The 57,671-nt window shown below is 64.6% G+C and carries 51 protein-coding genes, 2 tRNA genes and 2 pseudogenes (1 of these 55 only partly in view); 29 read left to right on the forward strand and 26 right to left on the reverse strand.

The window, feature by feature from the left end; genetic code table 11:
• The first annotated feature begins 148 nt into the window (after positions 1-148).
• Positions 149-1,528, forward strand: a complete 1,380-nt coding sequence (locus tag CH285_RS03600; protein ID WP_027496070.1) for a WS/DGAT/MGAT family O-acyltransferase — start codon at positions 149-151, stop codon at positions 1,526-1,528.
• Between the two features lie 52 nt (positions 1,529-1,580).
• On the opposite strand, the gene metG is transcribed toward CH285_RS03600, so the two are convergent.
• Positions 1,581-3,131, reverse strand: a complete 1,551-nt coding sequence (gene metG / locus CH285_RS03605) for a methionine--tRNA ligase (RefSeq protein WP_094644518.1) — start codon at positions 3,129-3,131, stop codon at positions 1,581-1,583.
• Between the two features lie 21 nt (positions 3,132-3,152).
• Here metG and CH285_RS03610 point away from each other — a divergent pair, with 21 nt between their 5' ends.
• The 3 genes from CH285_RS03610 to rsmA all read left to right on the forward strand — a co-directional run bounded on the left by CH285_RS03610 (position 3,153) and on the right by rsmA (position 6,114).
• Positions 3,153-3,980: a TatD family hydrolase gene (locus tag CH285_RS03610; RefSeq protein WP_094644519.1), complete on the forward strand. Its 828-nt coding sequence runs from the start codon at positions 3,153-3,155 to the stop codon at positions 3,978-3,980.
• Between the two features lie 102 nt (positions 3,981-4,082).
• Entirely contained in the window at positions 4,083-5,210 is a 1,128-nt protein-coding gene (locus tag CH285_RS03615; protein ID WP_027496073.1) for a resuscitation-promoting factor, read from the forward strand.
• Positions 5,211-5,238: 28 nt separating this feature from the next.
• A complete protein-coding gene (rsmA, locus tag CH285_RS03620) occupies positions 5,239-6,114 on the forward strand; it encodes a 16S rRNA (adenine(1518)-N(6)/adenine(1519)-N(6))-dimethyltransferase RsmA (RefSeq protein ID WP_048319460.1) in 876 nt (291 codons plus the stop codon).
• A gap of 10 nt (positions 6,115-6,124) precedes the next feature.
• Here rsmA and CH285_RS03625 read toward each other — a convergent pair whose 3' ends face one another.
• Together CH285_RS03625 and CH285_RS03630 are read right to left on the reverse strand one after the other, a co-directional pair.
• A complete protein-coding gene (locus tag CH285_RS03625; protein WP_032364123.1) occupies positions 6,125-6,940 on the reverse strand; it encodes a DNA/RNA non-specific endonuclease in 816 nt (271 codons plus the stop codon).
• Positions 6,941-6,952: 12 nt separating this feature from the next.
• A complete protein-coding gene (locus CH285_RS03630) occupies positions 6,953-7,942 on the reverse strand; it encodes a helix-turn-helix transcriptional regulator (RefSeq protein ID WP_094644614.1) in 990 nt (329 codons plus the stop codon).
• 181 nt (positions 7,943-8,123) lie between these two features.
• Between CH285_RS03630 and CH285_RS03635 the strand changes: the two genes are divergently transcribed.
• From CH285_RS03635 to CH285_RS03650, 4 genes are all read left to right on the forward strand, one after another.
• On the forward strand, positions 8,124-9,059 hold the full coding sequence (locus tag CH285_RS03635) for a 4-(cytidine 5'-diphospho)-2-C-methyl-D-erythritol kinase (RefSeq protein WP_094644520.1): 936 nt from the start codon (positions 8,124-8,126) through the stop codon (positions 9,057-9,059).
• Complete coding sequence (locus tag CH285_RS03640; RefSeq protein ID WP_027496078.1) at positions 9,059-10,855, forward strand: ABC-F family ATP-binding cassette domain-containing protein; 1,797 nt, start codon at positions 9,059-9,061, stop codon at positions 10,853-10,855. The genes CH285_RS03635 and CH285_RS03640 overlap by 1 nt, the downstream gene beginning before the upstream one ends.
• A 106-nt stretch (positions 10,856-10,961) precedes the next feature.
• The gene (locus CH285_RS03645; protein ID WP_032364166.1) at positions 10,962-11,645 is read left to right on the forward strand and encodes a DUF4166 domain-containing protein; all 684 of its coding nucleotides are present in this window, start codon (positions 10,962-10,964) and stop codon (positions 11,643-11,645) included.
• Positions 11,646-11,690: 45 nt separating this feature from the next.
• Complete coding sequence (locus CH285_RS03650; protein ID WP_094644521.1) at positions 11,691-12,689, forward strand: enoyl-CoA hydratase/isomerase family protein; 999 nt, start codon at positions 11,691-11,693, stop codon at positions 12,687-12,689.
• Positions 12,690-12,700: 11 nt separating this feature from the next.
• Here CH285_RS03650 and CH285_RS03655 read toward each other — a convergent pair whose 3' ends face one another.
• The 3 genes from CH285_RS03655 to CH285_RS03665 form a co-directional block, all read right to left on the reverse strand.
• Positions 12,701-13,312 carry a hypothetical protein gene (locus CH285_RS03655; protein WP_094644615.1) on the reverse strand — a complete coding sequence of 204 codons (612 nt, stop codon included), beginning with the start codon at positions 13,310-13,312 and terminating at the stop codon, positions 12,701-12,703.
• A gap of 147 nt (positions 13,313-13,459) precedes the next feature.
• Positions 13,460-14,113 carry a nicotinamide mononucleotide transporter family protein gene (locus tag CH285_RS03660; RefSeq protein ID WP_094644522.1) on the reverse strand — a complete coding sequence of 218 codons (654 nt, stop codon included), beginning with the start codon at positions 14,111-14,113 and terminating at the stop codon, positions 13,460-13,462.
• 9 nt (positions 14,114-14,122) lie between these two features.
• A complete protein-coding gene (locus CH285_RS03665) occupies positions 14,123-15,805 on the reverse strand; it encodes a peptide chain release factor 3 (RefSeq protein ID WP_032364118.1) in 1,683 nt (560 codons plus the stop codon).
• Positions 15,806-15,934: 129 nt separating this feature from the next.
• Between CH285_RS03665 and CH285_RS03670 the strand changes: the two genes are divergently transcribed.
• The gene (locus tag CH285_RS03670; RefSeq protein WP_027496084.1) at positions 15,935-17,569 is read left to right on the forward strand and encodes a fatty acyl-AMP ligase; all 1,635 of its coding nucleotides are present in this window, start codon (positions 15,935-15,937) and stop codon (positions 17,567-17,569) included.
• Here the strand turns inward: CH285_RS03670 and pth are convergent, their stop codons facing one another.
• The 3 genes from pth to CH285_RS03685 all read right to left on the reverse strand — a co-directional run bounded on the left by pth (position 17,570) and on the right by CH285_RS03685 (position 19,701).
• Positions 17,570-18,163: an aminoacyl-tRNA hydrolase gene (gene pth, locus CH285_RS03675; protein WP_027496085.1), complete on the reverse strand. Its 594-nt coding sequence runs from the start codon at positions 18,161-18,163 to the stop codon at positions 17,570-17,572.
• A gap of 81 nt (positions 18,164-18,244) precedes the next feature.
• Positions 18,245-18,907 (reverse strand): 50S ribosomal protein L25/general stress protein Ctc, encoded by a 663-nt coding sequence (locus tag CH285_RS03680; protein ID WP_027496086.1) that lies wholly within the window; start codon positions 18,905-18,907, stop codon positions 18,245-18,247.
• 185 nt (positions 18,908-19,092) lie between these two features.
• Entirely contained in the window at positions 19,093-19,701 is a 609-nt protein-coding gene (locus tag CH285_RS03685; RefSeq protein ID WP_032381753.1) for a TetR/AcrR family transcriptional regulator, read from the reverse strand.
• 74 nt (positions 19,702-19,775) lie between these two features.
• Here CH285_RS03685 and CH285_RS03690 point away from each other — a divergent pair.
• A pseudogene (locus tag CH285_RS03690) lies at positions 19,776-20,603 on the forward strand (DMT family transporter); the annotation flags it as partial.
• 48 nt (positions 20,604-20,651) lie between these two features.
• On the opposite strand, the gene CH285_RS03695 reads toward CH285_RS03690, so the two are convergent.
• Positions 20,652-21,821, reverse strand: coding sequence for an aminotransferase class V-fold PLP-dependent enzyme (locus CH285_RS03695; RefSeq protein WP_094644616.1), 1,170 nt, complete (start codon positions 21,819-21,821; stop codon positions 20,652-20,654).
• 143 nt (positions 21,822-21,964) lie between these two features.
• On the opposite strand from CH285_RS03695, the gene egtA reads away from it, so the two are divergent.
• Genes egtA through egtD form a run of 4 tightly spaced genes read left to right on the forward strand, consistent with a single transcriptional unit; the run spans position 21,965 to position 26,223 of the window.
• Complete coding sequence (gene egtA / locus CH285_RS03700; RefSeq protein WP_027496090.1) at positions 21,965-23,206, forward strand: ergothioneine biosynthesis glutamate--cysteine ligase EgtA; 1,242 nt, start codon at positions 21,965-21,967, stop codon at positions 23,204-23,206.
• A complete protein-coding gene (egtB, locus tag CH285_RS03705; protein WP_027496091.1) occupies positions 23,203-24,507 on the forward strand; it encodes an ergothioneine biosynthesis protein EgtB in 1,305 nt (434 codons plus the stop codon). The genes egtA and egtB overlap by 4 nt, the downstream gene beginning before the upstream one ends.
• Positions 24,508-25,248 (forward strand): ergothioneine biosynthesis protein EgtC, encoded by a 741-nt coding sequence (gene egtC / locus CH285_RS03710; RefSeq protein ID WP_027496092.1) that lies wholly within the window; start codon positions 24,508-24,510, stop codon positions 25,246-25,248.
• A 9-nt stretch (positions 25,249-25,257) separates the two neighbouring features.
• A complete protein-coding gene (egtD, locus tag CH285_RS03715; protein WP_027496093.1) occupies positions 25,258-26,223 on the forward strand; it encodes an L-histidine N(alpha)-methyltransferase in 966 nt (321 codons plus the stop codon).
• Positions 26,224-26,330: 107 nt separating this feature from the next.
• On the opposite strand, the gene CH285_RS03720 is transcribed toward egtD, so the two are convergent.
• The 9 genes from CH285_RS03720 to CH285_RS03760 form a co-directional block, all read right to left on the reverse strand.
• Positions 26,331-27,188: a DUF559 domain-containing protein gene (locus CH285_RS03720; RefSeq protein WP_027496094.1), complete on the reverse strand. Its 858-nt coding sequence runs from the start codon at positions 27,186-27,188 to the stop codon at positions 26,331-26,333.
• A gap of 196 nt (positions 27,189-27,384) precedes the next feature.
• Complete coding sequence (locus CH285_RS03725) at positions 27,385-28,767, reverse strand: ABC transporter permease (protein WP_027496095.1); 1,383 nt, start codon at positions 28,765-28,767, stop codon at positions 27,385-27,387.
• Positions 28,764-29,519, reverse strand: a complete 756-nt coding sequence (locus CH285_RS03730; RefSeq protein ID WP_032371206.1) for an ABC transporter ATP-binding protein — start codon at positions 29,517-29,519, stop codon at positions 28,764-28,766. The genes CH285_RS03725 and CH285_RS03730 overlap by 4 nt, the downstream gene beginning before the upstream one ends.
• A gap of 81 nt (positions 29,520-29,600) precedes the next feature.
• Positions 29,601-30,260, reverse strand: a complete 660-nt coding sequence (locus CH285_RS03735; RefSeq protein WP_032364108.1) for a response regulator — start codon at positions 30,258-30,260, stop codon at positions 29,601-29,603.
• Entirely contained in the window at positions 30,257-31,456 is a 1,200-nt protein-coding gene (locus tag CH285_RS03740; RefSeq protein ID WP_032373017.1) for a sensor histidine kinase, read from the reverse strand. Before CH285_RS03740 ends, CH285_RS03735 begins: the two co-directional genes overlap by 4 nt.
• An 18-nt stretch (positions 31,457-31,474) precedes the next feature.
• Complete coding sequence (locus CH285_RS03745; RefSeq protein WP_027496099.1) at positions 31,475-32,116, reverse strand: hypothetical protein; 642 nt, start codon at positions 32,114-32,116, stop codon at positions 31,475-31,477.
• 148 nt (positions 32,117-32,264) lie between these two features.
• Entirely contained in the window at positions 32,265-33,248 is a 984-nt protein-coding gene (locus CH285_RS03750; RefSeq protein ID WP_027496100.1) for a ribose-phosphate diphosphokinase, read from the reverse strand.
• A complete protein-coding gene (glmU, locus tag CH285_RS03755) occupies positions 33,245-34,717 on the reverse strand; it encodes a bifunctional UDP-N-acetylglucosamine diphosphorylase/glucosamine-1-phosphate N-acetyltransferase GlmU (RefSeq protein ID WP_027496101.1) in 1,473 nt (490 codons plus the stop codon). Before glmU ends, CH285_RS03750 begins: the two co-directional genes overlap by 4 nt.
• Before the next feature lie 53 nt (positions 34,718-34,770).
• Positions 34,771-34,841: transfer RNA gene (locus CH285_RS03760), tRNA-Gln, on the reverse strand.
• A gap of 254 nt (positions 34,842-35,095) precedes the next feature.
• Between CH285_RS03760 and CH285_RS03765 the strand changes: the two genes are divergently transcribed.
• From CH285_RS03765 to CH285_RS03780, 4 genes are all read left to right on the forward strand, one after another.
• On the forward strand, positions 35,096-35,734 hold the full coding sequence (locus tag CH285_RS03765; RefSeq protein ID WP_032364106.1) for a TetR/AcrR family transcriptional regulator: 639 nt from the start codon (positions 35,096-35,098) through the stop codon (positions 35,732-35,734).
• 188 nt (positions 35,735-35,922) lie between these two features.
• Positions 35,923-36,567 carry a ScbR family autoregulator-binding transcription factor gene (locus CH285_RS03770; protein WP_027496103.1) on the forward strand — a complete coding sequence of 215 codons (645 nt, stop codon included), beginning with the start codon at positions 35,923-35,925 and terminating at the stop codon, positions 36,565-36,567.
• Between the two features lie 186 nt (positions 36,568-36,753).
• Positions 36,754-40,419, forward strand: coding sequence for a transcription-repair coupling factor (mfd, locus tag CH285_RS03775; protein WP_094644523.1), 3,666 nt, complete (start codon positions 36,754-36,756; stop codon positions 40,417-40,419).
• Positions 40,420-40,421: 2 nt separating this feature from the next.
• Positions 40,422-41,336 carry a MazG family protein gene (locus tag CH285_RS03780; RefSeq protein ID WP_027496105.1) on the forward strand — a complete coding sequence of 305 codons (915 nt, stop codon included), beginning with the start codon at positions 40,422-40,424 and terminating at the stop codon, positions 41,334-41,336.
• On the opposite strand, the gene CH285_RS03785 is transcribed toward CH285_RS03780, so the two are convergent.
• Positions 41,325-43,304 (reverse strand): heavy metal translocating P-type ATPase, encoded by a 1,980-nt coding sequence (locus tag CH285_RS03785; protein WP_094644617.1) that lies wholly within the window; start codon positions 43,302-43,304, stop codon positions 41,325-41,327. The genes CH285_RS03780 and CH285_RS03785 overlap by 12 nt on opposite strands.
• Positions 43,305-43,393: 89 nt before the next feature.
• On the opposite strand from CH285_RS03785, the gene CH285_RS03790 reads away from it, so the two are divergent.
• Positions 43,394-43,762, forward strand: a complete 369-nt coding sequence (locus tag CH285_RS03790) for an ArsR/SmtB family transcription factor (RefSeq protein WP_027496107.1) — start codon at positions 43,394-43,396, stop codon at positions 43,760-43,762.
• 113 nt (positions 43,763-43,875) lie between these two features.
• Here CH285_RS03790 and CH285_RS03795 read toward each other — a convergent pair whose 3' ends face one another.
• From CH285_RS03795 to efeU, 4 genes are all read right to left on the reverse strand, one after another.
• Positions 43,876-44,517, reverse strand: coding sequence for a dihydrofolate reductase family protein (locus CH285_RS03795; RefSeq protein ID WP_032371202.1), 642 nt, complete (start codon positions 44,515-44,517; stop codon positions 43,876-43,878).
• A 95-nt stretch (positions 44,518-44,612) separates the two neighbouring features.
• Positions 44,613-45,863 carry an iron uptake transporter deferrochelatase/peroxidase subunit gene (gene efeB / locus CH285_RS03800; RefSeq protein WP_080729342.1) on the reverse strand — a complete coding sequence of 417 codons (1,251 nt, stop codon included), beginning with the start codon at positions 45,861-45,863 and terminating at the stop codon, positions 44,613-44,615.
• Entirely contained in the window at positions 45,844-46,983 is a 1,140-nt protein-coding gene (gene efeO, locus CH285_RS03805) for an iron uptake system protein EfeO (protein WP_032371201.1), read from the reverse strand. Before efeO ends, efeB begins: the two co-directional genes overlap by 20 nt.
• An 11-nt stretch (positions 46,984-46,994) precedes the next feature.
• Positions 46,995-47,876, reverse strand: coding sequence for an iron uptake transporter permease EfeU (efeU, locus tag CH285_RS03810; protein ID WP_032371200.1), 882 nt, complete (start codon positions 47,874-47,876; stop codon positions 46,995-46,997).
• A gap of 189 nt (positions 47,877-48,065) precedes the next feature.
• Between efeU and CH285_RS03815 the strand changes: the two genes are divergently transcribed.
• From CH285_RS03815 to CH285_RS03845, 7 genes are all read left to right on the forward strand, one after another.
• The gene (locus tag CH285_RS03815) at positions 48,066-48,776 is read left to right on the forward strand and encodes a lytic transglycosylase domain-containing protein (protein ID WP_052068956.1); all 711 of its coding nucleotides are present in this window, start codon (positions 48,066-48,068) and stop codon (positions 48,774-48,776) included.
• A 121-nt stretch (positions 48,777-48,897) separates the two neighbouring features.
• Positions 48,898-50,184 (forward strand): phosphopyruvate hydratase, encoded by a 1,287-nt coding sequence (eno, locus tag CH285_RS03820; RefSeq protein WP_094644524.1) that lies wholly within the window; start codon positions 48,898-48,900, stop codon positions 50,182-50,184.
• A 259-nt stretch (positions 50,185-50,443) separates the two neighbouring features.
• Positions 50,444-50,932 carry an FtsB family cell division protein gene (locus CH285_RS03825; protein ID WP_027496114.1) on the forward strand — a complete coding sequence of 163 codons (489 nt, stop codon included), beginning with the start codon at positions 50,444-50,446 and terminating at the stop codon, positions 50,930-50,932.
• Positions 50,929-51,459, forward strand: a complete 531-nt coding sequence (locus tag CH285_RS03830; RefSeq protein WP_094644525.1) for a DUF501 domain-containing protein — start codon at positions 50,929-50,931, stop codon at positions 51,457-51,459. Before CH285_RS03825 ends, CH285_RS03830 begins: the two co-directional genes overlap by 4 nt.
• Complete coding sequence (locus tag CH285_RS03835) at positions 51,456-52,400, forward strand: Ppx/GppA phosphatase family protein (RefSeq protein ID WP_032371197.1); 945 nt, start codon at positions 51,456-51,458, stop codon at positions 52,398-52,400. The genes CH285_RS03830 and CH285_RS03835 overlap by 4 nt, the downstream gene beginning before the upstream one ends.
• Before the next feature lie 116 nt (positions 52,401-52,516).
• Complete coding sequence (locus CH285_RS03840; RefSeq protein ID WP_032371196.1) at positions 52,517-53,953, forward strand: short-chain fatty acid transporter; 1,437 nt, start codon at positions 52,517-52,519, stop codon at positions 53,951-53,953.
• A 44-nt stretch (positions 53,954-53,997) separates the two neighbouring features.
• Positions 53,998-54,071 (forward strand) — tRNA-Leu (locus CH285_RS03845).
• A 221-nt stretch (positions 54,072-54,292) separates the two neighbouring features.
• Here CH285_RS03845 and CH285_RS03850 read toward each other — a convergent pair.
• Entirely contained in the window at positions 54,293-55,225 is a 933-nt protein-coding gene (locus tag CH285_RS03850; protein ID WP_255032385.1) for a tyrosine-type recombinase/integrase, read from the reverse strand.
• A 259-nt stretch (positions 55,226-55,484) separates the two neighbouring features.
• Positions 55,485-56,120: a helix-turn-helix domain-containing protein gene (locus tag CH285_RS03855; RefSeq protein ID WP_032371194.1), complete on the reverse strand. Its 636-nt coding sequence runs from the start codon at positions 56,118-56,120 to the stop codon at positions 55,485-55,487.
• Positions 56,121-56,259: 139 nt separating this feature from the next.
• Here CH285_RS03855 and CH285_RS03860 point away from each other — a divergent pair, with 139 nt between their 5' ends.
• The 3 genes and pseudogenes from CH285_RS03860 to CH285_RS03870 form a co-directional block, all read left to right on the forward strand.
• Entirely contained in the window at positions 56,260-56,457 is a 198-nt protein-coding gene (locus tag CH285_RS03860; protein WP_032371535.1) for a helix-turn-helix transcriptional regulator, read from the forward strand.
• A gap of 140 nt (positions 56,458-56,597) precedes the next feature.
• Positions 56,598-56,798, forward strand: coding sequence for a protein-arginine deiminase family protein (locus tag CH285_RS03865; protein ID WP_080729341.1), 201 nt, complete (start codon positions 56,598-56,600; stop codon positions 56,796-56,798).
• 197 nt (positions 56,799-56,995) lie between these two features.
• Positions 56,996-57,671: pseudogene (locus CH285_RS03870) on the forward strand (amidase family protein); its annotated part runs 251 nt beyond the window's last position; the annotation flags it as partial.

Consider the following 57,671-nt stretch of genomic DNA (forward strand, 5'->3'; position numbering starts at 1 on the left):
TGTGCGCCGTGCGTCGGATCCCCGTTCTGTTTGGAACCCCTGGTAACGGACAATAGCGGGTGGGATTTCGTGAGCGCACGTAAGGTCGTGTTCTGAGTCACATTCGGTGCCGTACCGTGACATAAAACAAATGGAAAAAGGACAGCTCATGGCACTCATGCCCATCACCGAATCGATGTTTCTGATCGCCGAATCGCGGGAGCACCCGATGCACGTGGGCGGACTGGAGTTGTTCGTACCGCCCGGCGATCCGCACGAGTTCGCACAGGAAGTGCATCGCAAGTTCACCACTGGTGAAGTGCACGAGCTGTTCCGCAAGCGGCCGGCCCGCCCGGTGCAGATCATGGGAACTCTCGCGTGGGCTTTCGATCAGGACGTCGACTTCGAGTACCACGTCAGGCGCGCTGTCTTGCCCTCGCCGGGACGCATCCGCGAGCTGTTCCAGTTTCTCTCGCTCAATCACAGTGCCCCGCTCGATCGCTACCGGCCGATGTGGGAACTGCACATCATCGAGGGTCTGGCCGACGGCCGAGTTGCGTTGTACACCAAGGTGCATCACTCGCTGGTCGACGGCGTCAGCGCGCTGAAGCTCATGCAGCGCACACTCTCGACGGACCCCGAGGATCGCAGCGGAGTGGCGACCTGGGACCCGTCGTTGTTCGGTCGCGGCAGAAAGAAGGTCGACAAGGCCGAGCCCGGGCGGCTGGCGCAACTGGGCAGCGGCCTGTCCATGGGACGCAAGATTGCCGGCGACCTGGTGGACTTCGCCCCTGCCTCCGCGCGAATAGGGTTGCGCGCGTTGAAGAAAGAAGGCGCACAGCTACCGCTGCGGGCACCGCGGACGATGTTCAACGTGCCCATCGGCGGCGCTCGACGCTTCGCGGCGGAGAGCTGGTCGATCGAGCGTATTCGTAAGGTCGGTACCGCTCTCGATGCAACGCTGAACGACATGGTGCTCGCGATGTGCGCCGGAGCGTTGCGTGCCTACCTCATCGATCAGAACGCGCTCCCCGAGGAGCCACTGATCGCCATGGTGCCGGTCTCGCTGCGCAAGGAGGGTGACAGCAAGGACGCCGGTAACTCCGTGACGACCATTCTGTGCAACCTGGGGACCGACGAATCCGATCCGCTGCTTCGCCTCGAACGCATCAAGGAGTCCACCGTCCGAGGCAAGCAGATGATGGGGGAGCTCAACACTCTCGAAGCGCTTGCCGTCGGTGCAATCACCATGGCCCCGTTGTTGTTCGGGCCGGTGCCGGGATTCGTCGACTACACCCCGCCGCCGTTCAACGTGATCATCTCCAACGTGCCGGGTTCCAAGGAGGATCTCTACTGGAACGGCGCGAAACTCGACGGCATCTACCCGGCGTCCATCGTGTGCGACGGACAGGCGCTGAACATCACCGTCGCCAGCAACGGCGACTCATTGAACTTCGGGCTCATCGGCTGCCGACGCAGTGTGCCGCATCTGCAGCGGATGCTCACGCATCTGGAGAACACGTTGGAGGAGCTCGAAAAGGCGGCGTAGCCCCACGTGAGTGGAACCTCGTAGTGGGCTACGAAGTTCCACTCACAAGGGCTTACTTCTCCTCGTACTTGGGGAACACCGGCGTCGGGGCCGGGAGAGCGGTGCCGGGCACCGAACGTGTTGCGATGTCCGCGAATTCGCGGTTCGACGCCCCAAGTAGGTCGAGGATGCGCGACGCGGAATCGGGCATGACGGGCTGAGCCAGGATGCTCACGATGCGCAACACCTCGATCGTCACGTACAGCACCGTGGCCATGCGATCGGGGTCGGTCTTGCGCAGCACCCATGGCTGCTGCAGCGAGAAGTAGCGGTTGGTCTCGCCGAGTACCGACCAGATCGCTTCGAGCGCGGAATGGATTGCCTGCACGTCGAATTCGCGGCGGCAGATCTCCAGCAGCGCGTCCGCGCGGGCCAGCATCGCCTCGTCCTCGGCGGTGAAGTCACCCGGTGTCGGAAGCTCTCCTTCGAGGTTCTTCGCCACCATCGTCAGCGAACGCTGCGCGAGGTTGCCCAGTTCGTTGGACAGGTCGGCATTGACGCGGGCGACGATCGCCTCGTGGCTGTAGCTGCCGTCCTGCCCGAACGAGACCTCGCGGAGGAAGAAGAAGCGCACCGGATCGAGGCCGTAGTTCTCCACCAACGAGTCGGGAGTCAGCACGTTGCCCAGAGACTTGGACATCTTCTCGCCCTTGACATTCAAGAACCCGTGCACGAACACTCGCTTGGGTAGCTCGATGCCTGCGGACATCAGGAATGCAGGCCAGTAGACGGTGTGGAACCTCGTGATGTCCTTGCCGATGACGTGCAGATCGGCGGGCCAGAACTTCCGATACGCCTCCGAGTCGGTCTCGGGGAAACCCGCACCGGTGAGGTAGTTGGTCAACGCGTCGACCCACACGTACATGACGTGCGCGGGATCGCCGGGTACCGGCACACCCCAGTCGAATGTGGTTCGGGAGATCGACAGGTCGCGCAAACCGCCCTTGACGAAGTTCACGATCTCGTTGCGGCGCGTGTTCGGCGCGATGAAATCGGGCGACGCGTCGTACATCTCGAGCAGTTTGTCCTGGTACTGCGAGAGCCGGAAGAAGTACGACGACTCCTCGGTCCACTCGACGGGTGTGTTCGACTCGGTCGCGACGCGGGACCCGTCCTCGGTCAGGGTGGTCTCGGCCTCGGTGTAGAACGCCTCGTCGCGGACCGAGTACCAGCCGGAGTAGGAGTCGAGGTAGATGTCGCCGTTCGCCTCCATCCGCCGCCACAGTTCCTGGCTCGCGGCATGATGGTCGGCATCGGTGGTGCGGATGAAGCGGCCGTACGAGCTCTGCAGCAGATCGTGCGCCGCCTGGAAGGCGTCGGAATTGCGCGCCGCGAGCTCGCGGACGTCGATGCCCTCGTTCTGCGCGGTCTGCTGCATCTTGAGGCCGTGCTCGTCGGTTCCCGTCAGAAAACGCACGTCGTAGCCATCGAGGCGCTTGAAGCGCGCGATCGTGTCGGTGGCGATGTATTCGTACGCGTGCCCGATGTGGGGTGCTCCGTTGGGGTACGCGATTGCCGTGGTGACGTAGAAGGGTGGCCGTGAGGCATCAGCTGGCGCAGTCATGGTGCGCCTACTCTATCCAGCGTGAGTAGAGAACGTCCCGCGCCACCGCTGCCCGATGCCGTCGGCACCCTCGTCGACGCCCACACCCACCTCGATGCCTGCGGAGCGACCGATGCCGCGAGCGTGGCCGCGATCGTCGATCGCGCCGAGTCGGTGGGGGTCACCCGGGTTGTCACGATCGCCGACGACCTCGACGCCGCGCGCTTCGCCGTCGACGCTGCATCCTGGGATCCACGGGTGTGGGCGGCGGTCGCGATCCATCCCACCCGCGCGAATGCGCTCGACGACGCAGCGAAGGCCGAGATCGAACGACTCGCGGCCGATCCCCGCGTCGTCGCCATCGGCGAAACGGGTCTGGACTACTACTGGCCCGGCAAGCTCGACGACTGTGCGACGGTCCCGGAGCAGCACGAGGGATTTCGCTGGCACATCGATCTCGCCAAGCGCCTCGGAAAGCCGCTGATGATTCACAACCGCGAGGCCGACGAGGATCTGCTCGCGGTCCTGGTCGCCGAGGGCGCTCCGGAGACGGTGATCTTCCACTGCTTCTCCGGCGGGCCCGAGACCGCCAAGGCCTGCGTCGACGCCGGTTACGTTCTCAGCTTCTCTGGGACGGTCAGTTTCAAGAACGCGCATGCGCTGCGTGAGGCCGCAGTGTTGGTGCCCGACGAGTTGGTGCTGGTGGAAACGGATGCTCCGTTTCTCACGCCGCATCCGTTTCGCGGTGCACCCAACGAGCCGTACTGCCTGCCGTACACCGCCCGGGCGCTGGCCGAGGTTCGTGGCCAGGACCCGGCCGAACTGGCGGCGCATGCCACGGCGAATGCCGAGCGGGTGTACGGGCTGTAGCTCCTTGGGTTGCGGCGGAGGTACTAATTCGTTACCGTACCGTGACCGAACTCGGGCGTTTCGACCCCGAAGTCACGCTTGCAACCGCCAGGAATACGAAACTTGTCGACTATCAGACGCCTCAACTCCGCTCGTTCGACCACGCTCTACCTGGTCATCGCGGCCCTGTTGATGACGCTGGTCGCCGGGGGCGTGATGGCGGTGAGCCGTCACAAAACCGTGACCATCGACGTCGACGGCGACATGATTTCGCTGAGCACGATGAAGACCGACGTCAACAGCGCTCTCGTCGATGCCGGCTACACGCCGTCGGACAAGGATCTGGTCGTTCCCGCGCCCGACTCCGGGCTGAGTGACGGCGACACCGTCGTGCTGCGCCGCGCTCGCGAGATCACGCTGAACGTCGACGGCAAGCCGGAGGAGATCTGGACCACTGCGTTGACGGTCGAGGAAGCTCTGCAGCAGACGGGCCTCGCCGAGGACGTCCACGTGTCGGCGTCTCGGTCCGAGCGGTTGCCCCTCGACGGCACCGAACTGGACGTGGCCCTGCCCAAGCAGGTCTCGCTGGTCGACGGAGGCAGTCCGGCAACGCCGGTGACGCTCGCCGCTCCGACCGTGCGCGAATTCCTCGAAGCAGCGGGCAAGCCATTGGAAGAGGCCGACACCGTGTCGCCGGATCCGGATGCCGCCGTCACCGACGGTGCCGAGATCGTCGTCACGCGCGACCGGACCGTCACCAAGACCGAGACCACCGACACCGATGCCCCGGAACAGCGCATCGAGGATCCGACGATGAACATGAGCAAGACCGTCGTCGAGAACCCCGGCGCTCCCGGCGTCTCCGACATCACCTGGAAGATCAACATGGTCAACGGGGTCGAGGCCGGACGCGAGAAGATCGACGAAGTCGTCAAGGTGCCTGCGCAGCCGAAGACCGTTCGAGTCGGAGCCAAGCCCGGCACCGAGGTCCCACCCGTGGAGAACGGTGCGATCTGGGACGCGCTTGCTCAATGCGAGGCAACCGGCAACTGGGCCATCAACACCGGCAACGGGTTCTACGGCGGCGTGCAATTCGACCAGAACACCTGGGAACGCCAGGGCGGCCTGAAATACGCACCGCGCGCCGACCTCGCCACCCGCGAAGAACAGATCGCCATCGCATCGGTGACGCAGAAGTCGCAGGGCTGGGGCGCATGGCCGGCATGCACCTCGCGTCTGGGTTACCGCTGATCACCTGCCCGCCCGTAGAGTTCGCACCGTGTCCGAACATGTGAGGGGAGCTGCGGCTCTGCTCGGTCCTGCCGAAGTCCGCTCTCTCGCTGCCGAGCTCGACGTGCGTCCCACCAAACAACTCGGCCAGAACTTCGTGCACGACGCCAACACCGTGCGACGCATCGTCGCCTCCGCCGGTGTCGGACCTCAGGACACCGTCCTCGAAGTCGGTCCCGGTCTCGGATCGTTGACTCTCGCTCTGCTCGATGTGGCCGACGCCGTTGTCGCGGTCGAGATCGACCCCAAGCTCGCGAACCGCTTGCCCATCACTGTGGCCGACCGCGCCCCCACCCTCGGCGAACGGTTGACGGTCATCGAAGCCGACGCGTTGCGCGTACGGGCCGAGGACATTCCGGGACACCCGACGGCATTGGTGGCGAACCTGCCGTACAACGTCGCGGTGCCTGTGCTGATCCACCTGTTCTCGGAGCTGCCCAGCCTGCGGGTGGCCGTGGTGATGGTCCAGGCCGAGGTCGCCGATCGCCTCGCCGCGGTACCGGGAAGCAAGATCTACGGCATTCCCAGCGTCAAGGCCCGATTCTTCGGTGACGTCAAACGGGCCGGGGCAGTAGGCCGTTCGGTGTTCTGGCCGGTCCCCAAGGTGGAATCGGGGCTGGTGCGCATCGATCGATACGCCGAGCCGCCGTGGCCGACCGACACTGCACACCGGAAGTCGGTCTTCGCTGTCATCGACGCCGCATTCGCCCAGCGCCGCAAGACTTTACGAGCAGCCCTCGCGGGGTGGGCTGGTTCACCCGTCGCCGCGGAGCGCAGACTCCGTGAGGCCGGAATCGATCCCACAGCCCGCGGCGAAACGATCGACGCGGCTGCGTTCGTTCGTCTGGCGGCTACCGAGGCCTGACGTCTCGTTCTTACAGGTGAATGTCCGACAGTCGCGTCAGTTCGCTCCACTTCGACGCCTCGGCGCGTGCCGCTGCGACAGGTGCGTACCGGTCGGCCTCGGTGAGACTTCCCAGCTCCAAGCCGGTCGCCGACGCGATGTCTGCTACCGGAACCTGATACGTGCGGTACGGGCCGAGCGGTGGGGGATCGGTCTCGACCCGTAGCGGTTTGTCGAGAATCGGGTCGAGTGACGGCGACTGATCGAGCACGTATCCGGTGCACGCCGGTGCCGAATCCTGGGACCACGCGGCAATCTTGAAGAAGCGACGCGGTATGGCAATGCCTCGGTAGATCGGATCGTCGTCGGCGAAGATGCAGCCACTGAACACCGAGAGTCGTTGCCCGTACTGCTCGGCATGGCCCAGTACGTAATCCTCGAGCCCCAGCCACAGAGTTTTCGATTGGTTCAGAGTGGCGGTCTGCGGAGCGCACACCGTGTAGTGGAAGGTATCCGCATTGGCGCGCGTCGCGACCGACAGCTCGCCCCACACCGGATCTCGTCGGCGAACGAGATGCCCACGGTCGAGGTCGTTGTTCGAGTACAACTCGTTCCCCGCCTGCTGCGCTGCCGGAAGCCGCTCGTCCAGACGCCAATCATCGCCTCGCTCCACGTCTTTCAGACTCGAGCCGTCGATGTTCACGCCGGTGACCGCGGCGAGGCGTCGGGCAGGATCCATGGACACCGAGAAATGCGTGTACGGAAGAACCACCAGGCCTGCTCGACCCGGCAGCGGAACGTCGATGTCGGCCAGGAAGGTCGGGTCGAAACCGAGTGGGGTCGTCATGGACCCATTGACTCACGCGTCGGTTACCGGAGAGTGAACCGCGGCGAGGTATCGCCGTTCGAGGGCCGCATGACGCGCGGCGACCACGCGGCATTCCTCTTTCAGTTCCGGCGGGTCGAGCACGGTGAAGTCGGTGTCGAACGCCGCCAGCCAGCGGGCGATCGACGGCAGTGAGTCTCCCGAGAGCACCACCGCACACGAGGTGTCGTCGATGGATTCGAGTGTGCCCCAGTGCTCGTCGACCATCGGGGCGATCGTCTCGATCGGCGCATGCAAGCGAATGCGCGCCTGAACCTGGGTGAACGCGCGGTCGATTCCCTGCGAGACGTAGGCCGCCGCGCCGCCCGCAGGTAACTCCCGCGGCGTGAACCGTGGGCCGGTGGGAATCTTCGGAGTGAGCCGATCCACCCGATACGATCGCCAATCCTGGCGCAGCACATCCCAACCCAGCAGATACCACCGCGCTCCCGCCCGAACCAAGCTGTAGGGCTCCACCTCGCGCCGAGACTCCGAACCGTCGTGCTTGCGGTAGTCGAATCTCAGTCGCTCGTGCCCATGGCACACCGCAGCCACCGTCGACAACACCGCCGCATCCACCGCAGACCGCGGCGTGTGCTCCACCACGTCGATCCGGAGGGCGTCGAGCCGATGCCGGATGCGCGACGGCATCACCTGCCGGAGCTTCGTCAACGCACGCAACGACGCCTCGCCGATCCCCGCCACCGACCCACCGGCCGCCGACTGCAAACCGAACGCCACCGCCAACGCCTCGTCGTCGTCGAGCAACAACGGGGGCATCTCGGCACCCGGCCCCAACTGATAGCCGCCGCCGACGCCCGGCGTCGCATTGACCGGATAACCGATATCGCGCAACTTGTCGACATCGCGCCGCAGCGTGCGAGGCGTCACGTCGAGCCGTTCCGCCAGCTCTGCACCCGCCCAATCGCGCCGGGTCTGCAGAAGCGACAACAGCCGCAACAGCCGGGCCGAGGTTTCCTTCATGTCCACACAATGCCACCGAATGCGGACATCTTCGGTCCTCTTTACCGACCCGACCCCCCACCGGAGTCCACTCAACGTGACATTGACACCCGAAAAGTCCACCGAACGTGACATTGAGTACCCCCAGGTGGGCCGTCTGATGGTGAACCCGGCCCCTGTTTCTCCACTACTGTGGTTAAACGTGCTGTCTGTCGTTCCCACGCCCGTTGTCGTTCGGGCCCCGTCGAAGGTGAATCTGCATCTTTCGGTCGGTGACCTGCGTCCCGACGGCTTTCACGAGTTGACGACGGTGTTCCAGGCGCTGTCACTCTCCGATGAGTTGTCGGTCGTTCCGGCGAAGGCGTTGTCGGTTCGGGTGCGCGGCGACGACGCGAAGGTCGTTCCGACGGATGCGCGGAACCTGGTCTGGAAGGCCGCCGAGTTGTTGGGCCGTCGGGTCGGGCGCGAGCCGTCGGTGGAGATCACCATCGACAAGGGCATTCCGGTCGCCGGCGGCATGGCGGGCGGTAGTGCCGATGCTGCCGCGACGTTGGTTGCGCTCAACGCGATGTGGCATCTCGAACTCTCGCGTGACGAGCTCGACGAGCTGGCGGCCGAACTCGGTAGCGATGTGCCGTTCTCGTTGCACGGCGGTACGGCGGTCGGTACCGGCCGCGGTGAGAAGTTGCTTCCGGTGCTCTCGCGTAACAACTTTCATTGGGTTCTGGCGTTGGCGAAGGGTGGTCTGCAGACCCCTGCCGTGTACGGCGAGCTCGATCAGTTGCGGGCCAAGGGCGATCCGCCCAGGCTCGGCGGCACCGAGGATTTGATGCATGCCCTCGCGTCGGGTGATGCGCGGGCCCTCGCCCCGCTGTTGGGCAACGATCTGCAAGCCGCTGCGGTCTCGCTGATGCCGCAGTTGCGTCGCACACTGAGAGCGGGTGTCACTGCGGGTGCGTTGGCGGGCATCGTGTCCGGCTCGGGCCCCACGTGTGCGTTCCTGTGCGCCGACGCCGATGCGGCGGTGTCGGTGAGCGCTGAATTGTCCGGTGCAGGCGTGTGCCGCACCGTCCGTGTTGCGAGTGGACCGGTTCCCGGTGCTCGTGTGGTCACTAGTGAATCGAATGGTTTTTCCTGATGGTCAATCTCGTCAATCTCGAAAACGTCAGTAAGTCCTTCGGCGTCAAGCCTCTGCTCGACGGCGTCTCCCTCGGTGTGCAGGAGGGCGAACGCATCGGCATGGTCGGCCTCAACGGCGGTGGCAAGACCACCACCCTCGAGGTTCTCGCCGGCATCGAACCCCCCGATTCGGGACGCGTCAGCCGCGTCAACGGACTGCGGATGGCCGTCGTCACCCAGCGTGGTGTGTTGCCGCCCGGGTCGACGGTCGGTCAAGTGGTGCTCGATCCGCTCGGGATGGCCGAGCACGAGTGGGCCGGTGATTCCCGGGTACGAAACATTTTGACCGGCATCGGTATTGCCGACCTGGGTCCGGCCGGTAGCTCCGGACTGGACGCGCCGATCGACAACCTCTCCGGTGGTGAGCGTCGACGAGTCGCGTTGGCAGCAGCCCTCGTTCAGGATCTGGATCTGTTGGTGCTCGACGAGCCCACCAACCACCTCGACGTCGAGGGCGTGCAGTGGCTGGCCGCGCACCTGGTGAGCCGTCGGAGCGCGCTACTGGTCGTCACGCACGATCGGTGGTTCCTCGACACCGTCGCCAATCAGACGTGGGAGGTCGTCGGGGGTGGCATCGAAACCTACGAGGGTGGCTACAACGATTGGGTCTTCGCGCGTGCAGAGCGCTCCCGTCAGGCCGACGCATCCGAGGAGCGGCGTCGCAACCTCGCCCGCAAGGAACTCGCATGGCTGCGCCGCGGTGCTCCCGCGCGAACGTCCAAGCCCAAATACCGGATCGAGGCCGCCGAGGCATTGATTGCCGACGTACCGCCGCCTCGTGACTCCGTCGCGCTGTCCTCCTTTGCGCAGCGCCGTCTGGGCAAGGTCGTCATCGAACTCGAGGACGCGCGCCTGGAAACTCCCGACGGCCGTGAGCTGGTCAAGGACTTCACGTGGCGTCTGGCTCCCGGCGAGCGCGTGGGTCTCGTCGGCGTCAACGGCTCGGGTAAGACGACGATGTTGCGTACGCTCGCCGGTGAACTGCAGCCCGCTGCGGGCAAGCGCATCCAGGGCCAGACCGTCAAGATCGGGTGGCTGAAGCAGGAATTGGACGACCTACCCAAGAAGCTGCGGGTCCTCGACGCGGTCAAGGAGGTGGCCGAGCGGATCACGTTGGGCGACAAGGAGATTTCTGCCGGGCAGCTCGCGGAAAGGCTGGGCTTCACCCCCGCTCGCCAGCGCACGCCCGTCGGAGACCTGTCCGGTGGCGAACGACGCCGCCTGCAGTTGACGCGAGTCCTGATGGCCGAGCCGAACGTGCTGTTGCTCGACGAGCCGACCAACGACCTGGACATCGACACCCTGCAGCAGCTCGAGGACATCCTGGACGGCTGGGCGGGCACGCTCGTCGTCATCAGTCACGACCGGTACCTGATCGAGCGCATCTGTGACTCGACGTGGGCACTGTTCGGTGACGGCAAGCTCACCAACCTGCCCGGCGGCATCGAGGATTACCTGCGCAGGCGGGCCGTCCTCGCCGCCGACGCGACGCCGGACTCGTTGACCACCGGCGGGGTGCCTCGGAAGGCAACCCGTGATGCGGCTTCGGAGCGCGCTGCCCGTAAGGAACTCAGCAAGCTCGAGAAGCTCGTCATTCGCCTGTCCAAGCGGGAGACCGAACTGCACGCCGAACTCGCCGAGGCTGCCACTGCGCCGGACAAGCTCGTGGCCCTCGACACCGAACTCAAGCAGGTCCTCGCCGACAAGGACGTCGCCGAGGAACGCTGGATGGAATTGGCCGCCGAGTTGGAGTAGAGGGCTTCGCCCATGTGAGTGGTTGAGTAGAGCCTGCGCCATGTGAGTGGTAACTCGTGACCTGCTACGAAGTTTCATGCACATGCGCGCAGCGCATACTGTGCACATGGCATCGGTCGTCGCAGAAGTGATGGGTTCGGATTTCGCTCGTCTGCATCCCAAGGTCCAATGGCGTTTCGGTTTGCAGTCCTCGGATCATCGGGCTCAGTTCGGGGTCGGTGTGATGGAGGAGATGACTCACTCTCGTCTCGTTCCTCCGCCGCTGCTGTGGGCCGGTCGTAAGCGAGGCCTGTTTCCTGCTGGGGTGGGCAAGGATGTGCCTTTCACCATTGCCAACTATGCGTACGTCGACGAATTGGGCCGCGAGACAATGTCTTTCGTGCGTCGCTTCGCGTTCGCTGCGCGTCCGCAGGGGATGAATTCGGTGATGGTGTCGTCCGCCGAATCCGACGCATATGCGCTCGACTATCTGGGCTTCTCGTCGGACATGGTGGTGCACACCACGTGTGCGGTCGACTCCGACGGTGGGTTGGTGCTCGAGAGCGAGGTGCCACGGTTTCTGCTCGGTCCCATTGCGCCGAAGTTGCCGAAGGTGGCCTCTGCGGTCACGATCGGTCGGGAATGGTGGGACGCGGCAGAGGAACGGCACCGCATCGAGATCGAAGTCAAGAGCCCGGTGCTCGGCCAGTTGTTCCTGTATCGCGGGTGGTTCACCGCCGAGGAGCGCGAGTGCCGTCCCGCCGACATACCGTCCGACGCGCGGCCGCGCTCGATCGAATCACGCGAATAGCGCTACTGTTACGCGTCGATCGAAGCAGGTGAAAGGGAGTCCGCAGTGGCCGTAGTCGAAGCCGAGGTAGTCGGTGGTGTCGGGCATATCGTCCTGAACCGGCCGGAGGCCCTGAACTCGTTGAACGAGGCCATGATCCACGGCATTCGTGCGGCACTCGATGCGTGGCGGGACGACGACACCGTCGGTTCGGTTCTGGTGACGAGCAGTTCACCGCGCGCGTTCTGCGCCGGCGGAGACATCAAGGCCATCAGGCAGGCGGTGATCGACGGCGACCGAGAAGCCGGGCCGCGCTACTTCTCTGCCGAGTACGACCTCGACGAGATCATTGCGACGTACCCCAAGCCGTATGTGGCGGTCATCGAGGCCGCGGCGTTCGGGGGAGGGCTCGGAATCTCGGTGCACGGCAGCGTTCGGATCGTGACCGAGAACGCTCTTCTGGCGATGCCGGAGACGGCGATCGGATTCGTTCCCGACGTGGGCTCGAGCTACTTTCTGTCCCGGTTGCCCGATCACATCGGACGCTACTTGGCGCTGACAGGCACCCGGATCACCGGATCCGACGCTGTGACACTGGGATTGGCGACACACTTCTGCCCCAGCGAAGCCGTCCAGGCGCTGAAGGACGACATTCTCGGCGGCACCGATCTCGGTGCAGCGCTCGAGCGACACACGACTCCGCCGCCGACGACGGAATTGTCGTTCGACGCGAAAGCGGTGGCCACGGTGTTCGAGAAGACCTCGCTCGTCGACATCATCGATGCATTGGAGTGCGATACCGCGTGGTCTCGCACTACCAAGACTCAGTTGGCAACGCTGTCGCCGACGTCCTTGATGGCCACCGATGCCCTGATCGAGCGGGCTGCGGACAGTACGTTGCGGGAGTGCCTCGATCGCGAGTTGCGGCTGGCGACATGGATCATCGCAGAACCGGACTTCGCCGAGGGGGTGCGCGCAGTGCTGGTCGACAAGGACCGCGCGCCGCAGTGGAAGCCTCTGGTGCTCGAGATGGTGCGACCAGAGGCCTTCCAGCAGCTGCTGTGACCGTCAGTGGGTCAGCGGTAACCCTTGGCGGGGTTCTGCAGGTCCAGCACGATGGTCTGGCCGTTGGAACGCACGTGGATCTCCGGGTTCTGCAGACCGCCGGAGACGAGGTATTCGCCGAGGAGCTGAAGCAGCTCGTCGGGGCCGACGGAAGTGTCAGGGGTGCGAATGTCGCCGGTGCGGCTGCCGAGTTCGTTCTGGGTCAGCCGACCCGCGATACGAACCGAGGCGACGCCCATGGCGGTACGACGGTCGGGTGCCTGGCCGCGGCCGAGAGACGGCGACGTGCTGCCGCTGGAGGCGTGAGCGGTGGAACGGCCGTTGGTGGGCAGGCCGTGTTCTGAGATCTGATCGCTGGTGGTCACTTCAACCTCGTTCGATTCCGTGGCGGGCTTCTCTGATGCTGCGGGCTGTAAAGCGGATGCCGTGTCGGTGGACGTGACCACTGCCGCCGGGAAATCGGTGGTGGTTTCGGCCGCCTTCTCGGCGGGTGCAGCTACCGAACTGTCGGTGCGGGCACCGTTGGACGGAGTGGAATCGGACTTCGGCGGCGTCGCCAAACGATGCGCGGGAGCGCCACCGACCTTGATCCCGGCCAATGGGTAGTTCGTTCCCTTAGTCATGTCGTTTTCCACTTCATCGTGATTCTCGGGTGGTTCCGCGCCGAGACGCCATGATCGGAGAACTCACATGACGCCCAACTCGGCGTCGAGCACGCCAAAACGTACTCGAAGTTTGTTCGGACCGCCTGAGAGTAGCATCACGATTGTTTAGATCGCCATTTTTTGGTCCAAAGGCTTGTTCTGGATCCTGAACCACACCACGAAACCCCAGGTCACAAACCCGGCGTATACCAAGTAGAGGACAGCGGACGGGTAGAAACCAGCGATCACCAGCAGCGGGACGCCCACGATGTCCACCGCGATCCAGATGAGCCAGAATTCGGTGAGCCCGCGGGCCATGCCGAACGTCGCCAGCATCGAACCGGTGAAGATCCACGCATCGGCCCACTTGCCGAACGAACCGAGGTACCCGAACAGCTGCGCGAACACGATCGTTCCGACGACTGCGACAGTGATCATCACCAGTCGCTCACGGGCAGTGCCCCAGCGCGGAACGACGGCGGCCCCCGAGTTCTTCGAGCCGCGCATCCACCGGGTCAGCCCGTAGGCGCTGACGGCAATGAACATCAGCTGCCGTCCGGCTTGTCCGTACAGATCCAACGCCTGCGGAGTGTGGAACACCCCGCCCATGAAGACGGTGAACAGCAGCGCATTTCCGATGATTCCCACCGGCCACGCCCACACGACTCGACGCATTCCGCCGACCGCGGAGAGCAGTCCGAAGCCGTTCCCGATCACCTCGCGCCACAGCACCGGGTGGCCCAGCACACTGAATTCGGCGTCGAGCAGATCTGTCAGCACCGCGACAGGCTACTGATCGCCTGCGGCGACGAGGGGCTCGAGGGTGAGCTCGGGCATCTCCTTCTGGATGTACTGCAGTCGCCATTTGTCGCTGACGAGAGCCAGCAGGGCGCCGTCGGTCCGGGTGAAGACCTCGACGCCGCGCTGACGGCCCAATTCGACGGCCGACGCCGCGTCGGTGCGCCGAGCAAGTGAGTAACCCAACGGTTCCATCCGAGCGTCGACGCCGAATTCGGTCTTCATTCGTGCGGTGACCACCTCGAACTGCATCGGGCCGACGGCCGCGAGAACCGGGGAGGCGTCGCCGCGAATGTCGTTGCGCAGCACCTGAACCACGCCCTCGGAGTCGAGTTGTTCGACGGCTCGGCGGAACTTCTTGTACTTGTCGGCGCTGTCGACGCGCAGTGCCGAGAAGTGCTCGGGTGCGAACGACGGGATCGGTGGGAACTCGACCTTCTTGTCGGTGTAGAGCGTGTGGCCCGGGGCCAGGGCGGTGGCGTTGACCAGACCGACGATGTCGCCGGGGTAGGCGTTCTCGACCGTCGTCCGGTCACGGCCGAAGACGGTGAGCGCGTACTTGGTGGTGAACGGCTTCTTGGTCTGTGCGTGCGTGACGACCATGCCGCGCTCGAACACACCCGAGACCACGCGCATGAAGGCCAGGCGGTCTCGGTGTGCGGTGTCCATGCCGGCCTGCACCTTGAACACGACGGCGCTGAAGGGATCGGTCACCGCGCGCACCCCGTCGGAGACGTCGGCCCGGGGGCCGGGTGCGGGGGCCAGCGCCACCAGGGTGTCGAGGATCTGGCGCACGCCGAAGTTCAGCATCGCCGATCCGAAGATCACCGGTGACGTCTGGCCGGCGAGGAACATCTCCTGGTCGTGTTGCTGGCCGCTCGAGATCAGCAGATCGCTCTCCTCGACGGCGGTGTCCCAGTCGACGCCCTCGCGCTGCGCGGCGGCCTCGGCCGTCATGAATTCTTCTGGCGCGATCGTGGCACCACCCGCAGTTCGGGTGAAGCGGATGTAACTGCCGTCCTGCACATCGAGCAGGCCACGGAAGTCACCAGCGATGCCGACGGGCCAATACAGAGGCGTCGGCGTCAGGCCGATGCGTGACTCGATCTCGTCGAGCAGTTCGAGCGGGGACTGACCCGGGCGGTCCCACTTGTTGATGACGGTGATGACCGGGATGCCGAACTGGCGGCACACCTGGAACAGCTTGAGGGTCTGCGGCTCGAGGCCCTTCGCGGCGTCGATGAGCATGACGGCCGCGTCGACCGCCGTCAGGACGCGGTAGGTGTCCTCGGAGAAATCGGCGTGGCCGGGGGTGTCGACGAGGTTGATCACGTTGGTGACCTCGGCGTCGGGGGAGGTCTGGTAATTGAACTGCAGCGCAGTCGAACTCACCGAAATGCCGCGCGCCTTCTCCATCTCCATCCAGTCCGAGACGGTGGAGCGGCGGCCGGCCTTGCCGTGAATGGCACCGGCCTCGGAGATGACGCGCGCGTGCAGGGCGAGGGCCTCGGTGAGCGTCGACTTACCGGCATCGGGGTGTGAGATCACCGCGAATGTTCGACGCCTCGCGACCTCGAAATCGAGTTCCCTGGCCGAGTGTCGAGCGGGGCCGGAGTTCGGTCCTGACCCGTCGAGTGCTGCATCGACGTCGGGGGAACTGGGCGGGGTACTCACGAAGGCCTCTATCTCGTAGTCACGGCAACGGCAAAGGTCAAGGATACGCGGCCGGTAACGGTCACCGGTCATCGCGGGATTGCTTAGGGTGAGGGACGCGGAAGGACCGTCGAACGAGGAGATGACGCGTTGAGCAAGTTCACCGACGAGATGTTCGAGACCGCAAGCAGCAGCAAACGTGGTTTGGTCACCGGGGAGCCCGAGGCGGCGTTGCGTCAGTCGTGGGGTGAGATCCACGAGCAGGCGCGGCGGATGGCGGGCGCACTGGCCGACGCGGGGGTCGAACACGGCGACGCGATCGGTATTCTCGCCGGCCAGCCCGTCGACATCGCACCTGCCTGCCAGGCCACGTGGATGCGCGGAGCGTCGGTGACGATGTTGCATCAGCCCACCCCGCGGACAGATCTGGCCGTCTGGGGCGAGGACACCGAAACCGTCGTCCGGATGATCGACGCGAAGGCGGTGATTCTGGGAGCTCCGTTCGACATCGCCGCACCGGTGCTCGTCGAGCGCGGCATCACAGTGCTGAAGATCGACGACATGAAGTCCGGCCGTGACATCGATCCGGTGCCGACGGCCGAGACCGACATCGCGCTGCAGCAGCTCACGTCCGGCTCCACCGGGTCGCCCAAGGCCGTGCGCATCACGCACGAGAACTTCTACGTCAATGCGTACGCGATGATCGATCGCATCGAGTTCGACGTCAATTCCGACGTCATGGTCAGTTGGTTGCCGCTCTTCCACGACATGGGCATGGTGGGCTTCCTGTCGGTACCGATGCAGGTGGGTGCCGAGGTCGTGAGCATCACGCCGTTGGACTTCCTGCGCTCGCCGCTGTTGTGGGCCAAGCTCATCGACAAGTACCGCGGAACAGTCACTGCTGCACCCAATTTCGCGTATTCACTGTTGGCGCGTCGGCTGCGTCAGGCGGAGGACGATCTGGATCTGGATCTGTCGACGCTGCGTTACGCGTGGAACGGTGCCGAACCCGTCGACCCCGACACGATGATCGCGTTGGCAGAAGCGGGTGCGCCGTACAAGCTCGATCCCGCGGCCCTCGCGCCCGTGTACGGAATGGCGGAAACGACTCTCGCCGTGTCGATTCCGGACCCCGGTCAAGGACAGGTGATCGACGTGGTCGACGCCGATCTGCTCGAAACGCTCGGCCGCGCAGTCCCGTCCACCCGCGGCAACACCCGATCCCTGGCCACTCTCGGAAAGTTCGTTCCCGGTCTCGAGGGCCGTGTCGTGGACAAGGAAGGGCAGGTGCTCACCGCCCGCGGCGTCGGCATCATCGAGGTCCGCGGCAAGGCCGTCACGCCCGGATACATCACCGTCGACGGCCCCGTGCCGACACAGGACGCCGACGGCTGGCTCGATACCGGCGACGTCGGCTACATCACCGAGGACGAACTGGTGGTCGTCTGCGGCCGGGTCAAGGACGTCATCATCATGGGCGGCCGCAACATCTATCCCACCGACATCGAACGAGCCGCGGGCACCGTCGCGGGAGTTCGGCCCGGTAACGCCGTCGCGATCCGCCTCGACGCCGGCGACAAACGCGAAAGCTTCGCTGTTGCAGTCGAAACGAACGATATCGACAACCCCGACGAGGTCAAGCGGATAGAGCGTGAAGTGATCCACGCGGTGCATTCGGAGGTAGGAGTGCGCCCGCGCACGGTGGCAGTCCTGGGACCGGGCAGCATCCCGAAGACGTCGAGCGGCAAACTGCGACGGGCCAATTCGGTGTCGCTGCTGAACTGATCAGCGCGGGTGTACCCGATTCTGGGCCGCCTCGAGACCGACCTTCAGCAGTAGCTCAGCGGCGTCGGCGGCTTCTTCGATCACGACGCCGAGGTCCTTGCGTTCGGGCGTCGAGAAGGGCTTGAGCACGAACGACGCCGGATCCATCCGTCCCGGTGGCCGTCCGACGCCCACGCGGACCCGCAGGTAGTCCTTGGTGCCGAGGTGCTGAGAAATCGAGCGCAGACCGTTGTGCCCGCCCTCACCGCCGCCGAGCTTGAGTCGCAGTGCGCCGAAGTCGATGTCCAGTTCGTCGTGCACCACCACGATGTTCGCGGGGTCGACGGAGAAGAACCGAGCCAGTGCCGCCACCGGCTGGCCCGAGAGGTTCATGAACGTTCGCGGCTTCGCGACGACGACCGAACGGCCGTCGAGCCGGGCCTGCACGATGTCGGAATTGGACTTCTTGTGCGACGAGAACGACGAGCCGACGCGCCCGGCGAGTGCGTCGGCGACCATGAAGCCCACGTTGTGCCGAGTCTTGTCGTACTGCGGACCGGGGTTGCCGAGCCCGACTATCAGGGCGGGGCCGTTTTCGGTGCTCACGGGCGTCATTCTTCCATCGATGGTTCGAAACGAACGGCGCGCCGTCTCCCGAAGGAGAACAGCGCGCCGCTCGCGATGCAGGGGAGAGGATCAGCTCTCGTCGGAGCTGTCTTCGTCCTCGGAAGCTGCTTCTTCCTGAGTCTCGGCTTCGCCGGTCTCGGAGATCGGCTCGGTGCCTTCGCCGTCGGCCTCGAGGTCTTCCTCGGACGGTGCCTCGACGACGTTGACCAGGAGGGTCTCGCCGTCGGAGATGAGGGTGACATCGGACGGCAGATCCAGGTCTGCCGCGGTGATCTGCGTGCCGATCTCGGCACCCTCGACGGAGACGACGAAGTTCTCCGGGATCTCGAGCGCGTCGGCTTCGATCTCGACGGCGGTCGAGTCGGTGGTGACGAGGGTGCCCGGTGCGGCGTCGCCCTCGACGATGATGTTGACCTCGACGGTGACGCGCTCGCCCTTGTTCAGGACGAGGAGGTCGGCGTGCTCGATGCTGCGACGGATCGGGTGCACGACGATCGACTTGGTCAGTGCCAGCTGCGACTTGCCGGCGATGTCGAGGGTGAGCACAGCGTTGGTGCCGTCGTTACGCAGCACGGCAGCGAATGCGCGGGCGTCGAGTGCCAGGTGCTGGGGGTCGGTTGCGTGTCCGTACAGAACGGCGGGAACGAGGCCGTCGCGACGAGCGCGGCGTGCGGCACCCTTGCCGAATTCGGTGCGGACCTGTGCGGTGAGGTTGTTTACCTTCGATGCCATGGTGCTACATGCTCCTGATAACTGTGATCTGTGGTTCGTGCGGCGTACTTCGTCGGGCTGTCAAACTCGTCGGGGCGGACACGAACGAGCGCGGCCAACGGGGCCGAGCCGCGTCGATAACGGTGGATCCTGATGAGCCGGATCTACCCTCGCCGAGACAACCTGGAAGACAATACACGACCAGGTCACGTGCGCGGAAGTTCGACCCCTGCTACGAACTTCCGCTCACGTGCGAGCGCAGCGAGCAACTCGGCGGCCACCGACCGGGCGACGGCGATGGCGTCGTCCCGACCGCCTGCGGTTCCCATGACCACCGCACCTTCGTGCAACAGTGACAATCGAGTCCCGAGTTCGTCTGAATCGGGGTATCCGGCATCGGCGGCCAGGCGTGCGAACAGCGATCGCGTCCACGCCTTCTCCGATTCGATGATGGCCAACACCGGGCTGTCGGTGCCGCCGAACTCGGCGAATGCGTTGACGAATCCGCAGCCGCGATGGTTGTCGCGCATCCACAGGTCGAGTGCGTCGTAGACCCCGAGTACACGCTGCTCACCCTGGTCGAGGGAGTCGACGTACTGCGTCACGTGCGCACACCAGAGGTCGTATCGCCGCTTCAGATAGCGCTGCACCAGACCGTCCTTGGAGCCGAAGCGGTCGTACAGGGTCTTCTTGGTCGTGCCGGCTTCCTCGGCGATCAGGTCGACGCCGACGGCGCGGATTCCGCGGTCGTAGAAGAGCTCGCTCGCGACGGCGAGAATTCGTTCCGCTGCGGGGGTCAGTGGCTTGTCGTGCATGGCAACCTTTCGAAAGCGCTGGTCGGAGTGGGGTGCACTGCGAGTATACAGACCTGTATGTTTACATCGCTCTCATGACCTCACGCATCGATGTTCTCGCCGGTACAGCTCTGGTGATTCTGTGGAGTTCGGGCTTCATCGGAGCAGAATTCGGCACCGCCGAAGCTCCGGCCCACACGCTGCTGGCCTGGAGGTACCTGGTGGCAGTCGTGCTCCTCGTCGCGTGGTGCCGATGGCGACGACTCACCCCGACGTGGCACGCGCTGCGTATCCACGCAGTCCTCGGCCTCTTCTGTCAGTTCCTCTACCTCGGTGCCACCATCACCGGCATCGGCATGGGCGTCCCTCCGGGTGTCGCCGCCCTGATCGCTGCATTGCAGCCGCTGGTGGTCGCGCTGGCCTCGAGCAGGATCTTCGGCGAACGCGTCGGATCGAGAGGAATTCTCGGCCTCGTCGTCGGTATCGCCGGAGTGACGCTCGTCGTCGTCGGTGACCTGTCCGGTGCCGATCTCGCCTGGCCCGTCTACCTGCTGCCGGCCGCGGGCATGCTGGCGCTGTCGGCCGGGACGATCGGGCAACGGTTACTGGATCCGAAAGAACCCATCGCGCTGGCCATGGCGATCCAATGTGGTATCAGCGCAGTCGGTTTCATGACGTGGAGTTCATTCGCCGGCGACGCGGTACCGCCCATGACGACGGGTTTCTGGGCTGCGGTGGCGTGGACGGTGGTGCTGTCGACCTTCGGCGCTTACGGCGCGTACCTGTTCGTCGTGCGCCGCAGTGGTCCGACTCGTGCCAGCGTGCTGCTCTACCTGACACCGCCGACGACGATGCTCTGGGCTTTCGTGATGTTCGGCGACGCGGTCACGTGGTTCGGTATCGCGGGCCTCGCGGTCTCGGGGATCGGGGTCGCCGCCTACCTCAGTGCACATCCGGACCGTAGAGCCCGCTCACACACCGGTGAGGGCAGCGAGCATCGTGTCCAGTTCGGCGAAGGTGACGAAGTAGTGCGGAGATGCACGGACGACGGCGTCGAGCCCCCGGCCTGTCATGTCCAGTCGAGTGGAACCGCGATGGCTCACCGTGACCGTCACGTTTCGGTCGGCAAGTCGGTCGCGGACGGCCACCGGCTCCTCACCGTCCACGGTGAACGAGACGATGCCGCTCTTGCGGTCACCGAGATCGTGGACGGTGACCCCGGGAATGCGTCGCATGCCGGCACGTAGGTACTCGGCGCGCTCGGAGATGGCGTCCGCGACGTCGTCGATGCCCAGTTCGAGTAGATAGTCGACGGCCGCGCCGAGGGCGAGGCGGGCTGCGACGTCGCATTCCCAGAACTCGAAACGTGTTGCGTCATCGGCCATCCGGTAGGTGGACGAGTCCTCCCACTGCGCGCTGTGCAGATCGAGAGCCGGTGGATGCAAGCTCGCGGCCAATTCCGGACGCAGGTACAGGAACCCGGTACCTCGGGGCCCGCGTAGCCACTTGCGACCGGTGGCCGACAGCGCATCGACGCCGAGTTCGTCCACGTCAACCCGCAGCTGGCCGATGGACTGACACGCGTCGAGCAGAACGAGGGCACCGTGTCGATGGGCGAGATCGGCCACCGCGCGGGCCGGGTTGATCAAGCCTCCGTTGGTGGGCGCGTGCACGACCGACACCACCCGGACTCGGTCGTCGAGCATCTGTTCGAGGGCGTCCACGTCGATGCACCCCGACGCGTCGCTCGGAATCACCTCGACGGTGGCCCCGGAGACCTCGGCGCGGTGCAGCGCGGAAATGGCGTTGCTGGCGTACTCGGCCTCGCACAGCAGGATTCGATCCCCGGCCGACAACGGCACCGAGTAGAAGAAGTCGGTCCAGGCACGAGTGGCGGAATCGCTCAGAGCGATGGTCGACGCCGGTGCCCCGATCAGGGTTCCGATCGACGTCTTGACCGCCGCGAGATCGTCGAGGCGTTCGCTCGCGGCCCGGTACCCGCCGATCTCCGCCTCGCGGCGCAGATGGGCGATCGCGGTGTCGACGACGACGGTGGGCGGCAGCGAGGAGCCGGCGCTGTCGAGAAATACCCGGCCCGACGCACCAGGGGTGTCGCGGCGAATGCGGTCGTGATCGAGCATCGATAGTCCTTCCGGTAGCGAACTCTCGGGCATCAGGGTTCCACAATCGGTAGCCTCGATACGACGCGGGATCTCGGCGTTTTCGATCCTGGCAGCTGGGTACATTGCGTAGTCGGATCGCGGTGAGTGGGAAAGAAGGAAATGTGTCCTCCAACGAGAAGTCCCTCGAGCTGAGCACGCGCCCAGCCATCGAGGCATACGTGTCGAAGGTGTGTTTCAAGCTGGGGCCACCGTCGCTCATCGGTGCCGAACTCGAATGGCTCACCGCCCTCGACGACGGTTCGCGGCCCTCCCTGTCAGCTCTGGCCGCTGCGCTCGGTGATCACTCCCCGCGCAGTATCGCTCCCGAGTCACCCGCCCTGACGTTGCCGGGCGGAAGTATCGTCACCGTCGAACCGGGCGGCCAAGTCGAATTGTCCAGTTCGCCTTATATTTCCGTTTCCCAGCTCGAACCGCTGCTCGACGCCGATGCCCGACTGTTGCACGACATGCTCGGTCGCGACGGCATCTCCATCAGCGCAGTTCCCGCCGACGCCGTGCGAGATCCCGAACGACTACTGGTCTTACCGCGCTACTGCGCGATGGAAAACCGTTTCACCACCATCGGGCCTTTCGGCAAGCTGATGATGTGCAACACCGCCGCCACCCAGGTCAGTGTGGACGCCGGACGTGATCGGGCCGAGGTCACTTCGCGATGGCAGATGCTGCACGCCATCGGCCCGGCCTTCGTCGCTGCGTTCGCGCGCTCTCCCGAACTCGCCGGGGCACCGGCGGGTGCGTGGGCATCGCAGCGAATGCGCACCTGGCTCGAACTCGATTCCAGTCGGACCACGGTACCGAACACGGGCGATCCGATCGCCGATTACGCGCGGTGGGCACTCGACGTTCCGCTCCTCTGTATTCGGGGAACCACCCAGAACTGGGAAGCGCCGTCCGGCATCACTTTTGCGCAGTGGCTCGACGATCCGAGCGTTGTCGGTCGCCCGGCAACCTACGCCGATCTCGACTACCACCTGACGACGCTGTTCCCGCATGTCCGAGCCTGCGGGCACCTCGAAATCCGTTACCTCGACGCGCAACCCGACGGGCAATGGGTGATACCGGCCGCCGCGTTCGAGGCGCTGCTGTCCACTCCCGATCTGGTTTCCCAGGCCACCGAACTCGGCGCAGGCACAGCCGGTCGGTGGCTCGATGCGGCCCGGGCAGGTCTGGCCGATGGCGAGTTGCGCAGGGCCGCAAGCGAAGTGCTCGATCTCGCATCATCCGCGGGAGGAGAGTTCTCCCAGCAGCTGCGTGCGGCATCTCGGAGATGTCGCGCCGGTATTTCGCCCCACGAATTCGATGCGGTGTCGCCGACATCGCAGAGCCGAAAGGAATCGGTGTGAGCGCCGAAGAACTCAGGACCAGAATCGAGACCGTGCTGACTCGGAGCCGGTCCCGCAGCGCCTCGCTCACCGAGTGCGTGGACGAAACCGAACTGATGGCTCAGCATTCGCCGTTGATGAGCCCGCTGATCTGGGATCTGGCACACATCGGCAGTCAGGAAGAACTCTGGCTCGTGCGCGATGTCGGCGGCCGCGATCCGGTGCGGCCGGACATCGACGAGTTGTACGACGCGTTCAAGCACTCGCGTTCGTCGCGAACGTCCCTGCCGCTCCTGACGCCCGAGGAAGCGCGCGCCTACGTGCATACCGTTCGAGACAAGGCCTGGGACGTGTTGGAGCACAGCACGTTCGAGGGTCGGCCGGTCGAGAAGCACGGGTTCGCGTTCGGAATGATCGCCCAGCACGAGCAGCAGCACGACGAAACCATGCTCGCAACCCACCAGTTACGTTCCGGCCCAGCCGTTCTCACTTCTCCCGCACCGCCGACGTCCACGATGCCGGTGGCGGGGGAAGCCATCATTGCCGGTGGGCCGTTCTCGATGGGGACGTCGCTCGACCCGTGGGCGTTGGACAACGAGCGGCCTGCACACGCCGTGCACGTGCCGACCTTCGCCATCGACCGGGCCCCGATCACCAACGCGCAGTACATGAACTTCATCGCCGACGGTGGCTACGAGCGCCCCGAGTTGTGGACGGAGAAGGGGTGGGCGCACCGCGTCGATGCGCAGCTCACCGCCCCTCAGTTCTGGGAGGCCGATTCCGACGGCACCTGGTGGCGTCGAAGCTTCGGGGTACGCAGGCCGGTGCGTCCGCAGCAGCCCGTCGTGCACGTGTGCTGGTTCGAGGCCGACGCCTACGCGCGCTGGGCAGGCAAGCGGCTACCGACGGAAGCGGAATGGGAGAAGGCCGCGCGGTACGACGCGGCGTCGAACACCTCCCGCGCCTATCCCTGGGGAGACGCCGAACCCACTGCAGCACATGCCAATCTGAATCAGCGACATCTCGAACCGGCCGATGTGGGGGCGTATCCGCAGGGTGTGTCCTCGGCCGGGGTCCATCAGCTCATCGGTGACGTGTGGGAGTGGACGTCCTCGGGTTTCGAGGCGTACCCGGGATTCGAGGCATTCCCGTATGCCGAGTACTCGGAGGTGTTTCTGCGCGGCGACTACAAGGTGTTGCGCGGCGGCTCTTTCGGCACCGACGAAGTGGCTTGCCGCGGGACGTTCCGAAATTGGGATCACCCGATTCGTCGGCAGATCTTCAGTGGGTTCCGGTTGGCCCGCGACGTCGAGTCGCACTGAATGTGCCGTCATCTCGGGTACCTCGGAGCAACCACCTCGGTCGGGTCACTGCTGACCCGGGGCCATAACTCCCTGCGCACACAATCGTTCGCGCCCACCGACATGCGGGGCGGCGGCACCATCAACGCCGACGGGTTCGGCGTTGCCTGGTGGGACGGCGACGACACCGTGCGCAGCTATCGCAATCCGATGCCCATCTGGACCGACCCTGCGGTCGACGATGCTCTGCCGCAACTGCAGTCGACGTCGGTGATCGCGGCAGTCCGATCGGCCACCGTGGGAATGCCGGTCGAACGCAGTGCCTGTGCCCCGTTCACCGACGAGCGCTGGGCATTCAGCCACAACGGCGTCGTGTTCGGTTGGCCGGAATCGTTGGCGGAGCTGTGGTCGGAGATTCCGCCGACCGATGCGTTGATGCTGCCGGCCCCTACCGACGCCGCCGGATTGTGGATCGTGCTGCGAAACCTGTTGCGCACACACGATCCCGAGTCGGCATTGCGCATGCTGGTTCGAGAGGTTCTGGCCAGGTCGCCCAAGGCGCGCCTGAATTTTCTGCTCTCGGACGGCACGTCCATGTATGCCACGGCGGTGCATCATTCGCTGTCGGTACTGCAGACCGAGGATTCGGTCACGATCGCCTCCGAACCCGTCGACGACGATCCCGAATGGATCTCTATCGACGACCGCAGCATCGTCGTCGCGACAGCGACCGGTGTCACCGTTTCGACCCTGGAAGAATGAAGGAGAGTCATGAGCACGGTGGACGTACATCTGACCGACACGACGCTGCTGGACGAATTGCGCAAGGACGTGCGGGAGGGCTTGACGGCCGACCCGAAGTGGCTCTCGCCCAAGTACTTCTACGATGCCGTCGGCAGTGAGCTGTTCGAGCAGATCACGGTGCTGCCGGAGTACTACCCGACCCGCACCGAGCGCGCGCTGATCGAGGAGCATGCACTCGACATAGCCCGGGCCACCGAATCGTCGATGTTGATCGAGCTGGGCTCGGGTTCGTCGGAGAAGACCAAGCTGCTGTTGTCTGCCGGCATCGAACACGGTTCGCTGAGAACGTATGTGCCTCAGGATGTGTCCAGTACCGCCTTGGAGGGTGCCATCGAGCAGATCTCGAAGGAGTTCCCGACGCTGGAACTGCACGGCATCGTCAGCGATTTCACCGACACCCTGCACAATCTTCCCTCCGGAACAGGCCGCACCATCGCCTTCCTCGGCGGCACTCTGGGGAACCTCATCCCGCAGGAACGCGAGGAATTCCTTGCGGCTGTAGCGGACGCACTCGACCCCGGCGAGTTTCTGCTGCTCGGGGTGGGCTTGGTGATCGATCCGGACGTGCTCGTTCCCGCGTACGACGACGCGGCCGGGGTGACAGCGGAGTTCAACCGAAACGTGTTGTCGGTCCTGAACTCTCGGCTCGGCGCGAACTTCGACCCCGAGGCCTTCGAGCACGTGGCACTGTGGAACGCCGAGCACGAGTGGATCGAGATGCGCCTGCGGGCCACCGCTGCGCAGGAGGTGTATTTGCACGATCTCGACCTGCACGTGCACTTCGAGTCCGGAGAAGATCTACGTACCGAGATCTCCGCGAAGTTCCGGCCGGACGGCATTGCCGGTGAATTGAAGATGGCGGGCTTCGACGTCCTCCATCTGTGGTCCGACGCAGATTCGCGCTTCGCTCTGATCCTGGCCGGAAGGGTCTGAACGAACCGCTGGCATTGCGGGCACCACTGCACACTATGTTCGCCGATCGGCGGGATTCCGTCGATCGGCGTCGGTAGTGGGCAACCCTGCCCGTCGACGTCGCGTATTCACGGGAGTCGACGTCCCGTTGCTGCAACCGACTTCCGGCGACGACGCACCACCGTGATGATTTCGTCCACGACGCGATCGAGTTCGGCAAGCGCTGTGGCCGCCGAGTATCGCAGCACCAACCATCCGTCGAGTACCAACTCGTTCTGCCGTCGACGATCGTTGTTGAACGTCGCGGGATCGGTGTGGAACTCTCGTCCGTCGATCTCGACGATGACTCGTGCGGAAAAGTCGACCAGGTCGCCGTAGAACCTACCTACGCGCGCATTGATCTCCATTGTGAAGTGGCGAGCTTTCAGTGCCCGCGCCACCACCCGTTCCGGCTCGGACAGAGTTCTCGGGCAACAGGTTCGGAGCTGCTTGCGCACTGCAGCCATCCCGTCCATGCCCTTTGCCGTGTCACACAGTTCAGCGACCCGACGCCACGGCACGTGATTGTCGATGGCGTTGTCGAAGAACTTCTCGAGATCGGGCGTCGACAAGCAGGTCGCGACATCGACGAACGTTTGCTCCAGGGACACCACTCGCATGCCGCGTCGCGTGGTGGTGTCGCCGAGAACTCGGCGATGAACTCGGATCCAGGGCACCGACCTCGACTGGCCGGTCGGGCCGACAGTGACGTCGACCGGATGCGGTTCGTATTGGATCAGTCCCCATAACCATGCCGCACTTTCGTGACTCAGTGCGGCGTCCGGTCTCCACAGGGTGGCCCCGAGGCACAGTCCGAAATAGTCCGGCTTCTCCGTCGCGTAGACCTTCGGTAGCAGTCGCACCAGCTCACCCGACCGCGACCGCCTCGAAATCGTGCTCGTGCTGATTCCTTGTGCGAGCAATTGCTGCACTGTGTAAACCCCCATTGCTACACCGTTGCGGCTGACGGGCCCGCGCAACAGTGGCAATCTCGCAATTGTGGATAACTCGACGACGTTATCAACAGGACTGCCCGGCGGAGCGGGCACGGTTGCACGCTACGGTCGCCGATCGACGGAATTCCGTCGATCGGCGACCGTAGTGCGCAACCATGCCCCTGGTAGCCAACCCGAAGCCTCGAGGTCAGGTGTCCGCCAACGCGAGTACCGGCGAGATCTTGTTCGCCCGCCGCGCCGGTGCCAACGATGCTCCGAGCGCCAGAAGCCCGCCGCACAGTACCGTGCCTGCGATGACGGCCCAGGGGAGTGTCGGAGCAGACACGCCGCCGCCGCTCAGCGAACCCAGCAGCGATTGTGCTGCGGCCCAACCGTATCCGATTCCGAGGATCAGCCCGAAGCCCATCGACGCGACCACCATCTGGGTGCTCTCCGAGACGATCATGGAACGAATCTGCTTGCGGGTGAACCCGAGGGCGCGCAACAGACCGATTTCCCGGGTGCGTTGCAGGATGCTCAGCAGCAGGTTGTTCACCATGCCGACCGCGGCGATGACGGCGGAGAAACCGATGAGGCCGGTCATGATTCCGACGGTCACCGTCAGCACTTGACCGATGGTCTCCTCGTCGTACTCGTCGACGAGCATCGATCGATAGCTGTACATCGCGACCGCGAAGGTGACCACCAACGTCACCCCGATGAGAAGGCCCACTGCAGTGCGGGTGCTGCGATCCGGATAGCGAATTGCGTTGGCGGACGCCAATCGTGCGGCCGGCCCGCGGCCCGCCATCCTTCCGACGAGTCGGAGCACGCCGGGCAGAATGCGGTACGCACCCACCATGATGCCGGTGAACGATGCCACACCGCCGAAGAACGCGACCAGTACTCCGCCGGGGTTGACCATCCCGATCAGCACACCGAGGCCGAGCAGCACGACACCGCCCGCGATGAGCACGATCGACAACACCGTCCGTACCCGCCTCGACCGTGGAGTCTCGATCCCGGTGTCGACGGCACCGCCGGTCGCCTGAATCGGAGTGACGTCCAGAACTTTCCGTGATCCGACGTACGACGCCAGCGTCGTCGTCAGAACCACGGTGACGACGGGAAGGACCACCAGCGGTTGTACGGACGTGTACTGCACATCCGGCAACTGACGGGCCGAGACCGCGACGGCGCGGGCCAGGTGACTGACACCGACACCGAGCACCAGACCGACTGCGCCACCGAACAACCCGACGAGGAAGCCTTCCCGGGCGACCGATCGACGCAGATCGCGAGCCCGGGCACCCAGTAGGCGGAGCAGCGCGATGGTGCGGGTGCGGCCGGCCACGATCGTCGCGAACGTGTTGGAGGTGACGACAGCCGCGACATACAGGGCAAGGCCGATGAACACCAGGGCCACGCAGTACAACGCCACGATTCCGGTGCTGTCGCTGCCGTCGTCGAAGATGTCGACCAGAAACGCAGTGGCCTGGATCAGCACGACGCCGAAGAACGACGCGAGCGCCGTCACCAGAATGCTCGCACCGTGTTCCCGAGACGCCCGAGCAGATGTGGACACGCTCATCGGAGAACACCTTCCATTCCCAGCATGTAGTTCGAGATCTGTTCCGGCGTCGAACGTCCCAGTTCGTCGACGATGCGGCCGTCGGCGAGGAAGACGATGCGATCGGCGTAACTGGCCGCGACTGGATCGTGGGTGACCATCACGATGGATTGACCGTACTGATGTACCGCCGCAGCGAGGAGGCCGAGAACCTCACGCCCGGTGCGGGAATCGAGGTTGCCGGTGGGCTCGTCGGCGAAGATCAGCTGCGGCCGAGTACCCAGAGCGCGAGCGATCGCGACGCGTTGCTGCTGCCCACCCGAGAGCTGATGGGGCCGGTGCCCGACGCGGCTCTGCAACCCCAGGGTGTCGATGAGTTGCTCGATCCAGGCCGACTCCTCAGCGGTGGGCGCGCGGCCGTCCAGCTCGAACGGCAGCAGAATGTTGCCCCTGACGTCGAGCGTCGGAACGAGATTGAACGACTGGAAGATGAAGCCGACCTGCTTGCGGCGCAACGTCGTCAGAGCGTCGTCGCCCGCCGACGTGATGTCGGCTCCGGCCAGCATGAGCTGCCCGGAACTGGGGGTGTCCAACCCTGCCATGACATGCATGAGGGTGGACTTGCCGGAACCCGATGGCCCCATGATGGCGGTGAACCGGCCGCCGTGAATGTCGAGAGAGACGTTGTCGAGCGCGCTCACCGGGTTGGACGAGTCGCCGAAATGCTTGCTGACTTGAAATGCCCGTGCAACAGGGCCTGCTGTGATGGTCATGGCAACAACGCTATGAATTCGCCGGACCGAAGTAATCAGGCGCGAGTCTTCGCGTCGTACATCTGCAGGATGACTTCGGTGTCAGTCTCCAGTCAGTCCGTGCTCGAAGGCGTAGACCACCAACTGCACCCGATCACGCAGGTGGAGTTTGGCGAAGATGCGGCTGATGTGTGTCTTCACGGTGGCTTCGCTGAGATACTCCAGCTCGGCGATCTCGGAGTTGCTCAACCCGCGTGCGGTGAGCCTGAACAGCTCCTTTTCCCGCGCCGTGAGAGTGGCGAATTCGGCCGGTGCCTTCGGTACAGCGGGAGTCGGGGTGAAGTGCGCGAGCAGGCCGGTCGTCGCCGACGCAGCAATGACCGAGTTGCCCGCGTGCACCGTGCGGATCGCCGCGAGGAGGAACTCCGGGTCGGCGTCTTTGAGGACGAACCCGCTTGCACCGGAACGGATTGCACGTGCAGCGCTCTCGTCGAGATCGAACGTCGTCAAGACCAGAATCCGGGGCGGGTGCTCGGATGCGGCCAGGATCTGCTCGGTGGCGGCGATACCGTCGAGCACCGGCATCCGCACGTCCATGAGCATCACGTCCGGCGTTGCGGACGCGGCGAGCGCAACGGCCTCGACGCCGTTCCCGGCTTCCCCGACGAACTCGAGATCGGACTGGGAGGAGATGAGCATACGAATGCCCGCCCGGAACAGTTGCTGGTCGTCCACCAGTGCGACTCTGATGCGTTCGCTCATGACACTTTTCCCTTGCTGGCTTCGGACGCGGCAGGCAGCCACGCAGTGACGGTCCACGACGAGTCGTCACCGGACGCGATGCACGTACCGCCCGAGAGGCCGGCACGCTCCTTCATGCCGGCGACCCCGTGGCCGGAGGATTCGGTGACCGAACGGCCGGGACGGACACTGTTGCGGACCGTCAGTTCGACGCCGGCAGAATCGGATTCGATGGTGACGGACACCGGCTCGTCCGGGTCGCCGTGGCGCAGCGCATTGGTCAACGATTCCTGTGCGATGCGGTACAGCGCCAGGTGCGCTCCGGCCCCCAACGACGAGCCGGTGGTGTCGATGGTGGCGTCGATCTGCAGACCGGTGGCCCGCATCGAGGCGAGCAGTCGATCCAGGTCCTCCGATGTCGGGTTCGGCAGGTCGCCTTGGCTGTGCCGCAGCTGGCCGAGTAGCACCCGTACATCGGACAGCGCGGCGCGAGCGGTATCGGAGATGGTGGTCAGTGCGGTGTCCACCGCGGCGGGATCGACAGCGCGTACGTACCGCGCGCCGTCGGCCTGTGCGATCACCACGGCCAGCGAATGCGCCACGATGTCGTGCATGTCGCGGGCAATTCGGTTGCGCTCCTGCTCGATTGCCACCTCGTGCTCGGCGCGGGCCTGATGAACCTCAGCGAGCTCACGGGCGTGCGCGGATTCGATCGATGTGCGCCGCGCGTAAGCCAAGCGACCCAAGGCCCAGGACAACCCGAGTATCGCCCACAGGCCCGCGAGGAGGAAAGCGAACTGTAGGAGTCGGGGTTCCTGAAAGCCCTCTTCCGTCGGTGGGCCGAACGGATTACCGTCCACGTAGGCCAGATACACCGCTGCGATCACTCCGCCGCCGACGGCGGACGCGAGCCCGAGGCGTCGAACCACGTTGTCGCCGTACGCGGCCGTGCAATACAGAATTGCGAAGATCGCAGTGTCCGCAGACAGCGGCAGCACTCCGGTGACCATCTGCACGACGGCCAGCACCCAGGCGAGCGCCAAGGACCATCGTGGTGATCGGCGTCGGATGGCCAGTGCAACGCCGAACCCGACCAGAACGCCCACACCTGCGGTGCCGGCGACTCCGTTCACGGTGGACGCCAGCAGCAGCAGGACGAACACGACCGCGTACGCGGCGTCGAGTACCTGCCGTGAGATCGATAGCTTGCGCAGCACTCGATCAGACTACGTGCATCAGTTGGTGCGGCGACGCGCCTTCTCGAGGGCGGCCAGCGTCGTCAGAACGGTCGTCCGCTGCTTCTCGAGATCCTTCATACGTGCGCGTGCCGGTAGGCCCTGCGCGCCGTCGAGTGCGCTGATCTGTTCGTCCACCGAGGTGAGTTGAGTCAGCAACTTCTCCACCCGCGACTGCAGTTCGATCGCGTCGATGCCGGTGACACCGGCCTGCGACTTCTTGGTGGGTGCCTTCGCCGGAGCAGACCCCGACGTCGTCGCCGACGAAGACGCCGCTGCGTTCACTGCAGCAGCGGCTCTGGGCCGCAATGCTTTGCGGACCGCGGCCGGGTCGGGGAGCTTCTCGAGTCGAATGCGGTTGAGCACCTCACGCGCATCGCGGGCGGTGACGCGGTACTCGCGCTCCTCCTCGTCGTCGGACGCGAGCGTGCCACCCAGAGGCCGCAGGCCGTACATGCCGATGAAGTGCTTCGCCTCGTCGATGACGGCTTCCTTCTCTCGGCACAGGCCGCACCGCGGCTCGTTACGGAAGGTTTCGACGCTGTCGGTGCTGCCGCACCAGACGCACCCGCCCGGCGTCCATCGAGCGATTCTGACGGTAGTAGTTCCGGCCGGGGCGTTGAGAGAATGTGCGTCGATCACGACGAGTCATCTTAGGTGACAACAAAACCCGCCCCGCACGCCCCCGTCTCGCGAGCTGCATATTCCGGCCACGGGCGTGACGTAGTTCATGCAGTGCAGGTGGGGAGCGGGCGGAGCGGGTTTCGGATCGAGTGAAACAGACCTACTGTTACGCGCTGCCGTTGAAAAGGCTGGTGACGGAGCCGTTTTCGAAGACCTCGCGGATGGTGCGGGCGAGCAGCGGTGCGATCGAGAGTTCGGTCAGCGTGTCGAAGCGCTTCTCGTCGCTGATCGGCAGGGTGTTGGTGACGACGACTTCCTTGGCGCCGCAGTTGGCGAGGCGCTCGGCGGCCGGGTTGGACAGCACGCCGTGGGTTGCGGCGATGACGACGTCACCGGCTCCGGCTTCCTTGAGTACCTTGACTGCGCCTGCGATGGTGCCGCCGGTGTCGATCATGTCGTCGATGAGGATGCAGGTGCGGCCTTCGACCTCGCCGACGACGCGGTTGGACTTGACCTGGTTGGGCACCAGGGGATCACGCGTCTTGTGGATGAAGGCGAGCGGTGCGCCGCCGAACGAGTCGGCCCACTTCTCGGCGACGCGCACGCGGCCGGAGTCGGGGGAGACGACGGTGATGTGTTCGAGGCTGTACTTGCCGCGGATGTGATCGGCGAGCTGGCTGTGTGCATGCATGTGGTCGACGGGACCGTCGAAGAAGCCCTGGATCTGGTCGGTGTGCAGATCGACGGTGATGATGCGGTCGGCACCGGCGGTCTTGAGCAGATCGGCGACGAGGCGAGCGGAGATCGGCTCGCGGCCGCGGTGCTTCTTGTCCTGGCGTGCGTACGGGTAGAACGGCAGGATCGCGGTGATGCGCTTGGCGGATCCACGCTTGAGTGCGTCGATCATGATGAGCTGTTCCATCAGCCAGGTGTTCAGCGGGAACGGGTGCGACTGCAGAACGAATGCGTCCGATCCGCGGACCGACTCCTCGAAGCGCACGAAGATCTCGCCGTTGGCGAAGTCACGTGCCGTCTGCGGGGTGACGTCGATTCCGAGTTCCTTGGCGACCTGCTCGGCCAACTCCGGATGTGCTCGGCCAGAGAACAACATGAGGTTCTTCTGGTTGTCGATCCAATTAGGGGTGGTCACTGCTTTTCGCCGTCCTTTAGTTCTTGCCGAGCACGATCTGCGCGCGCCGCTGCCTGTGCAGCTTCGGTTCCGGGCCTGTTGTGAACGACCCAGCCTTCGATATTGCGTTGCTTGCCACCGGACACGGCCAGTGCGCCGGGAGGAACATCGTCCCGAACCACTGTTCCTGCACCGGTGTAAGCGCCGTCGCCCACGTGCACAGGGGCGACGAACGTCGAGTCGGATCCTGTGCGTACGTGGGATCCGATTTCCGTGCGGCTCTTGTTGACGCCGTCGTAGTTGGCGAAGACGTTGGAGCAGCCGATGTTGCTGTGCTCCCCGATCGTGGCGTCGCCGACGTAGGTGAGGTGCGGGACCTTGGTGTGGTTGCCGATCGTCGCGTTCTTCGTCTCCACGTAGGCACCGAGCTTGCCGCCCGTGCCGAGGACGGTCCCGGGGCGCAGGTAGGTGAACGGCCCGACCGTCGCATCCGGTCCGATGACGGCCTGCTCGGCGTGGGTACGGACGACCGACGCGCGCTCGCCGATCTCGACGTCCCGCAGCGTCGAGTCGGGACCGACGACCGCGTCGTCGGCGATGTGCGTCTTGCCGTGTAGTTGAACGCCGGGTTCGATGCGTACGTCCGCGCCGAGGGTGACGTCGATGTCGATCCAGGTGGTCGCGGGATCGACGACGGTCACGCCTGCGCGCATGTGCCGTTCGATGATGTGGCGGTTGAGCACGGACGTGACGTGCGCCAGCTGAACGCGATCGTTGACGCCCACCACCAGGTCCGGATCGGCGAGCTGGGTGCCGTAGACGGCCTTGCCGTCGGCCTTGCTGATCTTGACGACGTCGGTCAGGTACAGCTCGTGCTGCGCATTGGCGGTGCTGAGCTTGCCCAATGCCGTGCGCAGAGCGACCGCGTCGAATGCGTAGACGCCGGAGTTGACCTCACCGATGAGGACCTGAGCGGGGGTGGCGTCGGCATGTTCGACGATCTCGGCCACCTCGCCGTCGTTCGTACGCACGATGCGGCCGTAGCCGTTGGCGTCCTCGGGGAGGAAGGTCAGTACCGTCGCCGCCGCTGGGCGGGGAGCGCTCAGGTGCTCGTCGAGCAGAGCTTTGAGGGTATGGCCGTCGAGCAGCGGGACGTCGGCGGCAGTGACGAGGACGGTGCCCTCGAAGTCGTCCGGTAGCGCCGCGAGGCCGCACTGGACGGCGTGCCCGGTACCGAGCTGTCGGTCCTGCACTGCGGTGTGGATGGTGCGGCCGAACGTGGCGGCCAGATCGTGAACTGCGGCGCTCACCCGTTCGCGATCGTGGCCGACGACGGTGACCAGGTGGTCCGGGCCCAGATCGGCGGCGGCGTGCAGCGCGTGGGCGAGCATGGTGCGCCCGGCCAGGGGATGCAGAACTTTCGGAGTCTTGGACCGCATTCGGGTACCTGCACCCGCAGCGAGAACGACCACGGCGGTCTGCACAGGCATTGAGCTCCTCGGGGCGATGACGCGAAACGGGCATGCACGAATGGTCTTGCTCGCTCCGCCGCCAGGACTCGAACCTGAACTATCTGAACCAAAATCAGAGGTGCTGCCATTACACCACGGCGGATAATCGACCAGCGGTGGCAGCAGTGGCCGACGAATCGAACGACGCCTTCGTTAGCCGCTGCGCTCCCACTGAGCGCACCGATCCTCGCATGAGAGGTGGCGGTGAGTCGAACCGCGACGCATAACAGACCACTCGCGTCGTTCCGGCGCGGCCCCTGCGACAGGAAAAACGGATGGATCGGGCATCGTTAGTCTGTAAGTAGGCGTCGATTCGACGTCCGCATTGCCCACGGTCGGTGACGGAAGCGGTTTTCGATGACAGGCGCAGCCTCCGAGCAGGAACGCACACCTCGTGTCCGCATGACGGGGACGCAGAGACGCGAGCAGTTGATCGAGGTGGGGCGCACGCTGTTCGCCGAGCGTGGGTACGAGGCGGCGTCGGTGGAGGAGATCGCCGGACGCGCGAACGTGTCCAAACCGGTGGTCTACGAACACTTCGGGGGCAAGGAAGGCCTCTATGCCGTCATCGTGGATCGCGAGATGTCGACACTGCTGGGCATGATCACCAGTTCTCTCGAACTCAACCGGTCGCGTATTCGGGTCGAACGAGTCGCGCTCGCCCTGCTGACGTACATCGAGGAGCGCACCGACGGATTCCGCATTCTGGTCCGTGATTCGCCGGCATCGGCCGAGGACGGCAAGTACTCATCTCTCCTCAACGAGGCCGTGGGACGCGTCGGACACATGCTCGCGGGGGATTTCTCCCGGCGCGGTCTGGATCCGGAATTCGCGCCGATGTATGCGCAGGCGTTGGTCGGCATGGTGTCGATGACGGCCCAGTGGTGGCTCGACGTGCGAACGCCGCCCAAGGAAGTGGTTGCGGCCCACGTGGTGAACCTGTGCTGGAACGGGCTGACGAATCTGGAGGCGGACCCTCGACTGACCGAGGAATGACAACTCTGTTTCGGCTCTCACCGAGTAAAAAAGGGGGTATCGTCCCCTTTGTCGGGCGGGAGGGCCGCAACACATCAGGGGCGATTGTCATCCGGACCGATGCATGTTGGCGTCAAACGTAAAGCTGCTCAGTGGTACCGTTCGGGCGTAATTTGCGCAGTGGAAGTTCAATCGCAGAGGCGGATCCTATGGTCAGGCAGGCTCGCGCTGAGATCACTCGCGACACCGTGCTTGCAGGCGCAGCGAATGTCTTCCTGCGCCTCGGGTACGCGAACGCAAGCCTCAGTGAAATCATCTCTCAGTCCCAGGTCACCAAGGGCGCGTTGTACTTCCATTTCGGCTCGAAGGAAGAACTCGCACGTGCCGTCATCGACGAGGGCAATGCGCGTCTGAGCACGGCTTGCATGCAGTTCAACGACGGGCGCATCCCGGCCCTGGAAGCTGCGATCGGGATCTCCTACATCGTCGTCGACCTCTCCGTCACCGACCCGATGGTGTCGGCGATGCTGCGTCTGAGCCATCAGATCGGTGATTATCGCGGCACCGAGGGCAACGTCATGGCCGGCTGGAGCGTCGCGTTCGACAAGCTCGCCGCCAAGGCCATCGCACAGGGTGACATCGACCCCAGTTCGGATCCGAGCACCATCGGTTCGCTCGTGCTGGAAATCCTCACCGGCGTTCACATGGTCGCCGTCGCCACCTCCACCACCGAGGAACTGCCCTCGCGCATGGAGCGACTCTGGTACTACCTGCTCCCCGCGCTGGTGCCGACCAACAAGTTGGACTACTTCCGCGAATTCGCGGCCCGTCGCGTCATTCGCTTCGGTCCGTAGTTCGGGCCCCCAGTCCCAGGCTCTGATTTCGAGGCTCTGATTCTCGGGCTCGGTCCTGGTTCGACGGCATCTCCCGCGTGTCACGGTGTCGGTGCGCTCCCATAGACTCGACGGGACTGTGCGTGCGCAGCCATCGCCTCGACTCGTTCAGGAGCATTGCTGTTGTCTTCCGATTCCCTGCCTGCCATGACCACGTCCGGGCCGGCCCCGATCGTTCCCGACGCGGCGCTTCACCTTTCGGGGCTCGCCAGTGTCGCGTTGACGGATGCGTCGATGGTCGCGGTCGCCGACGCGATCGGAACGGCCGAGCACACGTTGATCGGGCCGCACTCGGTGCGCCCGTTCGTGGCCGCCGCAATCGCGCAGCGCACCCAACTTTTGATCGTCACCGCGACGGGACGCGAAGCCGACGACCTGACGAGTGAACTCACCCAGATTCTCGGTGACGGCGTCGCCATGTTCCCGTCGTGGGAGACGCTGCCGCACGAACGGCTCTCCCCGAGCGCCGATACCGTGGGCAAGCGGCTCGATGTGCTCCGTCGTCTCGCCCGCCCCGGTGACAGCGACTACGGCGATCCGCTGCGTGTCATCGTCACTACCGTTCGCTCGCTGGTGCAGCCGATGGCCCCGGGTCTCGGCGAGATCGAACCCGTCACGCTCAAAGTCGGTCTCGATCTGGACTTCGACGGGCTGATCCATCGCCTCGTCGAATTCGGCTACCTGCGCGTCGACATGGTGGGCAAGCGCGGCGAATTCGCCGTCCGCGGCGGCATTCTCGACCTGTTCTCGCCGACGGCCGATCATCCGGTCCGCGTCGAATTCTGGGGCGACGAGATCACCGAGCTCCGCGCATTCGCGGTCTCCGATCAGCGATCGCTCCCCGATCACGAGGTCGATCTCGTCATCGCGCCGCCGTGTCGAGAATTGCTTCTCACGCAGGAGGTTCGCGATCGCGCGGCCGTGCTCGCCGCCGACAATGCCGGTGACACCGCGTTGGTCGAGATGCTGGACAAGCTGTCGGCCGGAGTCCCGGTGGAGGGCATGGAGGCGCTGCTGCCGCTGCTGCAACCCGGCGAGTTGCAACTGCTCGCCGACACACTGCCCGCCGGAACCCACGTCCTGCTCTGCGATCCCGAGCGAATCCGAACTCGCGCAACCGATTTGGTCCGCACCGGACAGGAATTCCTAGAAGCGTCCTGGACTGCGGCATCCATCGGTGGAGCCGCGCCACTGGATACGTCCACCCTCGATACGTCCAGCCTCGAGGGGGCCTCGCTCGATCTCGGTGCCTCCGCGTACCGCTCGCTGCGGCAGGTACGCGAGTCGGCCCAGGTGCACGGCCGGCCGTGGTGGACCATCAGCCCCTTGGCGTCGGGCAACGGCGAAGAAGTGGAGCTCGCCGTCGATCCGGTGCCCGAGGTGCGAGGTTCCGAGGAAGCGTTGACGGCGCTGTACGCCACCCTGCGAGCCCACATCGCCACCGGTGGACGGGCCGTCATCTGCGTGGCCGGAGCCGGTACCGCCAAGCGCATCATCGAACGCCTCGCCGAGGCCGAAGTTCCTGCCGCACATCTCGATTCCGGTGCCGTCCCGGTTCCGGACGTCGTCAACGTCCTGTGCGGATCTTTGCACGACGGTCTGGTGTTTCCCGACGCAAAGCTCGTGGTCGTCACCGAGAGCGATCTCACCGGTAACCGTGTCGCGGCGGCGGGGGAGGGGCGCAAGCTACCGGCCAAGCGTCGCAATCAGGTCGATCCGCTGGCTCTCGTCGCCGGCGACAGCGTCGTGCACGACCAGCACGGCATCGGCCGGTTCGTCGAGATGGTCGAGCGCACCATCGGCGGCGCCAGGCGCGAATACCTCGTCGTCGAATACGCGCCGAGCAAGCGCGGTCATCCCGGCGACCGACTGTTCGTGCCGATGGATTCACTCGATCAACTCTCGCGCTACGTCGGCGGCGAACTGCCGACACTGAGCAAGCTCGGCGGGTCCGACTGGGCGAACACCAAACGCAAGGCGCGCAAGGCGGTTCGCGAGATCGCCGGCGAACTCGTGCAGCTGTATGCCGCTCGTCAGGCGGCTCCGGGACACGCCTTCGGGGCCGACACTCCGTGGCAGCGCGAGATGGAAGATGCGTTCGGGTTCACCGAGACGGTCGATCAGATGACGGCCATCACCGAGGTCAAGGCCGACATGGAGAAGGCCGTACCGATGGACCGCGTCATCCTGGGCGACGTGGGTTACGGCAAGACCGAGATCGCTGTGCGTGCCGCGTTCAAGGCAGTTCAGGACGGCAAGCAGGTGGCCGTCCTGGTCCCGACAACCCTTCTCGCTCAACAGCATCTGCAGACGTTCACCGCGCGGATGGCGTCGTTCCCGGTGACGGTCAAAGGGCTCTCGCGCTTCACCCACGGTGCGGACTCGAAGGAAGTGATGGCCGGATTGGCCGACGGCACCGTCGACATCGTCGTCGGCACGCACAGGTTGCTGCAGACCGGTGTCGCCTGGAAGGACCTCGGCCTGGTCATCGTCGACGAGGAGCAGCGTTTCGGCGTCGAGCACAAGGAGCACATCAAGTCGCTCCGTACTCACGTCGACGTGCTGACGATGTCGGCCACCCCGATTCCGCGAACGCTGGAGATGAGCCTGGCGGGCATTCGCGAGATGTCGACCATCCTCACCCCGCCCGAGGAGCGGCATCCGGTGCTGACCTACGTCGGTGCCTACAACGACAAGCAGGTTGCCGCCGCCATTCGGCGCGAATTGCTGCGCGACGGCCAGGTGTTCTTCGTGCACAACCGAGTGAGCTCGATCGACAAGGCCGCCAAGAAGATTCGGGATCTCGTCCCCGAGGCGCGAGTGGCGACCGCACACGGTCAGATGAACGAGGAAACGCTCGAACGCACCGTGCAGGGTTTCTGGCAACGCGAGACCGACGTGCTGGTGTGCACCACCATCATCGAGACCGGTCTCGATATCTCCAACGCCAACACGCTGATCGTCGAACGCTCCGATTCGCTCGGCCTGTCCCAGCTGCATCAGCTGCGCGGTCGAGTGGGTCGTAGCCGCGAACGCGGGTACGCGTACTTCCTGTACCCGCCGGAGAAGCCGCTCACCGAAACCGCCTACGACCGTTTGGCGACCATCTCGCAGAACTCCGACCTCGGAGCCGGTATGGCCGTGGCGATGAAGGACCTCGAAATTCGTGGTGCCGGAAACGTTCTGGGAGCCGAGCAGTCGGGCCACGTCGCCGGCGTCGGATTCGATCTGTACGTGCGGCTCGTCGGTGAAGCGGTCGAGGCCTACCGCGCTGCCGCCGACGGTAAGCCGATCACGACGGACGAGGCACCCAAGGAAGTGCGTATCGACCTTCCCGTCGACGCGAACATCCCGCCGGATTACGTCACCAGCGACCGGCTCCGGCTCGAGGGTTACCGGAAACTCGCCGCCGCGGCCGACTCCGAAGGCATCGACGCCGTCATCGACGAACTCGTCGATCGCTACGGCCCGCTACCCGAGGAGGTCGGACGCCTGGTCTCCATCGCCAAGCTGCGCCTGATCGCCAAGGAATACGGCCTGACCGACGTCAATGTGGCCGGGACACAGGTGAAATTGGCTCCGATGGACCTGCCCGATTCCAAGCAGATCAGGCTCAAGCGCCTCTACCCGAGCGCGACGTATCGTGCGACCACCGGAGTGGTGCAGTTGCCGTTGCCCCGCGTCGAAGGCGGCGGTGTCGGAGCGGCGCGCGTCCGCGATGTCGAATTGGTGCAGTTCATCGCCGATCTCATCCTATCCTTGGACGGGAAGCCATCTCGGTCCGTCCTGTTGGAGCAAACTGTGGGGGTGTAGCGGTGACGATCGTTCTGCTCGACCCTGTTCGTCCTACCCAGGTACCGGTGGACGCCGTCGAATTTCTCGGTGGCGCAGTGCAGTTCACCGAAGAGGTTCCGGTGAAGGTGCGCTGGTTGTTCTCCGGCACCGCCGCGCCCGACGACGTCGATGCCGTGTTGGTGAGCACCGACCGGACCAATCCCGATGTACAGAACCGGATCGCCCGCGGCGAACGCGTCGTCGCGGCTGAGAAGCTTCCGGGCGACGACGTCATCGCGGCGGTCCAGCTGATGGACCGTTTGCGTAGCGTCGGCGGCTGGGAAGCTCAGCAGACGCACGAGTCGCTGCGCGGCTATCTTCTGGAAGAGACCTACGAGCTGCTCGACGCGATCGCCGCCGGCAACTTGGTCGACCTCCGTGAAGAGCTGGGAGACCTGTTGTTACAGGTGCTCTTTCACTCCCGGATCGCTCAGGACGCCGCCGAGGACCCCTTCGACGTCGATGACGTTGCCGCAGGTCTGGTGCGGAAGTTGACACACCGCAGCCCGCATCTGAGCCGAACCGACACCGGACCGATCGACATCGTCGAGCAGGAGCGGATGTGGGAGGAGAAGAAGGCGTCGGAAAAAGCCAGGGGCTCCTGCCTGGACGGCATCGCGATGTCTCAGCCGTCACTTGCATTGGCGCAGAAGGTAATCGGACGCGCCAGCAAAGCAGGATTGCCCGACGAGCTCGTTCCGGACGGTCTACGGGTCGTCCACATCGGCGTCGACCATTCGAACGGCGGAGACAGTGCCGAGGACGCATTACGGCGTCGAGTACTCGATTTCGCGGCGTTGATCCGTAATGCCGAGGCATCGGCCCGCAATGCGGGCGTCACGCCGGGAGAGATGAGTGCGTTGGATTGGATCGAACACTGGGGTCTACGGGGCTGACCGGGACGCTGTCTGCTTCCAGGCACGCGAGGACAGCAATCGCATCCCGTTCAAAGCGACGATGACCGTGGAGCTTTCGTGACCGGCCACGCCGATCGGTAGCGGAAGGGTACCGATCAGATCCCAGGCGACCAACACCACGATGAACGTCGCCGCAATCGCCAGGTTCGCGACCACGATGCGGTGAGCCCGCCGCGAAAGCGCGATGACGGACGCCAGGGCCCCGAGGTCGTCGCGGATCAGGACGGCATCGGCGGTGTCGAGCGCGAGATCGGATCCTCGACGTCCCATGGCGACACCGATGTCGGCCGTGGCCATCGCCGGCGCGTCGTTGACGCCGTCGCCGACCAACAGCACTCGCCGCGGGGTCTCGCCGTCAGTACGTTCGTTCTGCAGTTGTGTGACGGCCTCGGCCTTGTCCTGGGGCAGCAGCCCCGCGCGTACGTCGACAATTCCGGCGCGCGCTGCCACTGCTCGAGCGACGCGGTCGTTGTCGCCGGTGAGGAGCACCGCTCGGGTGCCGACCAGTTCTTCGAGACCTGCGACCGTGGTGTCGGCTTCGGCGCGAACGATGTCGACGAGTCCGATCACGGCGATCGCTTCTCCGTCGAGGTGCACGATCACCGCCGTCATGCCCTCGGCTTCTCGAAGGGCGGCGGTGCGCTCGGCCGGGGCGTTCGTGTTGTGCTGTGCGGCTTCGGGTTTCGTGACCGTGACGATGCGGCTGTCGACCGTTGCCGTGACTCCCATGCCGGGTGTCGAATCGAAGTGCGTTGCGGTCGGTATCGACACACCTCTAGCCTTCGCGAATTCGACGACGGCAGTCCCGATGGGGTGCTCACTCCCGTTCTCCGCTGCAGCTGCCAGGCGGAGTACCTCGTGCTCGGTGAACTCACCCAGCGCGTCGATGCGTTCGACTCGCGGTGTTCCCTCGGTCAGGGTTCCCGTCTTGTCGAAGGCGACCGTGTCGATGGAGCGCAGCTGTTCCATCGCTACGGCAGACTTGACCAGCACGCCGTTTCTGCCCGCGGTGGCCATCGCTGCGAGTAGGGGCGGCATGGTCGCCAGGACCACCGCGCACGGCGAGGCGACGATCATGAACGTCATCGCCCTCAGCAACGACGATTCGAGGTCGTTGCCGAGCAGCATCGGCACCGCGAATATCGCTGCGGTACAGAGCACGACGGTCTTCGAGTAGTACTGCTCGACTTTCTCGATGAACAGTTGCTTCTCGGCCTTGGTCTCGGACGCATGCTCGACCATGGTGACGATGCGCGCGATGATCGTGTCGGACGGGTCGACGTCGATCCTGATCCGTAGTGCGCCGGTGCCGTTCATGGTCCCGGCGAACACCTCGTCGCCCACGGATTTCGAGACGGGTACCGATTCCCCCGTGATCGAGGCCTGATTGATGTCGGATGCACCGTCGACGATGGTGCCTTCACCCGAAATGCGTTCGCCGGGGCGCACTGTCACGATGTCGCCCGGGCGCAGGTCGGATGCATCGACTGTTCGTTCGTGGCCGGGGGCGTCGAGCACGGTCGCGGTCTCGGGTGCCAAATCCAGCAAGCTCCGGATCGAATCGGCGGTGCGTCTGGTGAGCACCGCTTCGAGGGCACCGGACGTGGCGAAGATGACGATCAGCAGTGCGCCGTCGAAGATCTGCCCGATCGCGGCGGCACCGAGTGCGGCGACGATCATCAGCAGGTCGACGTCGAGCGTTCGATCCCGCAGCGCCCGGAGTCCTTCCAGCGCAGGCTCCCACCCACCGGTGGCGTAGCAGGCGAGGTAGAGCGCCCAGTACGTCCATGTCGGCGCGTCGATCAACTGCGCGAGAAGTCCGAGGGCGAACAGTGCCGTCGCGGCCAGCGCCCATCTCACTTCGGCGATGTCGACGAGACGGGTGCGGCTTGCGCCGGCTGGATGTCGCACGTCGGCCGGTGCAGGGGCGGTGCTGGTGGAAGTCATGCGGGCCTTCGTTCCGTCGGACAGTGCGAACATCACCGTACAGGATTACATGAAGACCTTTACATGTGTACATAAACTATAGTTGTCGCATGGGACATGGAGTCGAGGGACGCAGCACGCCACCTGCGCAGCTCGATGCCGAATCTGCCGCCACGGTGGCCGCGACCCTCCAGGCTCTGGCCACGCCGAGCCGACTGCGCATTCTGACGCAGCTACGGCAGGGGCCGAGCGGGGTCAACGATTTGGCCGACGCAGTGGAAATGGAACAGTCGGCGGTATCTCATCAGCTCCGGTTGTTGCGCGCCATGGGACTGGTCACCGGGACTCGCTCGGGCCGAAGCGTCATCTATCGCCTGTACGACAACCACGTCGCGATGCTGCTCGACGAGGCCGTCTATCACATCGAGCACCTCGGAATGTCGGCATCGGATTTCCCCTCCGACGCCGACTCCGCCTGAGTTGTTCTCACTCGCCCAATACTCGCGCTGGGGGTATTCCTCGTCCCTCGGGTTGGGATCAATGTGGGTTTCAGTCGGTCAGAGTGCAACAAAGGCGCATTGATCCGGCCCGGCTACCTACGCCAGAACAGGTGATGAGTCATACCGCTGCTACTCGGGACAACTTCGTGCTCGAATCTGTCGTTCAATTCGTCGGGTGAATCCCACAGCTTCAAGCCCGTGCCGAATTCGATGGGTGTGACGGCGATGTGCATGGTGTCGACCAGATCGGCGTCGAGGAATTCGCGGATGCTGGTGACGCCACCGCCGAGTCGCACGTCCTTCCCGTCGGCCGCCTCCTTCGCCTGTTTCAGTACGTCGGCGGGATCGCCGTCGACGAAGTGAAAAGTGGTGTCGGAGAGTGTGATCGACGGCCGTTCGTGGTGGGTGAGCACGAAGACGGGCGTGTGGAACGGCGGCTCGTCACCCCACCAGCCCTGCCACTCGTGATCGGCCCAGGGTCCGCGTTGTGGCCCGAACTTGTGTCGGCCCATGATCTCGGCACCGATGTTGCGGGCGAAGTCGCGGGCGAAGTAGTCGTCGAGTCCGCGGCTACCGCTCGAACCGGCGTTTCCAGGAAAACTGGCGGTGGCGAAGTACCACCTCATCAGTGCCAGATGGTCGAGACCGAACGGGCTCTCGAGGCTCTGGTCCTCGCCCGCAGCAATCCCGTCGCTCGAGACGGTGAAATTCTGTACCCGAACCAGCTGACCCATATGTGCTCCCGATGTCGATGACGAAAACATACGACGATGTAGACCGAACCGCGTGCACGAACTCACCGCCCGGACGGGGTGGGGCCGGCGAAGAATCACTCGAACAGCGTCGAACCCCAGTACTCGGATTCTCCGACGCCGGGTGGGCACGCGAATACCGCAGACCCCACATGTTGGATGTATTCGTTCAGTGCGTCCTTGCGAGACAGGGCCAACTGCATCGGGACGAATTGGGTCAGTGGGTCTCGGCAGTACGCGATGAAGAACAGACCTGCGTCGAGGTGGCCGAAGCCGTCCGATCCGTCGGTGAAGTTGTATCCCCGACGCAGGATCTGGACGCCGCCGAGGTTTTCCTTCGACGCCAGACGCACGTGTGCGGTCTTGTCGATGAAGGTGCCCTCGGGTCCCTGTGACTCGAAGTCGAGTGCGTCGAACTCGTCCTTCTGGCCGAGCGGTGCGCCGGTTCCCTTGCTGCGTCCGATCACTCGCTCTTGTTCTTTCAGAGTGGTGCGGTCCCACGATTCGATGAGCATCCGGATGCGGCGGGCGACGAGGTAGGAGCCGCCTGCCATCCATTCCTGATCGTCGTCAGGGGCAACCCAGACGTTGTCGTCCAGCAGAGACGGGTCCTCGGCCTTGAGGTTGGCGGTCCCGTCCTTGAAGCCGAACAGGTTTCGCGGGGTGTCCTGGGTGGTCGAGGTGGACGAGGTGCGTCCGAAGCCCAGCTGAGACCACTTGACCGACACCGTGCCGAACCCGACGCGGGCGAGGTTGCGAATGGCGTGCACGGCAACCTGCGGGTCGTCGGCGCAGGCCTGGATGCACAGGTCTCCGCCGGAGCGGCGGGGGTCGAGGTTGTCGGCCGGGAAGTGCTGCAGATCGGCAAGCGACGCAGGCTTTTTCGACGCCAGATCGAATCGGTCGAACAGCGCCGGACCGAACCCGATCGTCAGCGTCAGCGACGATGACGTCAGGCCGAGAGCCTCGCCGGTGTCCGTGGGCGGGTTGTACTGGCCGCCGTCGACAGCTCCGCCGTCGAACGTCTCCTCGCCATGCACCAACCGCTCGGCCATCAGCGTCCACTTCTTCAGCAGCGCAACGAAATCCTCGCGAGAGTCGGTGGTGACGTCGAACGCGACGAAGTGCATGCGGTCCTGCGCCGGGGTGACGATGCCGGCCTGATGGTCGCCGCGGAACTCGACGACGTCCGACGTCGGCACCTCGGCTCCCGAGGCCGTCGCGTGTCCCGCGATGGCCCCGACTCCGACGAGTGCAGCCCCGGTCCCGACGGCACCGAACAGGCGCCGCCGGGAGAACTGTCCAGTCTTACTGTCCGGCAACGACACCCTGCACCTGGCTCACTTCGGCGGACAGTGCGTCGATCTTGTTCGACAGTTCCTGTCGCTGCGGTTCGGTCACGGTGTCGTAGAAGACGAAGCCGTCGCCGCTGCGGTACTTGGCGAGTTCGGCGTCGAGTTCTGCGAAGCGGGCGTCGATCGCGGTGCCCAGTTCGGCGTTGCGCTCGTCGAGGATCGGACGCACGGCCGCGATGGCTGCCTGCGAGCCGTCGACGTTGGCCTGGAAGTCCCACAGGTCGGTGTGCGAGAAGAAGTCCTCTTCACCGCTGATCTTGGTCTTGGCGACCTCGTCGAGCAATCCCTGTGCGCCACCGGCGACCTGGACGGGGTCGATGGTGAAGTCGTCGGCCTTGATCTTGTTTGCAAGTTCGGTGATGTCGGCCTCGAGCTGATCGGCCATCGCGTTGGTGTCGGGCTGCAGTCCCTGCGTCCACAGGTCCTTCTCGATACGGTGGAAGCCGGTCCACTCCGCGCCGGGCTCGACGTCGGGCTCGCGCAGGTCGATGCGCGGATCGAGATCGTCCGGGAAGCTCTCGGCAACCGGCTCGATGCGCTCGTAATAGCTACGCGCGATGGGGAACTGGGCCTTGGCTGCGGCAACGTCGCCGCTCTTGACCGCGGTGACGAACGACGTCGTGGTCTCCTGCAACGCGTCGATCTGACTGACGACGTAGCGCTTGTAGCCCGCAGCCGCCTCGGTGAGCAAGCCGTCCTCGTCCGTCTGGCGAACCGAATCGCCGGTCACGACGTAATCGGCCCGGACGCCGTCGCCCACCATGCCTGCCTTGCAGGCGGTTTGGTACGTGCCGGGGTCGGGCAGAGCGACGATGAGCTGACGCGTCAGACCCGGTCCGATGTTCTCGACCTCGCCCATGACGCGGTCGCCCTCGCCGTAGACGTAGAACTCGGTGACCTTGCTGCCGTTGTTGGTGATCTGGAACGTGGAGTTTCCGGTGGTGCCTTCGGATGCACCGACGTCGCAGGACGAGTCGGTGGCCGTGACGGCGATATCGCCCGACGCGGCCTCGGTCGAGGACTTCTCGGTGCATCCGGCCAGGGCCATCGGTAGAACCGCGACCGCGGCCAGAGCGTAGGTGGTACGACGCATGGTGGTGCCTTTCAGGAGTTCTGAAGTACAGGCTCGGGAGCCGCGGGAACGCGGACCGGGCGGAGGAAGAAGAACAACACGACGACGATGTACAGCACCCATGCGATCGCTTGGAAGACAGTGGGTTCGGGGCGGAAGTTGAAGATCCCGGCGAGCACGGTGCCGTACCAGCTCGAGGCATCGAAGTGTGCGGTGATGTCGAAGGCGACAGCACTGCCACCGGGCAGAACTCCGCCGATCTGCAGGGCGCGAATGCCGTAGGCCAGGATTCCGGCGGCGACCACGATGAGGAAGATGCCGGTGTACTTGAAGAACACGGCAAAGTTGATGCGCACCGCGCCGAAGTACAGGAACACCGTCAGTACTGCGGCGACGACGATGCCCAGTAGAAGTCCGAGCAGTGGCCACAGGCTGCCGTTGGTGTTCTCGGCGTACCCGACCATGAGCAGTGCCGTCTCGACGCCCTCACGGCCGACGGCGAAGAACGAGAGCGTCAGCACTGCAGCAGGCCCGACGGTGAGTGCTTTCTCCATGTTCGCCCGCAGCTCGCCGGAGATGTTCTTGGCGGCGGTACGCATCCACAGGACCATGGCCGTGACGATGACGACGGCGACCAGCGAGGCCGCTCCCGCGATGATCTCGGCCGTCAGTCCGGTGACGGTGGACGTGCCGTAGTGGATCACGAAGAAGATCGCCGCCACCATCGCGACGGCCAGGCCGACTCCCAGCCACACCCACTTGAGGGCGTCGCGTCGGTTCGCCTTGACGAGGAACGCCACGAGAATCATCACCACGATGCCGGTCTCGAGACCCTCGCGAAGACCGATCAGACCGCTGCCGAACATCTGGGTAGCGATCGACGGCGCAGATCCTGCGGCAGCCAGTACGGACACGGATGGTGCTCCTGTTGTGCGTCGAACATTGGTACGCCTTGCCTCGCGAAGGGTAGGCGACCCTCATGCGTGAAGGTTGACAGAAACATACACCCTGCAACCTGGTCCTTATGCACGTTGTACTGGGGTTTTATCGGCCTTTAGCTTTCTATTACCTTCCGTGTGCAGGATGGTGAGGTGATCTCACGAATCTGCGTGCTCGCCACCGCATCGGTACTCCTTGCGCTCACCGCATGTGGCAGCAGCGAGCCGAAGCGTGAGATTCCCGAGGGCATTCCGCCCGGCCCGGGCACGGAGGTGCCGATCATCGACTTCAATGCGCCCGGCCGAACGGCCGATCTGCTCATTGCCTGGGCAGAGCCGCAGACCGATGCGCTCGGTATCTCGGTGACCGCACTCGCGTCGTACGGGCACGCTGCCGCGATCATGGCCGAGACCGACGCGGACTGCGGCATCGCCTGGACGACACTGGCCGGGATCGGGTACATCGAGAGTCGGCACGGCACCTACCAGGGGTCGGCGGTGCAGCCCGACGGACTCGTCGCACCGCCGATTCGCGGAATCCCACTCGACGGCGGCCCGGGCGTCGCCGAGATCCCGGACACCGACGGCGGATCGATGGACGGCGATGCCGAGTTCGATCGTGCGATGGGACCCATGCAGTTCATCCCCGAGACGTGGAAGAAATGGGGTGTCGACGCCAACGGCGACGGCATCGCAGATCCTGACAATATCGACGACGCCGCTCTGACGGCGGCGCGTTATCTCTGCGCGCGCGGCGGTGATCTGCGGACGGCGCAGGGGTGGGAGAGCGCGTTGATGGCGTACAACCTGTCGGGCCAGTACCTGCGCGACGTGCGAGATCGAGCGGCCGCGTACTCGGTGGGCACCAGGCCGTAGAAGTCCGTGCATCGCGGGCACTGCCGCGGGAGTGGAGCCTGCGGAACGACCCAGCCAGAGCGGAGCGGCTAGTCTTGCACCCGGCACAGTCCGCCGGTCCCCGTTACTAGGAGAAGCATTCGTGGCCATCATTGAGCAGGTCGGAGCTCGCGAGATCCTCGATTCCCGTGGCAACCCCACGGTTGAGGTCGAGGTCGCATTGGACGACGGGACGTTGACCCGTGCAGCCGTTCCCTCCGGCGCATCCACCGGTGAGCACGAGGCCGTCGAGCTTCGTGACGGCGGAGACCGCTACGGCGGCCAGGGCGTCGAGAAGGCCGTCAACGCGGTGCTCGACGAGATTGCACCCGCCGTCATCGGCCTCGACGCCATCGAGCAGCGCACCGTCGACCAGGCCCTCCTCGACCTCGACGGCACTCCCGACAAGTCCCGCCTCGGCGCGAACTCCCTGCTGGGTGTTTCGCTCGCCGTCGCCAAGGCTGCTGCGGAGTCCACCGGACTCGAGCTCTTCCGCTACCTCGGTGGCCCGAACGCCCACATCCTGCCGGTGCCGATGATGAACATCATCAACGGTGGCGCGCACGCAGACAGCGGCGTCGACGTGCAGGAATTCATGATTGCGCCGATCGGTGCGGCCACGTTCAAGGAGTCGCTGCGCTGGGGTGCCGAGGTCTACCACGCACTCAAGGCAGTGCTCAAGGCCAAGGGCCTGTCCACCGGCCTCGGCGACGAGGGCGGCTTCGCTCCCGATCTCGCCGGAACCAAGGCAGCTCTCGACCTGATCCTCGAGGCCATCGGCAAGACCGGTCTGAAGCCCGGCCAGGATGTCGCGCTCGCCCTCGACGTGGCGGCCACCGAGTTCTACACCGCGGGCACCGGCTACGCCTTCGAGCGTGAGACCAAGTCCGCCGAGCAGATGTCGGCCTTCTACGGCGAGCTCGTCGACGCCTACCCGCTGGTATCCATCGAGGATCCGCTCGACGAGAACGACTGGGACGGCTGGGTCGCACTCACCGAATCGATCGGCGACAAGGTTCAGCTCGTCGGCGATGACCTGTTCGTCACCAACCCCGAGCGTCTCGAAGACGGCATCGTCAAGGGTGCGGCCAACGCACTGCTGGTCAAGGTCAACCAGATCGGCACGCTGACCGAGACCCTCGATGCAGTGGATCTGGCCCACCGCAACGGCTACAAGACGATGATGAGCCACCGTTCCGGCGAAACCGAGGACACCACCATCGCTGACCTGGCAGTTGCCGTCGGCAGCGGGCAGATCAAGACCGGTGCCCCCGCCCGAAGCGAGCGCGTCGCCAAGTACAACCAGTTGCTGCGAATCGAAGAAGCTCTGGGTGACGCGGCGCGTTACGCAGGCGAGCTGGCTTTCCCCCGGTTCAATTACGAGGGCTGAGTCAACCGATACGTATGCACGAAGTGGAGAGTGAATGATGGCACGACGCGGAAGGTCCGGGACCAGTCCAGGTGGACGGGATCCCCGACCCCGCGGCCGTCCTTCCTCTCCGAATCGCTCGAAGCCGACCGGGGGTGCGTCTCGCGACGAGACCGCCTCCGGCCGGCCGGCCACTCCACCGGAGCCGTCCGATCAGGCGCGTGACGCGGTGGTGGGTGGCAAAGCTGCTCCGAGGCGCGTCGGTGTTCGTAGGCCCAAGATGCCCGAGCGCACGTTCTTCGGGCTGTCCACCGGCCGCGCAGTCATTCTCGGTGTCGTGGTGTGCGCGTTGGCACTGACGCTGGCCGTGCCGCTCAGGACCTACTTCTCGCAGCGCGGTGAGCTCGAGTCCGTGCTGGCCGAGCGTCAGACCCTGCAGGACGAGGTCGATGCGCTCGAGACCCAGAAATCTCAGCTGAACGAACCGTCCCGCATCGCCGCCGATGCTCGCGAGCGGCTGCGGTTCGTCATGCCGGGGGAGACGCCGTATCAGGTGCAGCTCCCCGGCGACTACTCGCCGAGCTCCAAGGATCTCGAGGTGGACAACACCCCGACCGGGCCGTGGTACACCGACCTGTGGAACACCGCGGTGCAGCCGCAGGGATCGGACGAGCCGTCGGAGCCCACGTCCGCGCCCATGCCCGTCGTACAGCCAGAACCCGCTCCGGCCCCGCCGGTGCCAGAACCAGAAGGGGGACCCGTCGGGTGAATTCCTCGGCAGTCTCGCAGGAAGATCTCGATGCGGTCGCATCGCAGCTCGGACGTGAACCGCGTGGCGTACTCGAAATCGCGTATCGATCTCCGGACGGCAGGCCGGGTGTGGTGAAAACTGCCCCGAAGTTGCCCGACGGCACTCCGTTTCCCACCCTGTACTACCTGACCGACCCGCGATTGACGGCGGAAGCCAGTCGGCAGGAATCGGCCGGAGTCATGCGTGAGATGACCGAACGCTTGGGCACAGACCCGGAATTGGCTGCCGCCTATTTGCGTGCACACGAGTCGTACCTGGCTGAGCGCAACGAAATCGAGCCTCTCGGAACGGATTTCACCGGCGGCGGTATGCCCGACCGCGTCAAGTGCCTGCACGTGTTGATCGCGCATTCGTTGGCCAAGGGGCCAGGAGTCAATCCGCTCGGCGACGAGTCGGTGGCATTGGCAGCCGAGAACTCGTTGCGCGGCAAAGCTATTCCGGCCGATTGGCCGACCATCGAAGAACTACGTGCGGAGAAATCATGACCAGGGTTGCAGCAATCGATTGCGGCACCAACTCCATCCGCCTGCTCGTCGCAGACAACAACGGTAAGACCCTCGCCGACGTCGCTCGTGAGATGCGGGTCGTGCGCTTGGGGCAAGGCGTCGACGCGACCGGAGCCTTCGTGCCCGAGGCCATCGAGCGCACCCGTGTTGCATTGGTGGAGTACGCGGAGATCATCCGCAAGACCGGGGCCACCGCGGTGCGCATGGTCGCCACCTCCGCCACCCGTGATGCGTCGAATCGCGAGGATTTCTTCTCGATGGTGCGTGAGGTACTCGGCAAGGTCATTCCCGGTGCCGAGGCCGAGGTGATTACCGGAGACGAAGAGGCACGGCTGTCCTTTGCCGGTGCGGTCGGTGAACTCGATTCTGCCGCAGGGCCTTTCCTGGTCGTCGATCTGGGCGGCGGTTCCACCGAGCTCGTACTGGGCGACGCCAAAGGTGTGAAGGCGGCGTTCTCGGCCAACATCGGCTGCGTCCGTCTGACCGAACGATTCCTGCATTCGGACCCTCCCACCGCAGACGAGATCAACGGTGCGCGTGAGTACGCCCGCGAGAAGTTGGCGGAGGCATTCGAGGACGTCTCGATCGGCGACGCGTCGAGCTGGGTGGGTGTGGCCGGCACAATGACGACCATCGCGGCCATCGCCAAGGAACTACCAGAGTACGACGCCGACGCAGTGCACTTGTCCCGTGTGCCCTTCTCGGAGTTGTTCGCGGTATGCGAGGACCTGATCGGCATGACCCACACGCAGCGAAGTGCGTTGGGGCCCATGCATCCCGGACGGGTCGACGTCATCGGCGGCGGAGCGATCGTGTGCAGCGTGCTGGCCGAAGAGTTCGAGCGACGCGGGGCTGTCAGCTCGTTGACGGTCAGTGAGCACGACATCCTCGACGGCATCGCGATGTCGATCAAGATCTGATCTGCAATTCTGCAGACCCGTTCTGCGGCGATGTAGGTTGCATCGCTTCGTGTTTCGGTGAAGCCTGATAGGCGCTGTGGCTCACGTCACTGCTCCCGACGAGGCTAGGACCACCGATGACGACACCCGCCCAGCAGGCCCCGGCCGAGAAAGGTCTGGCGCGCGTAGCGCAAGCGCTCGCCAAGGGAACCGAGAAATGGTTTCCCGACGCGTACATCTTCGCCCTCGTCGGCGTGGTGGTCGTTGCTGTTGCTGCCTTCGCCAACGGGTCGTCTCCGCAGAATGTGGTCGACGCATTCGGAAACGGTTTCTGGGACCTGACGGCCTTCACGCTGCAGATGGCAATGGTCGTTCTCACCGGCTACGTGGTGGCAACCTCTCCACCGGTCGCCAGATTGATCACCCGATTGGCGCAGGTGCCCAAGAGTTCCAGTAGCGCAGTCAGTTTCGTTTCGCTGCTGTCCTGTTCGGTCTCGTTCCTCAACTGGGGTCTGAGTCTGGTGTTCGCCGGTCTGTTGGCCCGTGCCATCGCGCGGCGTGACGATTTGCGGACGGACTACCGAGCGCTGGGCGCTGCGGCGTTCATGGGCCTCGGAGCGGTGTGGGCCTTGGGTATGTCATCCTCGGCCGCTCAGTTGCAAGCGACCGCCAAATCGCTTCCGCCGACACTCCTTTCGATAACCGGTGTCCTGGACTTCGGTACCACCATCTTCACGTGGCAGTCGCTGCTGATGTGCGTCATCATCATCGTGTTGACGGTCGTCATCGCGCACGTGTCGGCACCGAAGGGCGCAGCAATCAAAACTGCCGCGGACATGGAGGTCGATCTCGACGACACCGTCACCGAACCGGCACCGCGCAGCAGGCCGGGGGAGTGGCTCGAGTACAGCCGCATACTGCCGCTGTTCGCCGGAGCGATGACTCTGGGATGGCTTGTCTCTCAACTGTTGACACTGCCGATTCTGTCCGTGGTCAGCAGTCTCAACGGATACCTGCTGGTGTTTCTGATGCTCGGACTCGTCCTGCACGGCACGCCGCGCCGATTCCTCGATTCGGTCAGTAAGGCAGTCCCCGCCACCGCAGGCATCTTAGTGCAGTTTCCGCTGTACGCCGCGATGGCGGCCATGCTGACCAAGGCGGAGGGCAGGGGAGGCGTCACGATCTCCGAGCATCTCGCGAATTTCTTCACCGACATCGGCAGCGGTGGCGGATTCGCCGTGGTCATCGCGATCTACACCGTCGTCTTGGGATTGTTCGTGCCCTCCGGTGGTGGCAAATGGCTCGTCGAAGCGCCGTACGTGATGCAGTCGGCCACCGATGTGCAGATGAACCTGGGCTGGACCGTCCAGATCTACAACGTCGCCGAAGCGCTGCCGAACCTGATCAACCCGTTCTTCATGCTGCCGCTGCTGGCCGTTCTTGGACTTCGAGCACGAGACTTGATCGGGTTCACGTTCCTGCAGTTCATCTTCCACTTCCCGGTGGTCCTGCTGCTCGTGTGGCTCCTCGGCATGACCTTCGACTTCGTGCCGCCGGTCATCCCGGCGCAATAGCAGCCCGATATGATCGTCACCGCCGGAGCGCGACTCCAGCGGTGGCCCCTATAGCCCAATTGGCAGAGGCAGCGGACTTAAAATCCGCACAGTGTCGGTTCGAGTCCGACTGGGGGCACTCTGTTTCGGCAGGTCAGAGCGTTATGGCGCTTCAATCATGGTTCGAACACGCACTTCGGTGTCACAGAATGTCACAACTCGAATTAACTGCTCTGGATCGGCGCTCGAACACGCCAACGAATCCACATGGATTCGCCCGGACCAACCGCCCAATGTGAGTTCCCCGAGCGACCGTAGAACATTGCTGATGGAGCCCTCCGCAGGGCAGAAGAAACGGCGCTACTCGAAGCTGCTTGCCGCTTCCATCAAGGCCTCTTCCTGAGAGTGTGCGTAGACGCTCAGGGTGAAGGCGGCCGAGGCGTGCCCGAGCCAGGCTGCAATGACAGCAATGGGAATTCCTTGCCGGTGCATGAGAGTCGCGCACGTATGGCGCGCGTCATGAAGGCGCACGTGCTTGAGGCCGGCCGACTCGAGGATCTTCTTCCACCTGAACGTCAGTAGATTCGGGTGCACCGGAAGTCCAGTCGGAAGGCGCACTACATAATCTGAGTCCTGGTAGTGCTCGCCGAGCGTCAATTTCTCCTGGGCCTGTTGCGCTTTCGCTGCCTTCAGTGCGGCGGCAAGGGGTTTGGTAAGTGGCAGCGTGCGCCGAGACTTCTTCGTCTTCGGTGGTCCTTCGATTATCGTGCTGCCTACCGCGATGCGGGTGTTCGTGATCTTGAGCTTCGACTTGGTCAAGTCCACGTCCGACCAGCGCAGGCCTGCGATCTCGCCCCTTCTCAATCCGTGCATCGCCAATTGCCATGCCTGGGGCAAGGGCTCGCGGCCAACATGGGCGAGGAGTTTAGCCGCCTCGGTCCTGGACAGTGTGTCCATCTCGCGAGCCTCGGACGGCAACCGGTCGACCATCGCAGCAACGTTTCGAACGATGTTGCCCTGTCTCATCTGGTCTTGGAGAACCGAAGACAGGAGTCCGAGCATGTAGTTGACAGTGCGCGCCGACCATGGTTTGTGTGGGCGGCCCTGTGGTGTCGGCAGGCCACCCGCTCGCAATGCCTTGACCAAGGACTCGATGTGGGGCTTGGTGAGCTTTTGAATGGGAATTTGCCCGAGCTCTGAGACGACCGGGCGAAGGTTCGTTCGATGACCGTGAAGGGAAGACGGCTTGAGCGAGTGCTTCGAGGTCAGCCAATACTCGATCGCCAATTCCACGGTCAACTCCGACGTATGCACGTAGAGCCCGTCGTTGACCGAGTTCAGTGTGGCGGCCAGCGCGGTCCTGGCCTCTTGCTCGGTTTTGTACCGTCGGCGAGTCTGTGATCGCTTAGACACAGTCCTAGGTACTCCGTCTGCGTCCACCTCCACGGCCGTACGGGTGCCCGTATCGACGGCGACTTGATAACGAATCAGTGGTTTGTGTGACTTCCTGTCGCGGACGGTGATCTTCCGAATCTGAGGTGGTAGCTGGTTTCTAGCCATCGCGGTCCTCGTCTCCCATGCTCATGCCCAGATCCGTCATGCGCCGAAACAGGTCCTCCGAACGTTTGCGTGCATCTTCGTACAGGTACTGCATCGACTCGATGTGCTCAGCTGATTCGTTCTTGGAAAGGCCGTTTCGGAGCTGCACCCGGGCGCGCCGCATCGCCTGCAATGCATCGAGCCATTCACGAGTGATCCCAACGCGATCGTTCTTCGGGTCGAAGGTGTCACGTACCCACATCTCGAAAGGAGCGTCGGAGTCCTCCTCGGTCCACTCGGAGCTCGGCCGCATCAGCCCGGCCTCCCCGCTGAACCAGCGGAGAGCATCGTGAGACTCCTGCTGCAGCCCTGGGAGTACCTCGACTGTCCCCTTGGGGAGGTCTGGATAGACCAGTTGCGCTGGTGAGACTCCGAGCGCCGCAGCCAAAACCAGGAGTTCCGAGACGTCCAAGCTCTTCTTGCGTCCGGTCTCCAAGTCCGCGACTACAGATCGCGAGATCCCCCACCCGAAGTCAACCGTCCTGTCGGCAAGCTTTGCTGCGGACAGAGCGGAGTGGTCTTTACCCCGGAGTCGGCGCACTTCCGAGGCGACCCGGGCAACGATCGTTTCCGCCCACGACTGCGTCATGGTTACGCAGTCTAGCGGAGATTGGCTTGCCGTTGTGGGATGGCTACGTACTTGTTACTCTGTGGTGGAACCACGTGGACTGACCGAATATGTCCTGCAAAATGTGGCTTCACTACACAATTCAGTGGAGGTGCTGAAGATGCCCAGACGGTTGCTGTCGGTCCCGGAGGCTATGGCTTGCACGGGACTTGGACGATCCAACTTCTTCAACAAGATCGCGTCCGGAGAAATCCGGAGCGTCAAGGGCGGCAAGCGCCGGCTGATCCCGGATACGGCCATCGACGAGTACATCGAAGGTCTCGAGGCGCAATCCGACGCCAGCTCAGGCGTCGCGTGAGGCCCAGGGCCAACTGTCCCTCAGGAAACTAAAACGCCCCCGGAAGATCTCAGTGTTACCAGCACTGAGACCGAGGGCGTCGAAACCACAACCCGTGAGGAAGGAGCTTCGCCACCGATCATAGAGCGTCTTGATAAGTCATTCAATTCTCACCACAGCAGTGGGGCCCGATAATCGACGGCGCGGACATCTTTGAACGTGCACTGATCGATGCCTACGGATCTGTCGGGATGACGGTCACGTTCATCGACGACTACCGAACTCACCACGTCTTCGGCGGTGAAATCCATTGTGGCACCAACGCAGTGCGCACCATCGATGACGAATGGTGGCGACTGTGACGCTCACTGCCTCGAAACCCACACGAACGTCAGGAATGAACATGTCGAACTGCGCTTCACCACGACGCGGCCGGACGGCGAAAACGCTAGGCGCTCTTGTCACCGCAACCCTCGCCCTGTCGGCGTGCTCCGCCGATACCGCTGTCGACCCCCCGACCATCAGCTCTTTCACTCTCGAAGAGGCCACCATCGCTGAAATGCAGCAGGCGATGGAGTCCGGAGCGGTCACGAGCGTCGAGTTGACCTCGATGTATCTCAACCGAATTCAGGCGTACGACCGGAACGGCATTGCCCTGAATGCAATCCCGGTGCTTGATGGCGGGGCACTGGAGGCCGCAGCGGCGTCCGACGCACGCCGTGCCGCGGGTGCCACCCTCGGACCGCTCGACGGCATTCCCTACACGGTCAAGGACAGTTACAAGGTCGCGGGGCTCACAGTCGCGTCAGGGTCACCCGCATTCGAGAACCTGACCGCCACCGATGACGCATTCACGGTTGCACAGATCCGCGAGGCCGGGGGTGTGCTGCTCGGCAAGACAAACATGCCGCCGATGGCCGGCGGCGGCATGCAGGACGGGGTCTACGGGCATGCGAAGAGTCCCTATAACGGCGAGTATCTCACTGCCGCGTGGTTTTCCGGGTCGTCCAACGGATCCGCGACCGCCACCGCAGCCAATTTCGGGGCATTCGGAATGGGAGAGGAGACAGTCTCCTCCGGCCGATCACCTGCGTCGAACAACGGACTCGTCGCCTACACGCCGTCGCGCGGGGTGATCTCGATCCGCGGCAACTGGCCGCTCTTCCCCGTGCGCGACGTCGTAGTACCACACACACGGACGGTCGGGGAGATGCTGGCGCCCCTCGACGTCGTCG

The sequence above is a fragment of the Rhodococcus sp. 05-2256-B1 genome, from assembly GCF_002258465.1.
In the GTDB taxonomy this organism is placed as follows: Bacteria; Actinomycetota; Actinomycetes; order Mycobacteriales; family Mycobacteriaceae; genus Rhodococcoides; species Rhodococcoides fascians.

Excerpts from the sequence above, each read along its gene's own strand:
- CH285_RS03680 (WP_027496086.1), bottom strand. The coding sequence starts at position 18,907 with ATGGCATCGAAGGTAAACAACCTCACCGCACAGGTCCGCACCGAATTC.
- CH285_RS03720 (WP_027496094.1), bottom strand. The coding sequence starts at position 27,188 with ATGGGGGTTTACACAGTGCAGCAATTGCTCGCACAAGGAATCAGCACG.
- CH285_RS03600 (WP_027496070.1), top strand. The coding sequence starts at position 149 with ATGGCACTCATGCCCATCACCGAATCGATGTTTCTGATCGCCGAATCG.
- CH285_RS03640 (WP_027496078.1), top strand. The coding sequence starts at position 9,059 with ATGGTCAATCTCGTCAATCTCGAAAACGTCAGTAAGTCCTTCGGCGTC.
- CH285_RS03725 (WP_027496095.1), bottom strand. The coding sequence starts at position 28,767 with ATGAGCGTGTCCACATCTGCTCGGGCGTCTCGGGAACACGGTGCGAGC.
- efeO (WP_032371201.1), bottom strand. The coding sequence starts at position 46,983 with ATGCGTCGTACCACCTACGCTCTGGCCGCGGTCGCGGTTCTACCGATG.
- CH285_RS03655 (WP_094644615.1), bottom strand. The coding sequence starts at position 13,312 with ATGACTAAGGGAACGAACTACCCATTGGCCGGGATCAAGGTCGGTGGC.
- CH285_RS03645 (WP_032364166.1), top strand. The coding sequence starts at position 10,962 with ATGGCATCGGTCGTCGCAGAAGTGATGGGTTCGGATTTCGCTCGTCTG.
- CH285_RS03855 (WP_032371194.1), bottom strand. The coding sequence starts at position 56,120 with ATGACGCAGTCGTGGGCGGAAACGATCGTTGCCCGGGTCGCCTCGGAA.
- CH285_RS03630 (WP_094644614.1), bottom strand. The coding sequence starts at position 7,942 with ATGAAGGAAACCTCGGCCCGGCTGTTGCGGCTGTTGTCGCTTCTGCAG.
- CH285_RS03735 (WP_032364108.1), bottom strand. The coding sequence starts at position 30,260 with ATGAGCGAACGCATCAGAGTCGCACTGGTGGACGACCAGCAACTGTTC.
- CH285_RS03625 (WP_032364123.1), bottom strand. The coding sequence starts at position 6,940 with ATGACGACCCCACTCGGTTTCGACCCGACCTTCCTGGCCGACATCGAC.
- CH285_RS03685 (WP_032381753.1), bottom strand. The coding sequence starts at position 19,701 with ATGCACGACAAGCCACTGACCCCCGCAGCGGAACGAATTCTCGCCGTC.
- CH285_RS03795 (WP_032371202.1), bottom strand. The coding sequence starts at position 44,517 with ATGGGTCAGCTGGTTCGGGTACAGAATTTCACCGTCTCGAGCGACGGG.
- egtC (WP_027496092.1), top strand. The coding sequence starts at position 24,508 with ATGTGCCGTCATCTCGGGTACCTCGGAGCAACCACCTCGGTCGGGTCA.
- CH285_RS03860 (WP_032371535.1), top strand. The coding sequence starts at position 56,260 with ATGCCCAGACGGTTGCTGTCGGTCCCGGAGGCTATGGCTTGCACGGGA.
- mfd (WP_094644523.1), top strand. The coding sequence starts at position 36,754 with ATGACCACGTCCGGGCCGGCCCCGATCGTTCCCGACGCGGCGCTTCAC.
- pth (WP_027496085.1), bottom strand. The coding sequence starts at position 18,163 with ATGACGCCCGTGAGCACCGAAAACGGCCCCGCCCTGATAGTCGGGCTC.
- CH285_RS03770 (WP_027496103.1), top strand. The coding sequence starts at position 35,923 with ATGGTCAGGCAGGCTCGCGCTGAGATCACTCGCGACACCGTGCTTGCA.
- CH285_RS03695 (WP_094644616.1), bottom strand. The coding sequence starts at position 21,821 with ATGCTCGATCACGACCGCATTCGCCGCGACACCCCTGGTGCGTCGGGC.
- egtD (WP_027496093.1), top strand. The coding sequence starts at position 25,258 with ATGAGCACGGTGGACGTACATCTGACCGACACGACGCTGCTGGACGAA.
- CH285_RS03835 (WP_032371197.1), top strand. The coding sequence starts at position 51,456 with ATGACCAGGGTTGCAGCAATCGATTGCGGCACCAACTCCATCCGCCTG.
- CH285_RS03790 (WP_027496107.1), top strand. The coding sequence starts at position 43,394 with ATGGGACATGGAGTCGAGGGACGCAGCACGCCACCTGCGCAGCTCGAT.
- CH285_RS03785 (WP_094644617.1), bottom strand. The coding sequence starts at position 43,304 with ATGACTTCCACCAGCACCGCCCCTGCACCGGCCGACGTGCGACATCCA.
- CH285_RS03825 (WP_027496114.1), top strand. The coding sequence starts at position 50,444 with ATGCCCGAGCGCACGTTCTTCGGGCTGTCCACCGGCCGCGCAGTCATT.
- glmU (WP_027496101.1), bottom strand. The coding sequence starts at position 34,717 with ATGCCTGTGCAGACCGCCGTGGTCGTTCTCGCTGCGGGTGCAGGTACC.
- CH285_RS03840 (WP_032371196.1), top strand. The coding sequence starts at position 52,517 with ATGACGACACCCGCCCAGCAGGCCCCGGCCGAGAAAGGTCTGGCGCGC.
- metG (WP_094644518.1), bottom strand. The coding sequence starts at position 3,131 with ATGACTGCGCCAGCTGATGCCTCACGGCCACCCTTCTACGTCACCACG.
- CH285_RS03765 (WP_032364106.1), top strand. The coding sequence starts at position 35,096 with ATGACAGGCGCAGCCTCCGAGCAGGAACGCACACCTCGTGTCCGCATG.
- CH285_RS03730 (WP_032371206.1), bottom strand. The coding sequence starts at position 29,519 with ATGACCATCACAGCAGGCCCTGTTGCACGGGCATTTCAAGTCAGCAAG.